Source organism: Burkholderia sp. MSHR3999, from assembly GCF_000833595.1.
Lineage (GTDB): Bacteria > Pseudomonadota > Gammaproteobacteria > Burkholderiales > Burkholderiaceae > Burkholderia > Burkholderia ubonensis.
Genome location: NZ_JRFO01000007.1, coordinates 2,338,752 through 2,392,920 on the forward strand (window position 1 = coordinate 2,338,752; position 54,169 = coordinate 2,392,920).

Sequence of the window (54,169 nt, forward strand, 5' to 3'; positions counted from 1 at the left end):
CCCCCGCCCGGCGGCAAGCGGCAGCGCGAGCGCCGCGCATTCCCCTGCCGCGAGCGTCACGCCGGACACGGTTTCGCGCGACGGCGACGCGCCGTCCGCCCAGCGCTCGACGATCCGCATGTCGAGCGCGTAGCGGCCCGCCTGCGCGGTCTCGCGCGGCGTGACCCGCATCGCGAAGCCGTTGCGCTGCGCGTCGAGCGCGCGCGCATCGCCGTCGCCCGACGCGACGAACACCTGCCGCAGGCGGCCGAAATCCGCGCTGCCGTCGGGGAGCGTCAGCGTCGAACCGTCGGCGTCGATCGACGCGTCGCCATGCGCGGCGAGTTCGGCGACACGCGCGCGCGTTGCCGCGCAGCCGTCCGGCGCGGGTGCGACCGCGATGCGCGGGGCGGTTGCGCCTGTGGGTTCGGACGATCCGGACGCCTGCGCGCCGTCGCGCCACCGCAGCCCCAGCGCGTCGAGCCGCGCGGGTGCGAGCGTCACGCCGAACGCATCGATCCGTATCGACGCCGGCAGCGTATCGAGCTGCGCGACGAGCCGCGCGTCGCGCGCCAGCCGCGCGGGCACGTCGCGGATCAGCACGGTGTTCGAGCGCGCGTCCGCGTCGACGATCGGCAGCGACGCGGTGAATTCGCGCACGCCCGGCACCGCGCGCGGCGCGACGCCGTCTTGTTCGAGCCGGCGGCGCAGCCGCGTCGCCAGCCCCGGCACGATCGTATCGCCCGCGTCACCGCGCGCCGCGTGGTCAGCCGATGCGCGCATGCGCAGCCGGAACGCGCGCGTCTCGGTCCGCACCCGCGCCTGCGCGGCCTCGTCGAGCGCGCGCGCGGCGGCGAGCACGAGCGCGACGTAGCGCGGCGGGCCGGCAACCCGCACGATGCGCGCCGCGTCGTCGTAGCCGGGCCGCCAGCGCGCATCGACGATCCGCTGCCGCGCGAGCGTCGCGCGCAGCTCGGCAGGCGTCGCGTAATTGAGCCGCACCGCCGCGCGCTCGAACGCATCGGGCGCGACGAGCTGCAGCACCGCGCCGTCGTAGTACGACGCGAGCCCGCAGGTGCGCGCGACCCAGTCGACGAAGCGCTGCGGCGGCAGTGCGTCGCGCACGTCGAGCCGGCACGGCGCGTGCGGGTCGACGTCGATGGCGACGCCCGAGCGGCGGCTCAGTTCGCTCAATGCGCCAGCGGCACTCACCGGCCCGACCCGATAGTCGAAGCGCGCGAGCGGCCACGCGAGCGGCACCGCGTGCAGCGCCGGCGCATGGTTCGCGAGCGCGAGCGCCGCGACCGCAGCCGACGCGGCCGCGCGCGGCGTCACGATGCGCCGTCCGCCGGTTCCGCGTCCGCGCCCAGGTTCAGGCGATAGCCGGTCGCGTAGGCCGCGTGCACGGTCCAGCCGATGCCCGCCGCCTTCAGCCGGCTGCGCAGCCGGCTCACGTACATGTCGACCGTGCGGGTCTGCGCGGACGCATCCGCGCCCCACACGAGCCGCAGCAGGTCCTGCCGCTGCACGACGGTGCCGGGATGCTCGGCCAGGTGCCAGAGGATGTCGAATTCCTTCGCGCTGAACGCGTGCGACGCGCGGTCGTCGGACACGGTCAGCGTCGCGCGCGCCAGCACGTAGCCGCCGAGCTGCATGCGCCCGCTGTCGACCGACAGCGCCGCGAAGCGGCGCAGCAGCGCGCGCACGCGCGCGAGCAGCGTCTGCTTTTCGAGCGGCTTGACGAGGAAATCGTCCGCGCCGGCGTCGAGGATCTTCACGATGTCCTCTTCGTCCGAATGCACGGTCTGGAAGATCACCGGGACGATCGAGCGCGCACGGCCGCGGACCCACGCAAGCAGCCGCTCGCCGGTCATCCCGGGCAGGTCCCAGTCGAGCAGCAGCAGGTCGGCCCAGCTGTCGCCGAGGAAGCGGCGCGCGTCGAGCCCGTCGTCGAACGCCTCGACGCGGTAGCCCTCGGCCTTGAGCCAGGTGACGAGCAGCGTGCGCTGCACCGGATCGTCCTCGACGACGACGATCTGCTTGGGCTGCTGCACGGTGCGCTGCATGTTCGGTTCGGACATCGTGAAATCAGGGGTCGTCAAGCAAATTGAAGGAGAACGCGCGCGCTCAGCCGTCCGGCGCGACGCTCGCGCGCCAGCGCGCGATGCCTTCGGGCACGGCCGGCGGCGCCGCGCCGGCCACCGGCGCGAGCATCGGCAGACGCATCACGAATGTCGTGCCGACGCCGCGATTCGATTCGGCGTACAGCGCGCCCGCATGCGCGGCCACCACCTGCGCGGCGAGCTGCAGCCCGAGGCCGAAGCCCATCGAGCCGCGCCTGGCGAGCGGCGCGAAATCCGTCATCCGGGCGTCCGTCGCGAGGCCGGGCAGGCCGCCCGCCCAGTCGCGGATCGTCAGTTCCGCGTGCGCGTCGCGCACGTGCAGCCGGATCTCGACGCGCGCGCCCTGCCGCGACGCCTGCACCGCGTTGTCGATCAGGTTCTGCAGCGCGCGGGCGACGAACACGCGCGCGCCGCGCAACCACAGCGGCGCGGCGTCGTCGAGCCAGAGCTGCAGGGAGACGCCGCGATAGACGGCGCCCACTTCGAGCTTCGGCACGAGCTCGCGCAGCATCTTGCGCAGGTCGAAGCGCACGAAATGGCGCTGCCGGAGATCGTCCGCCGCCGACGCGACGAGGTAGTCCTGGCCGAGCAGCAGCGCGTGCCGCGCGAGCTGCGCGACCCGTTCGAGGCCGCCGCAGGCGGCGAACGCGTCGGGATCGGCGTCGTGCAGCTGGGTCAGCGCGAGAATCGAATTCTGCGGCGAACGCAGGTCGTGCGCAAGAAAGCGCAGCGACGCGACGCGCTCGTCGAGCGCGCGGCGCAGCGGCGTGACGTCGGCGACCGTGACCGTCGCCGCGAGCACCGGATCGTCCTCGACCGGCTGCAGCGTGAGCCACAGGATCGCATCGTCGGTTTCGAATTCGAATCCTTGTTCGAGCGTGTCGAACAGCGCGGCGGGGTCCGCGAGCGCCGCGTGCGCCGCATCGCCGAGCACGGCGGCGAGCGGCAGCCCGGCCGGCAGCGTGCGGCCGAACAGCGCGTGCGCGCGCTCGGTGGCCGCGACGATCGCGCCGTCGCGGTCGAGCGCGAGCGTGCCCCACGCCTGTCGGGCCTGCATCACCTCGAAGATCCGGGCATCGGCCCGTTGCGGCACGCTCAAGTTCTGCTCCGGCGGACGTCGCGGTCCGCGAATGATTGGACGGGCCGCGACGCGGCGGCGCGAGCGCGCAGTGTGACCCGATTCGAAAGCGCTTGTCCAGTGCCGCCGCGCCGCGTCGCCCGCACGGTCAGAAGTCGGCCTTCTGATTGAGGTCGCCCGCGCTCACCGTCACTTCGTCCGACGTGAACTCCATGTTGCCGCCCGCGCCTTGCTTGCCGACGTGCGCGTTCATGAGCGGATTGCCGCCCGTCTCGAGGCGCTCCAGCTCCTTCGTCGCGCCGGAGTTCAGCTTCACGTTGCCGTCCTTGTCGACGGTGCCGACCGAATTGCCGCTGCCGTTGTACAGGTTGCCCTGCGAGTCCATCTTCAGGTGCAGCGCCTCGCCGCCCGCCTTCGTGTTCAGCTTCACGTCGCGCATGTCCTCGCCGGGCTTGCCGCCGGTCGGCGTCGACACATGGTTGGTCGGGCCGTTCTTGCCGGCCGGCGTGTTGTTGCCCGGCTGCGTGTTGCCGGACGAATCGTCGCCGACGTTCGTGTCGTCGCCGCTGCCCGAATCGTCCTGCATCAGCAGCTCCTCGATTTCGTGGAGCAGCTCCTCGATCTTCTGATCGCGGCTGCCCGACGTCGACGACGAGTGGAACTGCGTCGGATTGAGAGTCGTGTTCGAAATGCCGTTTACGCTCATGACCGTCTCGCTATGAATGTGAATCGATTGAGGAAAAAGGAAAGGAACGCGCGCGGCCTTCGTGTGCCCGCGGTTCGACGACAAGCTTAGGGAGCGTGTTCGCACGTGCGGCGAAGCGCGCGAAGCGACGTCGCGGCGGCCGAAACGATCGCACGCGGCGCGCGCCCGGCCGCCACGCGCGACGCGCCCCCTTCGCCCCCCTTCGCCGCGCATGACGCCGCTTCGCACGCGCCGCCCGCTCGCGCGCGCGTGACGGCGATCATCGTCGACGGATCATTTCTACTCGACGCATCGCACCGACATGGCGATCAAACCGTGCAACAAGGCCGCCTTGCGCGCGCTGCTCTCGGCCTTCTCGGCCGGGCTGCGCGCGAGCGCGCACGCGGACCTCGACGAACTGCTGCTCGCGCTGCGCGTCCTGCAGCCGCGCAACGCCGCGGTCGACCTGTGCGACGTGCGGCTGCGGATCAGCCGGCGCGACTGGATCGGCGCGCTGCACATCCTGCGCACGCTCGAAGACCAGCAGCGCGGCACGCCGCTGTGCGCGGCGCTGCAAAGCTGGTGCCTGTATGCGCTGCAGGACGACGACTGGCGGCGTTACGCGCAGACCGTGGTGCTGTCGGGGGATCGGGCGTCGACGGTGCTCGTCGGCCGGTTCCTGAAGGTGGACGAGCTCGCGGACGCCGTCGGCATGCACGACGACGACGTCGCCGCGCGCATCTCGCAACTGCTGCGGCTCGACCGGTATCAGTGGGCGCGGCATGTGCATGCGAGCGGGATGGGGTGAAACGGATGCGTCGAAACGGGCAGGAACGCTCGGGATCGGCGGCGCGCGGATGCTCCTGGTCACGCCCCGTTCAAGCGTGCCCGTTCAAACCATCCGCTCGATCACGCCGCCTGCTTCTCCGACGCCTGCACGTCATCCGCCGCGACGACCTCACCCAGCGGCTGCGGCGCCTTCGTGATCGCGAACAGGTAGCTGTCGCCCGCGCTCATCCCGCGATTCGGCCGCGCCTCGTAGTTGCGCACGACGCCCTCGCGAACGAAGCCGAGCTTCGGCATGAACGGCGCGGCGCGGCCCGTCACCGAGCAGAACGCCTCGATCCGGTACACGCCCGGCTGCGCGATCAGCCAGTCGAGGAACCTGCGCAGCATCTCCGACCACGCACGCGTGCGCACGCGCCCCGGCGCGAAGCTCGTCACGAGCCCGATCTCCATGCGCGGCAAACGGCCGTGAAGTTCGAGCGTGCCGATCAAGCGGCCGTCGCGCTTTTCGAATAGCCCCCAGCTAAAGAACGCGCCGCTGCGCCAGCCGTCGGCGAGGCGGCCGATGCACGCACGGGTTTCGTCGACGCTGCGATGCGTCGGCCACGGCAGGTCGAGCGTCGTCGCCGGATCGCCGAACAGCGCGTCGAAGGCTTCGGGAGCGTCGCCGGCGGCGAGCGGGCGCAGGTGGAGGCGGTCGGTTTCGATCCGCTCGGGCGGACGGATGGCGTTCATCGGTGGCTCCGGTTCGGGGATGGGATGCGCCGATTGTCGGGCGCCGCCGCGCGAGCGCGCCGCACGCGCGCGAAGACGCGGCGGCGTGCGCGAATGGCGATCGTGCGGCGATCGTGCGCGCCGCAGCGCCGCGACGACGTTCGCGCGCGGGTGCATCGCTTCGCGCGGCGGCCGGCCGCGGCGCACCGGCCCGCGTACAGTGCCGCCGTGGGCCGCCCCGGCCCGTCGCTCGACGGGACACGCCGGCACACGCATTTCTTCAGGAGCCGTATCGTGACTCGAATCGACGCTCGGTCCGCACCGACCACCACGAACGCGGGGCAAGCCGACCGCGCCGGCCTGGCGGGCGGCGCGAACACCACGGTCACGCTCAAGCGGCGCAACGCTATCCGCGCCAAGCCGCCGGGGCTGACGTCTTCGGGTAATCCGCTGCAACGGGCGCGCTTGTCGAACAGGCACGGCGTCGCATCGTCCGGCCAGCCGTCTCTGCTCGAAGCGACGCCTGCCGAATTGCAGGCAGTCGCGCATCTCCCGGTTCTGCAGCCGACCGTGCTTCATTCGGCGCCTTCGCACGAAGGCCATCTCATCGACCTGAGCGATCCGCCGCCGACGACCAGGCCGGCCGGTACGCCACCGTCGCTGCTCGAAGCAACGCCCGACGAATTGCAGGCGGTCGCGCATCATCCGGTTCTGCAACCGACCGTACCGCATTCCGCGCACGCGCAGGAAGGCCATCTCATCGACCTGAGCGACGCGCCGCCGGCAACGCCATCCGCCCATGTGCAAGCTGCGCCGCTCGGCGCCGCGCACGCGCCGCACGGAACCCATGGCGCGCAGCATGGCTCGCAGGCGTTCGCAGCGGCCGGCATGCCGGGCATCCAGCAGATCGAGCACGAAACGAGGCAGATGATCGAGATGCAGCGCGCCATCGGTTTCCAGAACCAGTTGCTCGCGGTGGCCGAGATGCTCAACAGCTTCAGGATGAAGCTGCTCGACATGATCAAGAAGGCGGTGTCGTCGTAGCCATCGAAGCGATGCGGCGACGCATGATGCGTCGCCGCCCGCACCCTCAACGCTCGAACGTCTGCGAAGGCGCTTCGTCGAACATCCGCCGATAGCTGTTGACGAGCGTCGATCGATGCTGGATTCCCCAGCGGCTCGCGATTTCGAGCACGCTCGCCGCGCGCGGCGCGTCGGACAGCAGCTCGCCGCGAATCCGCTCCATCCGTTGCCGCCGGATCAGCTCGCTCGGCGACAGCCCGAGATAGGTCTTGAACGCCGCCTGCAATGCGCGCTCGGTCACGTCGATGTGCGCGGCGATCTCGCGCACCGACAGGTCGCGCTGGTCGAGCCGCTCCATCAGGTAGCGATACGCGCGCCGGTACTTGCCGGGCAGCCGCGCGCTGACGTCGTCGCTCGGCGCGGCCGCGTGCGTGCCGCAGCGCGCGATCGCGAGCGCGGGCGCGAGCGCCGCGCCGTCCGAGCGCACGTGCCGCACCGACGCGAGCGCATAGCGCGCATACAGCGACGACGATTCGCGAATCCGCCCCTGCTGCTCGCGCACCTTCGCCGCGCAATACAGATAGTCGAGCGTCCAGCGCACGTGCGAGCCGCAACGCCCGGCCGCGTCGCGATACGGTGCGATCATCGTGTCGGCGACGTTCGGCGCCTGACCGGCCAGCGCCGCGAGCGCGACTTCGAGGCGCACGCTGCGCTGGTAGTCGGCGAGGCCCGCCTTCGCGCACCAGCTCACGTGCGCATCGATCCGCGCGAGCGCCGCGTGGTCGCCGGACGCGAGCGCATGCACCTGCCGCATGTAGTCGACGCGCATCCGCAGCAGCGGCAGCGCGTCGGCGCCGGCCGCGGGCGTGGCCGAGGCCGCTTCCGCGAACGCGGACAACGGCAGGTCGGCCAGCGTGGAGCGCCAGTAGACGTGGTCGCCGAGCGCGTCGGCGCGGCCGACTCCGTATTGCAGCAGCAAGTCCGCACGCAGCGCGCCCGTGAGCTGCAGCCAGCGCGGATCGGCGTCGCGGGCGGCCGCGTCGAGCATGTCGAGCGCGGTCATCGCGTCTTCGGCGCGGCCCAGATGATGCATGACCACGCATTCGCCGACGAGGCTCTCGAGCTTCTGCGCGGCGCTCGCCGCGCGGTCGTCGGCAATCCGCCGGAAGCCGGCCTGCGCGACGCCGAAACGGTTCTGGAAGAACGCCTGCCAGCTTGCGTTGCGGCAGGTCATCACGCGCGTCTGGTCGCGCGATTCGCGCAGCAGCTTCTGCGCGCGGCGGAACGTCTCCTCGGCTTCCTCGAAGCGGCCGAGCACGAGCTGAATGTCGGCGTACGCGTGGACGTCGCGCACGTCGGCGGCCGGGTCGCCCGGCTCGGCGTCGCAGCGCGCGGCGACGCACGCGGCCGCTTCGGCGAAGCGGCCGTCGAGCACGCGCGCGGCGTAGGCGCCGGTCGACGACGGGTTGGCGAGCGTGGCGGCGGCGGCAAAATAGAGTGTCGAAAACATCGCGGATCCTCTCGGCAAGCGGGTTCGAATACGAAGGGTTCGGGCTCGATCCGCGCGCCGCGCCGCCGCTCGTCGCGGGGCGCAGCGCGTGGATGCGTGCCGCTATCGTCTCGTTCGCGCCGGATCCGCGCAGCAGTTTGTGACGTTCCGTTACGATTGGCTCGCCCGTCAGGGTCTCACGCCGGGCTCGCCCGTTGCGCGCCGCTACACCCTCAGCCAGAAATATTCGCCGGACGCGATCCCGCTGAACATCTCGTCGCCCGATTCGATGATGTTCTGCCGCCAGTAGCGGCCGTGCTCCGCGTAGTGCGCGAACAGGTCGGCGAGCGTCTCGCCCGTCACGTCCGGCGTGAGCGGCAGCCGCATCAGCAGCACGATGCTGCCCGTGTCCGCGTCGATCCCGAGCTGCGCCTGGTCCTGCGCGTAGATCAGCAGGTTCGCCTCCAGCAGCAGCCGGTACACCGCGAGCGTGCGGCCCGCGCTGACGATCCCGTAATGGAAGTTCACGTACATCGACTCCGGATCCTCGTCGAAGTACTCGATGCGCACGTCGAAGCCCTCGACGTCGATCGTGCGCGTCTCGAGCACGTAGTCGACGTCCGGCAGATCGACGATCGCGCACACCTCCGCGATGACCTGTTCATAACGTTCCCAACTCATGACCGTTCCACCCCGGTATCCGGCGTCCCCAAAACATACAGCCGGCGCTCGCGCGCCGGCCGCCCAACTCGATGCCGAACGGCTGCCGGATTACTGCGCCGGCTTCGACGCGTCGGCGACCATCTTCGTGGCCTGCTTCTTCACGTCGTTCTCCGCCTTCGTCATTTCCTGCATCTGCTGCAGCTTCGTTGCCGCCTTCGAAAACGCGATGCCTTCCATCGTGTCCTTGGTCATTTCGCCCAGCGCACCGCCTACCAATGCCGACATGATTACTCTCCAGAAAGTGCGTGATTCGTTCACGCGTTGACAAAGATCCGGCCCGCCGCCCGACAGGGCGACTCGCCGCTTTTTTGCCGCGCAGCGTGCGGCCTCGTCGGGCACGGCTCGCGCCGCCCCGCCCGCCGCCGCACGCTGCGCGGCGAAACCGTGGCCGCTATGCGGCCGTGAGGTTCGCGTCGTGCAGCGTCGCGACGATCCGCTGCGCCGCGAGCAGCCCGCGATAGATCTTCTGCATCGCATCGCGATCGAAGTCGCTCGCCGCCTGCGCGGTGGCCGCGCTCACCCGCTCGGCCGTGTCGCCGAGCGCCTGGCGCAGCGCGCCGATCCGCATCGCCGCGTCGGGCGCGCCAAGCGCCTGCTCGAGCGGCCCGCATGCATCTGCTGCCTGTTCCAATGCTTCGTACATGCTGCTTCTCCTGTCAGTTGAGGTCCGGCGCGCCGTCGGCCGGCGCGCCCGCAAACACGTGCTTCACGCCGTCCGGCGTCTCGATGTAGCGCACGTCGCCGATCTCGAGCATCCCCGAGTACGCGACGGGCACCGGCGCGTCGCCGGACTGGCGCGCATCGACTTCGATCGCGCGCACGTTCGGCCCGACGTCCGCGCGCACGCGCTCGACCGCCTTGCGCAGCCGCGCGAGGTCCGGCACCACGCCCGACACCCGAAAGCGCCCCTGCCCCGCATACGCGACCGTCGCGCCCGATGTGCCCGATGCGCCGAGCGATTCGCCGATGCTCTGCGCGTCGTCCTGCGCGACGTCGTACTGCCGCTCGACGCGGTGCGCGGCGAGCCGGTCGAGCAGCTTGCGCGCGGCGAGGTCGTCGGCGGGCGTCGCCACCATGCCGGTGACGGCAACCATCGCGCCGCGCGGCGCCGCATGCAGCTCCGCGTAGCCCGCGCGCATCAGCTCCGCGCCGATGCGCGTCGCGAGCGCGTCGGCGTGCTCGACCGGGGGCGGCGCATTCGGATGCGCGCTCGCGAGCATCGCGCCCATCGCGAGCAGGCCGGCGACCAGCGCGCCGCCCGCCGCCGCGCACGCGGCGAGCTTGCGCTGCGCGCCGCGCCGCGCCGCATCGGCGCCGGGCGGCGGCGCCCACAACGTCGCGAGCAGTTCGAGATCGCTCGGCCATGCGCCGTGAGCGGGCCCGACGCACAACGCGGTCTCGCCGAACGGCACCGGCACGAAGTCCTGCATCAGCAGCGGCGAGCCGTCCGCGTCGAACGGGTCGGCGGCCGTCTCGGGCGGCACCGGCGCCGCGCGCTGCGCGCGCGTCGCGCCCTGTGCGTCGATCGACAGCAGCAGGTCGCCGTCGCGCCAGTCGGTGATGCGAATCGCCGCATCGTCGCCCGCGCCGATCCGGTGCTCGCCGGCGCCGAGCGCGATTTCCGCGCCGGCGTGCAGGCCGGTCAGGATTCGCAGCAGCTTCATCGGTTGCTCCCTATCGTTGTGTCACGGGTTTCATCGGCATCGATCGAATCGATCGCGATCGGCTGGCCGCTTCGTTCTTCCATGCAGCCAGAATAGTGCGTCGCGGCTTCGCGGTTGGTTCGTCATGCGAATTCATCGCCGTGTTTGCGAAGCACCGCGACGCTCACGATCGCGGCCGCGATGCGGCCGACACGCCGCCGCGCAGCGTCCCGACGCTTGCGATCGCGCGTGCGAGCTGCGCGTTCGTCGACGGACGTTCCGCGTTGAACACGAGGAGCGGCAGCAGCAGATAGTGCGTGCTGGCGCGCTCGCTGCGCGCAGCCGACGCGTCTCGCGGCGCGGCGCCCGCGCTTTGCATCGCGTCGAGCAGCACCTGCTTCACGCCGCTCCAGCCGATCGGCGTCCACGGGCCGGAGCGCAAACGCGCGGCGAGCAGGTCCGCGTTGTGATTCAGCAGCGCGGGCGTGATGCGCGCGGCGGGCTCCGCGTCGATGCGCCGGCCGAGCTGGAGCAGCGTGTCGGCCCACAGGTGGCGCAGCGCCTGCTCGCGCTGCGCCGCGTCCGCGAGGGTCTGCGCGATGTCGCGCAGCGCGCGCTGCGCGGGCTCGGGGGCGTTCGCCGGCCGCGCGCGCGACGCGCGCACGCGCGGCAGCGCGGATACGCCGGTAGCTTCGTCGTCGCGTTCGTCCTGGTCGCGCTGCTGCCTGCCGCCGCCCTGCCCGCCCGAATGCCGGCCGTGCTCGTCGTGCGGCGCGACGTGCGCGTGCGACACCGCCGCGTCATCTCCACCGTCGAACGATTCCTCCTGGCTCTCGGCGCGCCGCCGCCGGCGCGAGCCCGCCGCGGCCGTCTTCGGGCGCGGCTTCAGCTTCGCGAGCATCTGGTTGCGCGCGGCGGCCGCGTTCGCCTGAAAGCCGTTCGAATACGTGAAGCGCGTGCCGTACTTGCCGTAGGTCGTCGCGGTGCGCGCGCGCAGCGGCCGGCGCCGCCGCGGATCGGGCTTCGCCGCGTGGACGGTCTGCGCGATCGCGCGCGTGATGCGGCTCATGACGGCACCGCCGCGGACAGCAGCTGCTGCGCGAAATGCAGGATCTCGGCGGCGGCCCACGGCCCGGCGATCGCGACGGTCACCGTCACCGCGACGAGCTTCACGCCGTACGAGATGCTCTGCTCCTGCAGCGACGTGATCGCCTGCAGGAACGAGATCGCGAGCCCGGACGCGGCCGCGACGAGCACGACGGGCAGCGAAATGTAGAGACACAGCATCATGCCTTGCGACGTGAGCCGGATCAGGTCGTCGGTTTCCATCGGGCGAGCCTCCTCGAAACGGGAAATCGGGAATCAGGAATAGGTCAGCACGAGCCCGTGCACGAGCGTCGACCAGCCGTCCATCACGACGAACAGCATCAGCTTGAACGGGATCGCGACGTTGGTCGGCTGCACCTGGTTCATCCCCATCGACATCAGCACGTTCGCGATCACGAGATCGACGATGATGAACGCGATGTAGAGGATGAAGCCGATGCGGAACGCGTCGGTCATCTGCGCGAGCGTGAACGCGGGCGCGAGCACGATCAGGTCGTCGTCGCGCAGCTGCGCGGCCGCGGCCTTCGGCCAGACCACCGACGCCGAGCGCAGGAAGAAGCGCTTCTCGCGCTCGCGCGAGTGCGCGGCGAGGAACTGGCGGAACGGCTCCTTCGCCGCGCCGAACGCCTGCAGCATCGCCTGCGTCGGCTGCGGCGACAGCGCCTGCCCCTGCAGCTGCTGCTGCGCGGCGAAGCCGATCGGCGCCATGATGTACAGCGACACGAGGATCGCGATGCCGTTCAGCACCATGTTCGGCGGCACCTGCTGCACGCCGAGCGCGTTGCGCAGCAGGCCGAGCACGACGACGATCTTCGCGTACGACGTGACCACCATCGCGATGAACGGCACCATGCTCATCACGAGCACGGCGATCAGCAGGCCGGTGATGTCGTTAAACTGAACCATCGTCGCCCGCCATCCGGTCGATCCGCACGCCGAGATGCGCGCCCACCGCGACCAGCCGGCCGCCGCCGATCGCCTGGCCGTACGCGACGAGCCGCACCGGCACGTCGCGCGCGGCGAGCGGCAGCTCGAGCACGTAGCCCGGCCGCAGCGCGGCCAGCTCGGCGATCGACAGCGACAGCGTGTCGATCTCGACGTGCACGGGCAGGTCGACGTCGCCGAGGTCGGCCGGCTCGGGCGCAGCGCCCGGCGCGTCGTCGTCCGGCGCATCGGCGGGTGAATCGGCCGGTGAGCCGGCCGGCAGGTCGCCCGCGACGATCGGCTCGTCGAGATCGTCGGCGGTGTCGGGTGCTTCGATCATCGTCATCGTGGTTCCCTCGATCAGAACGGTTGCATGCCATTGCGTCGCGCGACGCGCGCCCCACCACGCGTGCAGCGGCCCCGCCCGCGCGGCGCCGAGCGCGGCCGGCGCCAGGTCCAGCAGCACGTCGCCCGGCCGCAGGCTGCGCAGCACCGCGAGCGGCAGCCTGCGCGAGCCGAGCCGCACGCGGCCGGGCAGGCGCACGCGCGCGAGCTGCCCTGCCGCGTCGGGCAGCCGCTCGCCGCGCAATCGCGCCGCGAGCGCGTCGAGCCACGGCATCGACGCGTCGAGCAGCGCGCAGCGCAGCGGCGCGCCGTCGAGCGCGAACGACAGCACGCAGCGCGTCGCGTCGAGCGCCGCAGGAGGCGCGGCGCGCAGCCCGCCGATCGTCACGCCGTCGAGCCCCGCCGCCGCGAACGCGGCGACGAGCGGCGCGAGCAGCGCCGACGCGAGCGCCGTGCGCAGCGACACGCTGGCGTCGCCCCGCGCGTCGAGCGCGGGCGCTGCGACGACGTCGAGCGCCGGAAACGCCGCGAGGTCGATCGCGATGCGCGCGGTCGCGCCGTTCCATCGCAGGTCGAGCACGCCGGGGCGCTCGAAGCGCGGCCGCTCGTCCGTCGCCGCGCGCCAGCCGGACAGCGCCGGGAAGCGCGCGAGCCACGCGGCGAGCCGCGCGTCGGCGACGATGCGCGCAAGCGCCGCGTCGAACGCGCTGCACGCGGGCAGCGGCAGTGCGGCATCGATGCCGCGCGGCGCGGCGGTGTCGGGTTCCAGTTCGATCGGCTCGGTATCCATCGTCGCGGCTGGTCGGGATCGGTTGCGGGTTCGATTGCGCGCGCGCTCAGTCGACGTCGATCTCGATCGTGCGCGGCGCGCCGTGATGCGCGAGCAGCGTGTCGAGTCGCGCGTGCAGCGTCGCGCCATGGGTGCAGAGTAAGTGCCGCGTCGCCGCGTCCGGCGTTTCGAACCGAAGCCGCAAGTCGAAACGCGAAAGAACGAGGTGCAGCACCGTGTCCGGCAGCAGCGCGGCGTCGAGCGGCAGGCGGATCTCCCACTGGCCTGCGGCGTCGCCGCCGCACAGCGCGGCGATCTCGGTCGCGAGCGCCTCGGCGACGCGCACCATTCGCTCGCGCTGCGCGAACACCTGGTTGACGAACGCATCGGAGCCCGCGCACGCGCGCGCCATCGCCTCGCGCCCGACCGCGTCCGGCAGTGCGGCCGAATCGCGCTCGAACGACGGCAGCGCGCCGTCGCGCCACGGCAGCGACGCGTCGCGCCGCCGCTCGTCGTCCGCCGATGCACGCTCGCCGGCGGGCGCGACGCGCGAGCGCCGCATCAATTGCGCGTAGTCGAAGCCGCGCCGGGCCGCGCGCGCCGCCGACGCGCCGCCCGTTTCGGCCACCGGCTCGCCCGCGATGATCCGCACGGGCCTCAGGTCGGCGGCGCTCATGCGTGGGCCGCCGTCGGCATCGTCACGCGGCCGATCGGCTGCAATTCGACCTGGTCGCCGAGCTCCTGGTACGAATAGACGGGCAGCCAGCCGAGCCGCGCCTCGATCATCCGCCGCGTGTAGCGGCGCACGTCCATCGACGTGACGAGCACGACGCCGTCGCGCGGCGTCTCGCCGACGAACGACGCGACGCTGTCGACCAGATAGCGGACCTGCTCGGGCGGCAGCGCGAGGAAGTTGCCGGCGGGCGTCTGCTTGATCGACTGCCGGATGTGCTGCTCCACGGGCAGGTCGAGCAGCACGGCCGGCAGCTGCCGTGCGCCGCGCGACGCGCGATACGCGAGATAGCGCGACAGGTCGCCGCGCACGTATTCGGCGAGCATCAGCATGTCCTTCTCCTTCGGCCCCCACGCGACGAGGCTCTCCATGATGTCGCGCGCATTGCGGATCGGGATGTGCTCCTCGAGCAGGCGGCGCAGCACGTCGGCGATGCGCTGCGTCGGCAGCGCCTTCTGCACCTCGGCGACGAGCCCCGGATAGTCGAGGCCGAGCTGGTCGAGAATCCACTGCGTCTCCTGGATGCCGAGGAACAGGTGCGCGTTGCGCCTGAGCAGCGCGATCGTCTCGTGCGCGATCACCTGCCCGGCCTGCCATGCGCGCGCGCCGGCAGGCACCGCCTTGTCGTCGATCCAGTAGCTCTCGGCGAGGCCGCCCGCGGGCCCGCGCTTCGTGCAGCGGCCGGCGAGCGCCGGGTCCGACGCCGCGTCGGGCAGCATCGTCTGGCCGGCGGGCAATTCGAGCCGCGCCTGCGGCACGTCGCGCATCAGGATCTCGCACGTCGCTTCGGGCAGCGCGTCGCTCGTCCACAGCGTGATGCCGGGAAACGGCAGCCCCTGCTCCTCCTGCAGCTTCGCGCGCTCCTCGTCGAACGCGCGATCGAGCGCGGCGGGCGCGAGCCGCGCGACGAGATCCGGCGACACCCGCACGCCGATCGCGCACGTGAACAGCGGCGCGCGCGGCAGGATCGACGGCGTGCTGCTCTTCGCGCCGGCGCGTTGCAGCGCGATCACCGGCTCGCCGCGCGCGGCCGTGCGGCGCGCGCCCTTCTGCAGCCGGTAGCCGGCGAACGCGAGCGTCGCCGACAGCAGCACGAACAGCGCCGCCGGAAAGCCCGGCACCGCGGCGAAGCCGACCAGCAGCACCGCCGCGAAATACAGCGCGCGATGGCTGCCGCCCAGCTGCTTCGCGATCTCGGCGCCGAGCGACGTGCCTTCGCCTTCGTCGTGATCGTCGGCGACGCGCGTGATCATCACGCCCGCAGCGACCGAGATCAGCAGCGACGGAATCTGCGACACCATCGCGTCGCCGACCGACAGGATCGAGAAGCGGTTCGCGGCTTCCCCCGCCGTCATCCCGTGGTACATCACGCCAATCGCGATGCCCGCGACGATGTTGACGAGCGTGATGATGAGCCCCGCGATCGCGTCGCCCTTCACGAACTTCATCGCGCCGTCCATCCCGCCGTGCAGCTGGCTCTCCTTCGCGAGCGTCGCGCGCTTGCGGCGCGCCTCGTCGGGCGTCAGGATGTTCGCGCGCAGGTCCGCGTCGATGCTCATCTGCTTGCCGGGCATCGCGTCGAGCGTGAAGCGCGCGCCGACTTCGGCGACGCGCTCCGAGCCCTTCGCGATCACGATGAACTGCACGATCGTGATGATCAGGAACACGACGAGGCCGACGACGAGATTGCCGCCGACGACCAGCTCGCCGAAGCTCTCGATGATGTCGCCCGCGTTCGCGTGCAGCAGGATCGACTTCGTCGACGCGATGTTCAGCGACAGCCGGTACAGCGTCGTGAACAGCAGGATCGACGGAAACACCGACAGCGACACGATGCTGCCGACGTACATCGTCACCATCAGCAGCGTGACGCTGATCGCGATGTTGAAGCCGAGCAGCACGTCGATCACTTCGGGCGGCAGCGGCAGGATCATCAGCGACACGATCGCGACGACCAGCACCGTGATGCCGACCTCGCCGCCGGCGGGTAACTTGAGGGTTTTCAGCGTCATGACGACCTCGCGGAGGGAACGGCGGCGGCATCGGCGCGGGCGCCCGCGACCGATTCGACCCAGCGCAGGATCGCGGCCACCGTTTCGAACAGTTCTTCGGGAATCGCCGCGTCGCGCTCGACGCGGTACAGCGCCCGCGCGACGGGCGGGTTGCCGACGATCGGCACGCCGAGCGCGTGCGCGTGGCGGCGCAGCGCGAGCGCGCCGTCGTCGACGGCCTTCTCGATCACCCGCGGCAGCGGATGCTCGTCGGGCGCGTAGCGGATCGCGACCGCGTAGTGCGTCGGGTTGACGACGAGCACGTTCGCCTGCCCGACCTTCTGGCGCGGCGGCGCGCTCGTCGCGATCTCGCGCGCGAGCCGGCGGCGCTCGCCCTTCGTGTGCGGATCGCCTTCGCTCTCCTTGTGCTCGCGCTTCGTCTCTTCCTTCGTCATCCGGTTGTCGCGGATGAACATCACGCGCGCGAGCTTGTAGTCGGCCGCCGCGAACACCACCACGACCAGCACGACGACGCCGAGCAGCTTCATCAGCACGGTCCACAGCACGCGCGACAGCTGCGGCGTCGGCTCGTACACGCTCGCGACGACGAGCGGGAACAGCGACGTCATCATCTTCCAGATCACGCATGCGAGCACGACCGCCTTGACGATCATCTTCACGAGCTCGAGCAGCGACTTCAGCGAGAAGATCCGCTTGATGCCGTTCATCGGATTGAGTGCGTCGAACTTCGGCATCACGGGCTCGAGCGTGATCATGAAGCCCGCCTGCGGCGCCTGCGACACGATGCCCGCGACGATCGCGGCGACGACGAACGGCAGCATCGTCAGCGCGGCGCTCGCGGCGAGGTCGTGCAGCGCGGCGAGCGTCGCCTGCGGCGTGCGCTCGCCCTGCGCGAAGTCGAGCGCGGTGCGGATCGAGCGCGTCAGCCCGCCCGTCAGCATCGATTCGCCGGCCGTCATCACGCCGATCACGGCCGCCAGCGTCACCGCGTCCGCGACGTCCTTGCTCTTTGCGACCTGCCCCTTCTCGCGCACCTTCTTCAGCTTTTTCTCGGTGGGCTCTTCGGTTTTCTCTTCGGCCATCGCCGCCGTTCCTGTCGAGAGTAGGAGATGGCGCGTACGTTAGCGGCGCGCGGCGCCTCAGGCGTGCGCCGACCCGAAGCCGCGCCGTCGGGCGCGAAGCGCGCAGGACGCTTCGCATCGCACGCGCGCGCTTCGCATCGATGGCCGGGCGGGCGCGGCGCGCTGCTACCTTGCGCTCCATACGCCTTTCCCTCAACGACATGCGCCGCTCGCGCGGCGACACGGAGCGCACACCATGGACGAATCCCGGCCGACCTATCTGCGATGCAGCCAAGCGGCGCTGAACGAACTGATCGACGCGGCGAGCCTCGCGCTCGGCGGCGCGCTCGACGGCCCGGCCGCCGATCCCTACGACATCGGCCTGCTGATCGACGCGCTGCGCGTGCTCGCGCCACAACTGCCCGCCGCCGACATGTTCGACGGCATGCTGCACGTCGCGCTCGGCAACTTCGACGACGCGGTGCGCGTGTTCGCGGAGATCGCGAACGGCAGGACGAACGCGATCTACGGCAAGGCGCTGCTCGCGTTCGCGCTGCAGCTCAAGCGCGATCCGGAATGGCGGATCGCCGCCGACGAGGTGCTCGCGGCCGGCAGCCCGGCGCAGGCGGTCGCACTGGTGCGCGCGCTCGAGCGGCAGCACGACGTGCTGCTCGCGAAGGAGCACGCGGATCGCACGGGCGTGTGGGAACTGCCCGAATCGGCCGCGGCGGCGAACGGCGATGCGACCGACGGGGCCGAGGGAGCGAACGCAGCGCCCGCGAACCCGGCGGGCGGCTTCGATGCGCAGGCCGCGTTCGCGCATCAGCAGTATCTGCGTCTTTGACGAGGAGGCGCGCATGAATGCCCCGCTTTCCCCGATCGACCTGACCCGCGCGCTCGACGTCGCGTTCTCCGACGCGGCGGCGGCGCCCGCCGGCGCCACGAGCCATGTCCCGCCCGACGTTTCGCCCGACGTCGCCGGCCGTTTCCAGGCGCTGATGGCTAACGCGACACCGACGCCGCCCGTCTCGCACGCGCAGGAAGGCAGCGCGATCTCGAAGCTCGTCGAGACGTCGGACGCCGCGATCAGGCAAACGCTCGACAACGCTGCGTACCTGAGCCAGCACGCGGACGACCTGTCGATGAACGAAATGTTCGCGGCGTCGATCCAGGCGTCGGCCGAGGCGACCGCGATGCAGATCGACCTGCAGGCGAAGATGGGCGTCGTCACGTCGACGAAGGACGCGATCGGCTCGCTGATGAAGAACCAGTAGCCATGGAACGACTCCATCTTCCTCACTTCCTCCGTGGCGGCCGCCGCACGGCCCGGCTCGCCGCGCTACTCGCGAGCGCCGTGCTCGTCGCCGGCTGCCAGCAGGAGCTGTACGGCGGCCTCGCCGAGCGCGACTGCAACGAGATGATGGCCGCGCTGCTGCAGAACGGCGTCGACGCGCAAAAGAAGACGCCCGACGGCGGCAAGACGTGGACGCTCGCCGTCGACGACAAGCAGATCGTCAAGGCGATGGAAGTGCTGCGCGCGCGCGGGCTGCCCGCGACCCGCTACGACGATCTCGGCGCGCTGTTCAAGAAGGACGGCCTCGTGTCGACGCCGACCGAGGAGCGCGTGCGGTTCATCTACGGCGTGTCGCAGGAGCTGTCGGACACGCTGTCGAAGATCGACGGCGTCGTCGTCGCGCGCGTGCACATCGTGCTGCCGAACAACGATCCGCTCGCGCAGGTCGCGAAGCCGTCGTCGGCGTCGGTGTTCATCAAGTACCGGCCGAACGCGAACCTCGCGACGCTCACGCCGCAGATCAAGAACCTCGTCGTCCACAGCGTCGAAGGGCTGACCTACGACGAAGTGAGCGTCACGTCGGTCGCCGCCGATCCGGTCGATCTCGTGTCGGCCGCGCAGCCCCCCGCGCAGAAGTCCGGCGGCGCGACGCTCGTCGGCGTGCTGGTCGCGCTCTTCGCGTGCGTCGCGCTCGCGGCGGCGGGCGGCGCGCTGTGGTGGCGCGCGCGCAAGCACGGCGGCGCGGGCGGCCTCGCCGCGCGGCTGCGCGGCGGCGTTGGCGGCGGCAGCGCGAACGCCGCGGCCGCGCCTCAGCAGGCTGGCGCGCGATGAGCGGCGGCGCGCCGGCCGCGAGCGTCGCCAGCGTCGCGAGCGTCTCGGCGCGGGCCGCATGGCTCGCCGGCTACGACGCGAACGCGCGACGCGCGGCCGACTGGGTTCACGCGAGCTGGCACGGCGCGCTCGCGCCGCTCGTCGCGACGATGCAGGACCATGCGCCCGCGCTGCGCGCCGCATGCTCGCTGCTGCTGTTGCGCACGCTCGGAGCGCCGTCGCCGTCGCTCGACGGCTTCGATGCGCCCGCGGACCGACTCGCCGCGCTGCCCGTCGCCGACACGCTGCGGCTGTTGCGCGTGCGGGCGCTGCTGTTCCGGCGCACCGAGCTGCGCCACTGGATCGACCGCGCGAGCCGGATGCGGCTCGCCGGCTGGGTCGGCGCCGACGGCTGCCGCGCGCTCGCCGCACTCTCGGCGCTGCCCGACGCGCCGCGCGCGCGCGACCTCGAGCACCGCGAGCCGCCCGTGCCGCTCGCGCAACGCTGCGGCGACGACCTCGCATGGGAAGGCTGGCGCCTGTTCGAGCGCGAGCGGGCCTGGTCGCCGGCGGGGCCGATGCGCATCGTGCGCCTCGCGCTGCCGCGCGACGCCGCGCGCGCGCCGTGGATCGAACGCGCGGCGGCGGACGCGGACGGCGCGACGCTGCTCGCGCGCCTGCCGTCGCTGTTTCCGGAGTGGTCATGGCTTTTTGGCTGAAGAACCGGCGGATTCCGCTCGCCGACGATCTCTGCATCGACGCGCCGCACGGCGTGCTGCGCCGCGACGCGTTCGAGACGGTCGAAGCGCTCGACGCCGCGCTCGACGCGCTCGCGGCGGAACGCGACGCCGTGCTGCGCGCGGCCCGCGACGACGCCGAACGGATCGCCGCCGACGCGCGCACGCGGGCCGGCGCGCTCGTCGCGGCCGCGCAGCGCGAGCACGACAGCGCGTACGCGCGCGGCTACGACGCCGGCCGCGCGCAGGCGATCGCCGACTGGCACGCGCAGGCTGCCGATTCGTTCGAGCAGGAGCGGCGCGTGCGCGACCGGATGCGCGAGCGGCTCGCGGAGCTCGTCGCCGCGGCCGTCCAGCAGATGGTGCGCGCGGAGGACGCGCGCGGGCTGTTCGCGCGCGCGGCGGAAACGGTCGAGCGCGTCGTCGCCGGTGCGAGCTATCTGACGGTGCGCGTGTGCGACGCCGATTACGACGCCGCGCGCGAGCAGTTCGGGCTGCTCGCCGACGCATGGCGCCGGCAGGGACGCAATGTGCCCGTCGACGTCGTGGTCGAGCCGCGCGTCGCGCGCGGCACCTGCGTGTGCGAATCCGATTTCGGCACCGTCGACGCGAGCCTCGACACGCAACTGAACGCGATCCGCGCGGCGCTCGCCCGCGCGCTCGACGACGCGAGCCGCCCATGAACGCGCTGACCGACCTGTCCCGCGTCGCCGACGCGATGGCCGCGCGGCTCGCGATCGAGCCCGCCGTCGGCATGACCGGCAAGGTGCTCGAGGTGATCGGCACGCTCGTGCGCGTCGTCGGCCTCGAAGCGACGCTCGGCGAGCTGTGCGAGCTGCGCAGCGCGTCGGGCGCGCTGCTCCAGCATGCGGAAGTGGTCGGCTTCACGCGCAACGTCGCGCTGCTGTCGCCGTTCGGCACGCTCGGCGAGATCAATCGCGGCACGCGCGTGATCGGCTTGCGGCGACCGCTGTCGGTGAAGGTCGGCAACGGCATCCTCGGGCGCGTGATCGACAGCTTCGGCGAGCCGATCGACGGGCGCGGCCCGCTCGACTACGACGCGCTGCGCCCCGTGCTCGCGCCGCCGCCGAACCCGATGTCGCGGCGGATGGTCGACGCGCCGCTCGCGACCGGCGTGCGGATCGTCGACGGCCTGATCACGCTCGGCGAAGGCCAGCGGATGGGGATCTTCGCGCCCGCCGGCGTCGGCAAGAGCACGCTGCTCGGCATGTTCGCGCGCGGCGCGTCGTGCGACGTCAACGTGATCGCGCTGATCGGCGAGCGCGGCCGCGAAGTGCGCGAGTTCGTCGAGCTGATCATGGGCGAGGACGGCATGGCGCGCTCGGTCGTCGTGTGCGCGACCTCCGACCGCTCGTCGATCGAGCGCGCGAAGGCCGCGTACGCCGCCACCGCGATCGCCGAGTATTTCCGCGACCAGGGCAAGTGCGTGCTGCTGATGATGGATTCGCTGACGCGCTTCGCGCGCGCCGGCCGCGAGATCGGCCTCGCGGCCGGCGAGCCGCCCGCGCGGCGCGGCTTCCCGCCTTCCGTGTTCGCCGAGCTGCCGCGCCTGCTCGAGCGCACCGGGATGGGCGAGCAGGGTTCGATCACCGCGCTCTACACGGTGCTCGCCGAGGACGACTCCGGCAGCGACCCGATCGCCGAGGAAGTGCGCGGCATTCTCGACGGCCACATCATCCTGTCGCGCGAGATCGCCGCGCGCAACCAGTATCCGGCGATCGACGTGCTCGGCAGCCTGTCGCGGATCATGCCGCAGGTCGCGACGCGCGAGCACGTCGGCGCGGCCGGCCGGCTGCGCCAGCTGCTCGCGAAGCATCGCGAGATCGAGACGCTGCTGCAGCTCGGCGAATACCAGGCGGGCAGCGACCCGGCGGCCGACGAGGCGGTCGCGAAGATCGACCGGATTCGCGCGTTCCTCAACCAGCGCACCGACGAGTACTCGCCGCCCGACGCGACGCTCGCCGCGCTGCACGCGCTCGTCCAGTGAAGAGCCGCAAACAGCGCGCCTTCGAGACGCTGCTCGCGCGGCGCGAGCAGCGCGGCGCGAAGCTGCGCGCGGAGCAGGGTGTGCTGCGCGCCGAACGCGACGCGGCGGCGGCCGAGCTCGCGCAGGGCGAAGCGCATGCGCACGCGAAGCTCGATGCGGCGAATCGCTATGCGGCGCGCGTCGACGCGATGGCGGCGGGCCAGGCGCCGTTCCTGATCGGCGACTACACGGCGTGCCGCCGCTATCGCGACGCGCTGCTCGACGAGCACGCGCTCGCGAGCGCGCAATGCGCGCGGCTGCGCGCGGCGCTGCAGGCGAAGCTCGACCAGCTCGCGGCGAGCGCGCGCCGGATCGCGCGCAACGACGCGCAGATCGACGTCGTGCGCGAGCGGATCGGCCGGCTCGCGCGCGCGGCCGAGGCGGCCGCCGAAGACGCGCAGGACGAGGAAATCGAGGAAGGCGTGCTCGCACGCCGGCTCGCGGCCGGGCGGGCATCCAACGAGACGGACGCATGAGCACCTACGACATCTTTCCACTGCAGCACCTGGGCGACGAATTCATCAGCTTCATCGTGCTGCTCGCGCTGTCGAGCGAGCGGCTGCTCGTGATCATGACAATCCTGCCCGCGACCGCCGACAACGTGATGAAAGGCCCGATGCGCAGCGGCGCGGCCGCGGTGTGGTGCCTGTTCGTCGCGGGCGGGCAACAGGCGCTGATGCCGCAGCTTCACGGCGCGTTTCTCATGATCACGTGCGCGAAGGAGGCCGTGATCGGGCTCGTGCTCGGCATCGCGGCGTCGACCGTGTTCTGGGCCGCCGAGGCGATCGGCACCTACGTCGACGACCTCGCCGGCTTCAACAACGTGCAGATGCAGAACCCGAGTTCGGGCACGCAGACGTCGCTGATGGCGACACTGTTCGGGCAACTGACGATCGCGTCGTTCTGGATGCTCGGCGGCATGACGTTCCTGCTCGGCGCGCTGTACGAATCGTATGCGTGGTGGCCGCTCGGATCGTTCGACCCGGTTCCCGCGCCGCTGCTCGAGCTGTTCGCGCAAGCGCGGATCGACATGCTGATGAACATGGTCGCGCGGATCGCGACGCCGATGATGGCGATGCTGCTGCTCGTCGACCTGGGCCTCGCGTTCGTCTCGCGATCGGCGCAGAAGCTCGACCTGATGTCGGTCAGCCAGCCGCTCAAGGGCGCGATCGCGGTGCTGATCGTCGCGGTGCTGGCGGGGAGTTTCGTCAGCGAGATGCGCGGGCAGATTTCGCTGGCGGGACTCGCGCAGCAGGTTAAACAGCTTGCCGGTCATTAGCGGGCATCGCGCGCGGCGTCGCTGATGTCGTTTTGCCTGCACCGGTCCACTCAGGAGGCACGTCGTCATGTTGAAATCGATTCGGCAGTCAACGCAGTCGTCCACCGTCGCCGATCCGGATCGGAGCGCGTCGGCCCCGTCGTCCAACCGGCCGGATCGGCAGCCAAGGCGCTCGCTCGGCGCGTTCTCGCACGGCCAGTTGCGCAGCGCGCGCGAAACGGTCGATCGGATCCGAAACGACGGACCGCCCCGATTGCCGCCCCGATTGCCGCCGCTATCGCTCGGCGAGCCGCTGTCGCTCGGCAGTCTCGGCGGCGAGCCTCCCTCTCCCCCGCCGCCGCCGACGCCGCCGGCCGCGCTCCCGCAGACCGAACCGCCGCCCCCGCCGGCCACGGACGAATTCCGCGCGCCGCACCCCGAGCGCCAGCCCGGCCAGGCCTACGACCGCAGCAAGCCGGGCTTCACGCTCGCCGAGACGAACGGCATCCGCCCGCTCGCGTCGCTGTTCAACGCCGCCGCTGCCGGTCGGCACGGCGACGTCGCCACCGGCCTCGCGATCGGCGGGCTCGCGTCGGGCCTCGCGCACGAGACGGCCGGCGCCGGCATGAACGGCCATGCGCTGTTCGCGTCGTGGCGCAAGCGCCGGCGCTACGACCGGCAGTTGTCGGCGATGCGCGACCGCGACGTCGCGGCGTTCCGCGCGGCGGCCATCGACAGCAATGTGCGCCGGCTCGACCGGCTGATCCTCGCGCGCGATCGCAACGGCAAGCTCGACTACCACCTCGACAAGGTGATGAAGCTCGCGGCGAGCGACGATCCGCAGCTCGCGGCGGAAAGCGCGCACGCGAAGGACGTGCTGCTGACGATATATATCCGCCACGAAGTCGCCGGCAAGCGGATGAACCGGGCCGCCTGCGAGCTCGTGCGCAACGCGCTCGGCATCGCGTCGGGCGCGGCGCTGATCGCCGGCACGCACGGGCTCGCGGCCGCGCCGGCGAGCGCGGCCGCCGTCGGGGCGAAACAGGCGGGCTTCGCGCTCGCGCTGCTGAACGCGCTCGACATCGCCAAGGGCGTGCGCGGCCTGAAGCAGCGGATGCGCGACGACAAGGCGCGCGAGATCGACCGCAATGCACTGCGCAACCGCATGACGTTCGATGCGCGTGCCATCAGCGACGCGACGCCCGACGAAGCGATCGAGGGCATTCATGCGGTGCTGAAGGACAACGGCCGGATCGAGGCCAATCGCCAGCGCTTCGGCAAGGTTTTTCCGGGACGCTGGGTCAACGAGAAGAAATCGACGGCGAACAAGAACGACATGGCCGAACTGACGGCCAAACACGCGTTGACGATCATCGACCGCAGCATCGATCGCTTCGCCGGCGACGGCCCTGCGAAGCTGCATGCGTTTTATGCGGGCATTCATGTGAAGAACGCGTCGACGTCGCAGAAGAAGCGCGCGCTGCGCGGCGCGATCGGCAACGATGCCGACCTCGTCGACGCATACAACCTGCTGTGCGATCTCGGCATGCGCGACGGCGAGGCGCGCGTCGCGATCGAAAGCCTGATCGTGCGGCGCATCGAGATCGGCCTCGCGAACGATGCGGCGACGTCGCGCGCCCGTGCGACGGACGCGGGCCGGAAGTATGCGGAGCAGGCAGCGTCGGGCGAGCGTGCGCCCGACGACGTGGCGGCGATGCGCACGGTGCTGCAGCGGCGGTGAGCGAACGATGTGCGGCCGGACGTTTCGCGTTCGCGCCGCTCGCTTCGCGCCCCCGGCCATCACGCCCTGCCGCGGCGCGCATCATCCCCGTGTCGAGCGCCACCGTGCCCGACGCCCTTTACTCCTCTTGATCGAAGGTACCGACCATGCCTCCCAAAATCACCGGCAGCAGCACCGCTCCACTGAACACCTCGTCCACGCCTTCCTCGTCGAGCGACGAGTCGCGGTCGACCCCGCAGTCGAATACCCGAGCGCCGGTCGGCGGGCCGCTGGGCGCGCTGCAGAGTCGCGGCGGTCAGTCGACGCCGCTTGGCCGCCGCGAGAACGTGACGACCGAAGCAGGAAAATATGCGGAGCAATCGAACGCGACGTACTATTCGGCGGCCGTGCAAGCGGTCAGCACCGTGCTGGGGAACAACGGGCTCGGCATCACGGAGCAGTCGCAGGCCAGCGTGCTGGACAATCTCGAAGGCATCTCCAAGGGCAAGCAGACGCACACCAGCGCCCATATGGCCGAAAGCCTGTCGTTCGGCAAGGACGCGCTCGAACACGCCCGGCGCGGCGAACTCCGTGACGGCGCGGTCACTGCGTTCGGCTCGGCGCTCAACGCCGCGGCTTCGATGACCGTCGGGCCCGCGCGCGATCTCCAGACGGCCCTGGACAATCCGGACCCGCAGGTCCGCACGCGCGCGATGGCGAGCCTGCATTCGGACTTCGAAACGCTGCCGTCTCCGCAGCACTCTCCGAAGCACGACTGACGCATTCGATGCGTCGCGTAGCGAGCCGGCCGCTTCCGCTCACGCGGAAGCGCTCGCAGCGCCGGTCGCGACGGTGATCGGCAGGCACCCCTTCTGGAATTCCACCCTTGAAAATCCTCAGGCAATTGCCGTCATCGCGAGCAAGCGGCGCTCGACCGGAGGGCATCGTGGAATTCGGTACCGAATCGCCACGCTCGATCTTGAAGTTTTCGATCAGGGAAACTAAATTACATCCTGCTCAGGCAGTACGCCTTCCGTTGAGGGTCGCATAGTTCGTGTTTCGATTTGTTTGCTCGCGGCATGGCAAGCGAACTGGAGCGCGCAAGCCCATTTCCTTCCTTGCTGCGTCGGAGGAAAGATGATGGGCAACTTCCATTTGCGTTCGAACCTGTCCGCCCTGTTCGAGCGTTTCCAAAGCAAGACAACCCAGGTCGCCCACGAGGTCTGGCCGCCGATGGCGCGCGCCTGCCACACGCTCTCCGAGCGCGCTGCCGGCGCCTGGTCGACGGTTCGGCGCGAAACGGCGCGGATGCGCCGACATTGATCGGACGGATTGGCCGCATCGAAGCACAAGATCGTCGGACCGGTGGTGGCCCGAAGCGATGGTAGCCGGCGCGGCAGACCGTCCCGATTGACCGAGGCAGGATCGGTGGTGTGCAGTTTTCAAGGAGGTCGCCATGGAACTTCACATGCATTCGCATCATTTCGCGCGACGCATGCCGGACTGGCGCGCAGCCGTCATCGGCGGGTGCGTGGCAGGCGTGGTTTTTCTCGCGATTGAAATGCTTGCCATGCAAGTGGCGGGACGAAGCCTGTGGGACGCGCCAAGAATGATCGCGGCAATCGTCACCGGGCGGAATACGCTAGCGCATCCCGCCATGTTCGAACCGGACGTGATGCTAGTGGCGCTGGTGGTTGATTTCGCGCTGTCCATCCTCTTCGCCGTGATCCTCGCGGCGATCATCGCACCGTTCAGCCTGGATTCCAGCGTCGGGATGGCTTCGCTGGTGGGAGCCGTCTTTGGCGCCGCGCTGTACGTGATCAACTTCTACGGGATGACGCGGTGGTTCCCCTGGTTTGCCGACGTCCGAAACTGGGCAAGTCTCTTCAGTCATGTCGTGTTCGGGCTGGTTGCGTCCGACACCTACCTGCGGCTGGAAGGAAAGAAGACGGGCACGGACGCAACGGATCGCGCGGCGTGAGGTGAAAGCAGTCGATAACCCATCAAGGAGGCCGGACTTCTCGCAGGATGCGCATCGGCCCACTGCGGCAGCATGCTGCGGTGGCAGTTTCCCCGATCGGAGACCGGCCTCTCGTTGAGCCGCCCGGGAACGGCGCGCAGGCTTGCGGCAATTCAGGGCGGCGCTTGCCGGGCACGCAGAAGCGGAGCGCGAAAGGTCGGCACGGTGCGCTCTCTGCGGAAATTTCCCCTGCATGCGTCGCTCACCGCGCCCCGCGATGCTCCCACGTCCCTTCGACATCGATCACCGTGCGCACCGAGTTCGCGAGAAAGCACGCTTCGTGCGCGGCGTGATGCAGCGCCTTCACCTCGTCGTCCGTCGGCGCGCGCTCGCCGCCGAACGTCACGGCTGGCTTCAGCACGACGCGCGTCACCACCTCCTTGCCCGCGTCGTTCTTCGCCATCGTGCCCTCCGCCGCGTCGCGATAGCGCAGGACGACGAAGCGCCGCTGCGCGGCGATCGACAGAAACCACAGCATGTGGCAGCTCGACAGCGCCGCGACGTACGCCTCCTCGGGATCGACCGCGGCGGGGTCCGAGAACGGCGTCCGCACCACATGCGGCGAGCTCGACGCGGGCACCGTCACGCCGCCGTCGAAACGCCATTCGTGCCGGCGGCTGTAGCGGTTGTCGGTGAACTTCTCGTCCGGTCCCGCCTGCCATTCGACTTCTGCGAAATACGTGGACATCGTGGTTCCTTCGTTGACGGAAAAAGCGTGGCCCGTTCAGATCAGAGCGGCGTCAGCACGGGCTCGCCGGCGAAATGCCGCGCCGCGTTGTCCAGAAACTGCCGCACCGAGCGATCGAGCGCTTCGGGTGACCAGCCGCCCAGGTGCGGCGTCAGCACGACGTTGTCGAGCCCGACCAGCGCGCGCGGCGGATCGGGCTCGCCTTCGTACACGTCGAGCCCCGCGCCCGCGAGCCGGCCTTCGCGCAGCGCCTCTGCCAGAGCAGCGGTATCGACGACGCTGCCGCGCGACACGTTGACGAGAAAGCCGTCCGGGCCGAGCGCGTCGAGCACGTCGCGGCCGATCAGGTGCCGGGTGAGCGCGCCGCCCGGCGTCGCGACGACCAGGAAGTCCGCCCAGCGCGCCAGCGCGTCGAGCCGGTCGAAATAGCGATACGGCGCGCCATCCTTCGGCGCGCGGTTGTGATAGCCGATCTCGAGATCGAAGCCGGCCGCGCGGCGTGCGATCTTCTCGCCGATCCTGCCGAGCCCGACGATGCCGAGCTTCCTGCCGGACACGTTCGGCGGCATCGGCAACGCGTCGCGCCAGACGCCCGCACGGGTCGCGCCGTCGAGCCGCACGATCCTGCGCACGGCCGCCAGCAGCAGCGCGAACGCGTGATCGGCGACGCAGTCGTCGTTGGTGCCCGCGCCGGTCACGACCACCACGCCGCGCGCCTTCGCATGCGCGACGTCGATGTGCTCGTAGCCCGCGCCGAGCGAGCCGACCAGGGTCAATGCGGGCATCCGGTCGATCTCGGCGGCGGTGAGGCCCGTGCTGCCGTTGGTCAGCACCGCGCGGATCGCGCCGCCGTGTTCCGCGATCGCGCGTTCGCGCGCGTCGCGGCTCGGCGCATCGTGCACGTCGAACGACGCGGCAATCTCGCGATGCGCGTCGTCGCGCAACGGGATCAGGACCAGCAGCTCGGGCTTCATGATGGAATTCCGCATCGGCAGGGATGCGTGGCAGTGTATAGCAAGACGTCGGGCCACGCGCGGGATAACCCGCACGCGCAACGGGTCGGGCGGTTTGCCAAAGCAGGCCCGGTCAAGTAAGTTTCGGCGTACGTCCCTTTCTCGTCATTCGCAGGAGGTTGGCCCCGATGAAGCATGCCCTGCCCGCCCGGATACTGGGCCTCGCCGTCGCCGCCGCCCTTGCGGCGCCCGCGGCGCACGCCGCCGACGCCGTCGTGGTGTCGTCGAAGATCGATACCGAAGGCAACCTGCTCGGCAACCTGATCGTCCAGGTGCTGAAGGCGCACGGCATTCCCGTCACCGAAAAGATCGCGCTCGGCGCGACGCCGATCGTGCGCAAGGCGCTCGTCAGCGGCGAGATCGACATCTATCCCGAGTACACCGGCAACGCCGCGTTCTTCTTCAACAAGGCCGACGACCCGGTGTGGAAGAACGCGAGCCAGGGCTACGACGCCGCGAAGAAGCTCGACTACGCGGCCAACCACCTCGTCTGGCTGACGCCGTCGCCCGCCAACAATACGTGGGGCGTCGCGGTGCTCGCACCGCTTGCGCAGGCGCAGCGCCTGAAAACGTTCTCCGATTTCGGCAAGTGGGTGGCCGGCGGCGGCAAGGTGAAGCTCGCGGCGTCGGCCGAATTCGTCAACAGCGCGTCCGCGCTGCCGTCGTTCGAGAAGGCGTACGGCTTCAAGCTGAAGCCGGACCAGCTCGTCGTGCTGTCCGGCGGCGACACGGCGGCCACCATCAAGGCCGCCGCGAACCAGACCGACGGCGTGAACGCGGCGATGGTCTACGGCACCGACGGCGGGATCGCGGCGAGCGGCCTCGCGGTGCTCGACGACGACAAGCACGTGCAGCCCGTCTACGCGCCGGCGCCGGTGATTCGCGAAACGGTGCTGAAGGCGCATCCGCAGATCGCCGACTACCTGAAGCCGGTGTTCGCGAGCCTCGATCTGAAGACGCTGCAAACGCTCAACAGCCGCATCCAGATCAACGGCGAGCCGGCCGCGGGCGTCGCCGCGCAATACCTGAAAGCGAAGGGCTTCGTCAAATGACGGCGCGCGCGGCGGCCCGCGCGCGACGCATCGCGATCGACAAGGTCGGCGTCCTCACCGGCGCGCTGACGATCGGCGCGGTGCTGTTCGCGCCGTTCGTCGTGCTGCGGCCGAACCGGATCGCGGCGGGCGCCGGCTTGCCGGTGTTCGGCGCGCTGCCGGCCGCGCAGGCCGCCGCGCTCGCCGCGCTGTGGATCGCGGCCGCGCTGTGGACGATGACGACGAGCCGGCCCGCATCGCGCCTCGCCGCGGGCTGCGGCCTGCTCGCGACGCTCGGCTACGCGGCCGGCGCGGCCGCGGCGCATCTGGTCGCGCCGGAAGACGCGCTCGCGCGCGTGTCGCCGGCCGCCGGCATCTGGCTGCTGCTGTTCGCGTGGGCCGTGCTGGTCGCCGACGCGCTCGCGCGGCTCGCGTTCGGGCCGTGGCGGCGGCTCGCCGCGCTGGCCGTCGCCGCCGCGGCGCTCGCGCTGCCGCTGTCGACCGGCTGGTGGGACGGCCTGTCCGTGATGCGCGAATACGCGGTGCGCGGCGACGATTTCTGGCGCGAGGCCGTGCGGCACGTCGCGCTGGCCGGCGGCTCGGTCGCGGCCGCCTTCGTCGCGGGGCTGCCGCTCGGCATCGCGTGCGCGCGCGTCGCGGCCGTGCGCGCGGCGCTGCTGCCGGTCCTCAACGTCGTGCAGACGGTGCCGAGCATCGCGATGTACGGGCTGATGATGGCGCCGCTCGGCATGCTCGCCGCGCACGTGCCGCTCGCGGCCGCGCTCGGCGTGCGCGGGATCGGCGTCGCGCCGGCCGTGCTCGCGCTGTTCCTGTATTCGCTGCTGCCGATCGCGTCGAGCGTCGCGGTCGGGCTCGCGCAGGTGCCGGCGCAGGTGACGGAAGCGGCGCGCGCGATGGGCATGACGGCCGCGCAGCGCCTGCTGCAGGTCGACCTCGTGCTCGCGCTGCCGGTGATCCTGAGCGGCGTGCGCATCGTGCTCGTGCAGAACATCGGCCTGACCGCGGTCGCCGCGCTGATCGGCGGCGGCGGCTTCGGCACCTTCATCTTCCAGGGCATCGGGCAGTCGGCCGCCGATCTCGTGCTGCTCGGCGCGATCCCGACGATCGCGCTCGCGCTGGTCGCCGCCGTCGTGTTCGAAGCCGCGACCGCGCTCGCGGGGGGACGCACCGGATGATCGAGATCGAACGCCTCGGCAAGCGCTTCGGCGATGTCGTCGCCGTCGACGACGTGTCGCTGACGATGCAGCGCGGCACGATCACCGCGCTCGTCGGCGCATCGGGCAGCGGCAAGTCGACGCTGCTGCGGATGATCAACCGGCTGATCGCGCCGGGCACGGGCACGGTTCGCATCGACGGCGTCGATACGGCGAGCGTGCCGCCCGAGCAGCTGCGGCGGCGCATCGGCTACGTGATCCAGGGCCACGGGCTGTTTCCGCACTGGAGCGTCGCGCGCAACATCGCGACCGTGCCGCGCCTGCTCGGCTGGGACGCCGCGCGCATCGACGCGCGCGTGCGCGAACTGCTCGCGCTCTTCAATCTCGCGCCCGACGAATTCGCGGGCAAGCTGCCGCACGAGCTGTCGGGCGGCCAGCAGCAGCGCGTCGGCGTCGCGCGCGCGCTCGCGGCCGAACCGGCGATGCTGCTGATGGACGAGCCGTTCGGCGCGCTCGATCCGATCATCCGCGGCAAGGCGCAGGACGACCTGCTCGCGCTGCAGCGGCGGCTCGGCATCACGGTCGTGCTCGTCACGCACGACATCGAGGAAGCGCTGAAGCTCGGCGACACGATCGCGGTGATGGACGGCGGCCGCCTGCTGCAGGTCGCGCCGCCCGCCGAGATCCTCGGCCGGCCGGCGGCGGGCGTCGTCGAGCAGCTCGTCGCGGGCGTCGACCGGCCGCTGCGCCTGCTCGCGCTGACGCCGGTCGGCGACGTGGCCGAGCCCGGCGTCGCAAACGGTCCGCCGATCGCCGCGACCCGCACGCTGCGCGACGCGATCTCGGAGCTGCTGTGGCGCGGCGTCGACGCGCTGCCGGTCGCAGACGACGACGGGAACCCGTCCCCGCACGCGGCCGGTGCCGGCCTCGGCGCGCGCCGCATCACGCTCGACGCGATCCGCGCGCACGCGAGGCGGCCCGGATGACGATGCGGCCCGCGGCAATCGCTCCGCGCCAACTCGCGCCCGCCGCCGCACGCGCGGCCGCGCTCGCGCTGCTGCTCGTGCTGCTGTTCCGGCCGGCCTGGCTGCACGCGCTGTTCGCGCCGTTCGCGGACAACGGCGCGCCCGTCATCTACGATCGCGCGAGCCTGCTCGACCTCACGCTCGCGCATCTCGGCACGGTCGCCGCATCGAGCCTGATCGGCACGCTGCTCGCGATCGCCGCGGGCATCGCGGTGACGCGGCCGTGGGGCGCGGATTTCCTGCCGGTCGCGCGCAGCGTCGTCAACATCGGCCAGACGTTCCCGCCGGTGGCCGTGCTCGCGCTCGCGGTGCCCGCGGTCGGCTTCGGCCTGAAGCCGGTGCTGATCGCGCTCGTGCTGTACGGGCTCCTGCCGATTTTCGAGAGCACGATCGCGGGCATCGAGGACGTGCCGCGCGACGTCGTCGACGCCGCGCGCGGGATGGGCATGAGCGGCTGGCAGCAGTTGAAGTCCGTGGAGCTGCCGCTCGCATTTCCGGTGATCGTCAACGGCATCCGCCTCGCGGTCGTCATCAACCTCGGCACCGCGACGATCGGCTCGACGGTCGCCGCGCGCGGGCTCGGCGACGTGATCATCGCCGGCCTGCAGACCGCGAACACCGCGTTCGTGCTGCAGGGCGGGATGATCGTCGGGCTGCTCGCGGTGCTGGTCAGCGACGCGATCGGCGCGATCGCGGCAATGATGGGCCAGCGCGCGTAGTCGCGGCGCGCCGTGAAGCACGCGCTTCATGCGGACTCCGATACGTGTCCGGGCAACAACCTACATCCGGCTTTCATCGAGGCGCGGTTTGCGGACAATCGCGACAATTGGCCGATATACTGTGCGCCTCCCGTTTCCACCACCCTGACCATGCGACGGTTTTCCTGGCTGATCGTGTTCTTGCTCGGCAGTGCGCAATACGTGTCGGCGCAGCAGATGCCTGCGCAACCGTTGCCTGTGCAACCTGCGTCCGCGCCTGCCGCCGCCGCGTCCGACGCGTCCGCGCCGCTCGCCGCCAACCAGCCCAACGAGGAAAACCGCCGCATCACCTCCTACCTGATGAAGAAGTTCGGCGTCGCCAGGGAAAAGGCCACGAAGCTCGCCGACATCGTGAACGCCACCGCGACGAAATACGCGCTGCCGCCGGCGCTCGTCTACGCGATCATCTCGATCGAATCGCGCTTCCAGGAAAAGGCGCGCGGCGCGGGCGGCGCGACCGGGCTGATGCAGGTGGTGCCCAGCGCGCACCGCGGGCTGCTGCGCAACGTGAAGGACCTGACCGAGCCGAACGCGAACGTCAACGCGGGCTCGGCGATCCTGTCCGGCTACGTGAAGGCCGCCGGCGGCGACATCGGCGCCGCGCTGAAAAGCTACGGCGGCTCGCACGCGTATGCGTCGAAGGTGCTGCAACGCGTCGAGTCGTTCCGCTTCGTGCTCGAGCCGCGCGACGATGCGAACGCGGGCATGATGCCGGTGAGCGCGCCGGCGTCGGACGTTCGGGCGGTGTCGGTGCGGGATTCCCGTTGACGCAGCTCCGCCGCGGCCACGCACTCAGCTCCCCGAGCCGCCCACCGTCCGGATGCTGTGCCACTGCCCCTGCTCGACGCGGAACAGCGTATAAGGCGGCTTGATCAGGTCGCCGCGCTCGTCGAACGAGATCTTCCCCGTCACGCCCGTGACCGCCACGCTCGGCATGCTCTGCACGATCTTGCCGCGATCGAGCGAATCGGCCTTGCGGATCGCCGCGATCATCGCCAGCGCCGCGTCGTACGCGAACGGCGCATACAGCTCGACGTCCTGGTTGAAGCGCGCCTTGTAGCGCTGCGCGAACGCCTGCGCCGACGGCAGCTTGTCGAGCGCGGGCCCCGGCTCGAGATCCTGCGTGCCTTCGCCCGAGCTGCCGGCAATCTTCAGGAATGCGTTGCTTTTCAGCGCGCCCGCGCCGAACAGCTGCGCGCGAATGCCGAGCGAGCGCATCTGCTTGACGAGCATCGCGCCCTGCTCGTCGAGCCCGCCGAAGAACAGCAGGTCGATGTTGTCGCTCTTCAGCGTCGTCAGGATGCCGCGGAAATCGACCGCCTTGTCGTTCGTGTATTCGCGGCTGACGACGGTGCCGTGCGCCTCCTTCACGCCTTTCTCGAACGCATCGGCGAGCCCCTGGCCGAACGCGGTGCGGTCGTCGATGATGCCGATCCGCTTCGCCTTCAATTGCTCGACCGCGAAGCGGCCCGCGACCACGCCGCCGATCCCGTCGTGCCCCATCGTGCGGAACACGTTCTTGAAGCCCTGCATCGTCAGTTGCGGGTTGGTCGAGCCGGGCGTGATCATCACGACGTTCGCCTGCCGATACACGGCCGACGCCGGAATGCTGCAGCCCGAGTTGTAATGCCCGATCACGCCGACCACGCCGTCGTCGACGAGCTTCTGCCCGACCTGGATCGCGACGCGCGGATCGGCCTGGTCGTCCTGAACGTCGAGCACGTACTGCACCGGCTTGCCGCCGATCGTCGGGTGCTTCGCGTTTTCCTCGTCGAGCGCGAGCTGCGCGCCGTATTGCAGATCCTTGCCGACGCGTGCGACCGGGCCCGTCAGCGGCCCGGCGAAGCCGATCTTGACGGCCTGCGCGTCCGCACCCTGCGCGGACGTGACGGCCGTGCCGATCGAGCAGACCGCCAGCCCTATCAGCCAGTTACGACGATTCATGATGCCTCCTTGCGGTGATTGAAGTCGCGGGTTGCCGTCCTTGCGATCAGCCGCTTCGATCGCGACGCCTCGAAGCTGTATAGGGGACCGGGGGGCCGGCCATCCGGGGGCCGCGTCAGAAGCGCGCGGCCCGGTAAGGCATCAGGTCGAGCGGCGGCGCGCGCTGCGCGACCAGGTCCGCGACGATCCGTCCGCTGATGCCGGCCAGCGTCACGCCGAGGTGCTGATGGCCGAATGCGTATATCACGCGCTCGCAGCCCCCCGCCCGGCCCAGCACCGGCACGCCGTCCGGCAGCGTCGGACGAAAACCGAGCCAGCTGCGCGTCGGCGTGCCGAGCGTCGGCAGCGCCTCGCGCGCGGAACGCGCGAGCAGGTCGACGAGCGCCGGGTTCTTGTCGGCGCGAAACCCGCCCAGCTCGACCGTGCCGGCCGCGCGCAGCCCCTCGTCGAGCGGCGTCATGTAGAAGCCGCGCTCGGCCCAGCCGACCGGCCGCGACACGACCTGCTCGCGCTCCGCGAACTGCACGTGATAGCCGCGCTCGGTATCGAGCGGCACGCGGTCGCCGCACGACGCCGCGAACGGCGCGGAACGCGCGCCCGCCGCGATCACGACATGGTCGAACGTCCGCGTCGCGCCGCCGGCCAGCAGCCGCACGCCGTCGCCCGCCGGCGCGACGTGCTCGACGTTCGTGCGCTCCAGCGTCACGCCGCCCGCCGCCAGATGCGCGAACAGCGCGCCAAGAAAGCCGTGCGGATCCGAGAAATGCCAGCTTCCGCCGAACAGCACGCCGCGCGCGAAGATCGGCGCGAGCGCCGGCTCCAGCCGGCGAATCCCGGCCGCATCGAGCGTCTCGAACGCGACGCCGAAGCGGCGCCGCAATTCGAGCGCCGGCTGCGCCGCGTCGAACGACGCCTGCCGCGCATACAGGTACAGGCATTCGCGCGGCCGCACGAATGCGGCAAGCCTTGGCGCGTCGAGCAGCGGCGCATAGCCGTCGCGGGCGAGCGCGAGCAGCGCGGCCAGTGCGCCCGCGCTGCGCAGGTGGCGCGCCGGCAGCGACGCGATCAGGAAGCGGACCAGCCACGGCGCGCCGCGCAGCAGGTACGGCCAGCGAATCCGCAGCGGGCTGTCGCGCCCGCACAGGTAGTGCGGGATCGCGCCGAACACCGACGGATTGTTCACCGGCACGCATGCATAGGGCGCAAAGGTCGCCGCATTGCCGAACGACGCGCCCTCGCCGACGCCGGCCGCGTCGAACAGCGTCACGCGATGCCCGTCGCGCTGCAGCCAGGCCGCGGCACCGAGGCCGATGAAGCCCGCTCCGACGATGGCGACGTTCGCCATGACCGCCCTCCTTCAGGACCCAAAAAGCATACAAAGATGGAATCTAGAATCACACATTGCATTTTTGTGTGCAATCAAAATTGCATTGTGTGGGGCCGGTGTTTACCCGATCGTGTTCGCGCGTAAATATCTGATTTTTATGATGGTGTTTGACGTCCCGGAGGTGTCGGATACAATCGCTGCAGGCAAACGCATCAGACAAACGCTTTTTGTGTGGCACAAGGCGACCGATGGCATCAGACAAACATTCCGACACGCGCGGCAACGGTACGTCGGTGAAGCGCCCGACCTACGTCGAGGTGTCGAGCTCGATCGAGGAAGAGATCCGCAACGGCACGTATCCGCCCGGTAGCCGTCTCCCGCCGCAGCGCCAGCTCGCGACAGAGCTGGGCATCAACGTGTCGACCGTGTCCCGTGCGTACAAGGAACTGCAGTTGCGCGGCCTCGTGATCGGCAGCAAGCGCCGCGGGTCGCTCGTCACGGGCGGCGCGATGCCGAGCATCGAGCCTGCGCGCACGGCGCTCGCCGCCGGCAGCGGCCCGCTCGACCTGACCGTGAACCGGCCGGCCACCGGCGAATTCCTGGCGAGTCTCGCGCAAACCCTCGGCACGCTGCCGGGCGACCCGCGCTTCGCGTCGCTGCAGGAGTACCAGCCGCCGCAAGGCCCCGACTGGGCGCGCGCGGCCGGTGCGCAATGGCTCGCCGCGCCGGGCTTTGCGCCGTCGCGCGACCGGATCGTCGTGACGAGCGGCGCGCAGCATGGCCTCTATGCGGTGTTGAACAGCCTGATCGGCACCGACGGCGTGATCGTCGCCGACCGGCTCACGTATTACGGGCTCAAGGCGCTCGCGCCGGTGTTCCAGTTCGAGATCGTCAGCGCGCCGGCCGACGACGACGGCCTGCTTCCCGACGAGATCGAGCGGATCTGCCAGCGCGTGCCGGTGAAGGCGATCTTCGTCGTGCCGAACCTGCAGAATCCCACCGTCACGACGATGAGTCTCGAGCGACGCATGGCGCTCGTCGACGTCGCGCGGCGCCATCGGGTCACGATCATCGAGGACGACGTGTACGGCCCGCTCGTGCGCGACCGGCTGCCGACGATCGCGGGGCTTTGTCCGGAGCTGACGTTCCATATCGGCGCGACGTCGAAGATTCTCGCGCCCGGCCTGCGGCTCGGCTATCTGTGCTGCCCGCAGGACAGCGTCGCGCTGTGCGCGGAGGCGGTGCGCACGACCGCGTGGATGCCCGCGCCGATGTCGATGCTGATCGCGACCGCGTGGATCGAGAACGGCACCGCCGAGCGGATCATGAATGCGCAGTTGGCGGAGATCCGCGCGCGCGTGGACCTCGCGCGGGAGCTGTTGCCGGCCGGGCACCTGAAATCCGATCCCGCCTGCATGTTCGTGTGGCTGCGGCTGCCGCCGCCGTGGCGCGCGGACGACTTCGCCGCGAACGCGAAGGCGCGCGGCGTGGTGGTGATGCCGTCGTCGGCGTTCGCGGTGGATCGGGCCGAGATCGAGCATGGGGTGCGCATCAACCTCGCCTGTGCGGCGACGCGCGATCAGCTCGTCAACGGGCTGCGGATTCTGGCGGGGACGTTGAAGGATCGGCCGCGGGCGTTGTTCGGGTCGATTTGAGGGGGCAGCTCAAATGGATGCGGCGAACCTGCCGCCGCCGTCACAATAATCAACAACCAACGGAGAGCACATGCTCAAACGCGCGATCTTTTCGCTCCTGCTGCTGACGATCTGCGTGATCGGACGCCAAGCGGCTGCCCAGTCCACGCTCGAGCTCACTACGGACGGCAAGACCCGCACGTTCACCTCGCAGGCGTTGCTGGCGCGCCCGGATGCGGCGGAGATCCATGTCCCACACGATGTCGCATACGGCAGGCCGATGACCTTCCGCGCGGTGCCGCTCGCCAGCCTGCTCGACGGCGCGGCCCTGCCTGCGGACAGCGTGCTCGAAACGCGCGCGGCCGACGGCTTCGCCGCGCAACTGCCGATGGACCTCGCGCGCAATCGCGACGCCGCGCGCGCCGTTGCATGGCTCGCGGTGGAGGACCCCGCGCACCCGTGGCCGAAGCTGCCGCGCAAGCCGGTCAGCGCCGGGCCGTTCTACCTGATCTGGGTCGGCAAGGAGGCGTCGTCCGTCCGCAACGAGCAGTGGCCTTTCCAGATCGTGCGTCTCGCGATGCAACAGTCGCCCGTCGCGCGCTGGCCGGCCCTCGCCGTCGATCCGGCGCTGCCGGCAACCGATCCGGCCCGCGCGGGCCAAAGCCTGTTCATCACGCAATGTTTCGCGTGCCATCGACTCGACGGCGCGGGCAGCGCTGACACCGGCCCCGACCTCAACGCGCCGATGAATCCGGTCGATTATTTCCAGCCCGCAGCCCTGCATCGCTACATTCGCAATCCGGCATCGGTTCGGAACTGGCCCGGGCGGGCCATGCCGCCATTCTCGCCGGATCAGCTGAGCGATCAGGAGATCGATCGGATCATTGCGTATCTCGGGTATATGGCACGACGCAAGGCGGGAAGGTAGGACGCACGGGCACCATTCGCCTACGCAAGTCGAATGGCCGCTTGTCGGATAGAAATGGCATCTACCCGGCCAAGCCTATCCGGCCGAGCCGACCCGCCCCACCTCCCCCGTCCACCGCAGGTAATCCCCCCGCGTCCAGTCCAGCGACACCCCGACGCGTTTCGTCCCCGGCCGGATCTTCGGCTTGTGGACGGACAGCGTCAGCGTCTCCAGCGCCGGCCATTCGCGAAACGACAGCACCGCGATCTCGGCGACCAGCGTCTCGAGCAGCCGCGTATGCGGCTTGTGCGCGAGAAACGCCGCCACCCGCGCGCAATACCCGTCGTAATCGATCCACTCCCCGGCCTCGCTCGGCTCGCAGCGATACCCGAGCTGCGCATCGATCACGATCGGCTGCGGCGCGTCATGCTCGTGCGCATGGATGCCGATCCGCGCCGGCACCTTCAGTTCGTCGACGAACACGCTCCAGCCGCGCCCTCGCAGGCGCGGCGCGTCGATCGACACGAACGGTTCGTCGACCGGCTTCATGATGCGAGCGGCGCAGCCGCGTCGAACATGATGCGGACGAAATAGTCGGCGAAGCTGCGGCGCACGACGATCTCGTACGTGTCGTCACCGGTCGGCACCAGCACGATCGACGCCTTGAAGTAATGCGACTGCGCGCACTGCCCCGCCTTGAACTGGCGCGGATGCAGGTCGAGCGGGCAACCGCGCGCCAGCACGTCGCGCACGCGCTCGCCACTGACCTCGACGACCGTATAGCCGCTGCCGACGTCGACCGCCGCCGCATACGAGCCCTGCACGGCCTCGGCAAGCGCCGCCTCGAGCACGCCCGCCTGCACGGGCCCGTTCGAGCGCACGAGCCATTCGTCGGGGCCGAGCCACAGCACGTCGTACTCGGCGCCGCGCGCAACCGTGTTCGGCGCGGCAGGCGGCCGGCAGCCGACCACGCGCTCGAACGCGGCGACGAACGCCGGGTCGCTCAGCTCGCCGCGCACGTTGACGAGGTCGAGGAACGGCCGCTCGCGCAGCGTGAACTTCTTCGATGCGCGCGCCTGCTGCGTCTTCAGCAGGTCGGCCGCGCCGACGAACGGCGATTCGAGCTGCACGCCGCCCGCGCCCGCCACCTGCGTCTGGTTTCTCGTTTCATTCCACATGCTGGCGCACCCCTTCGGTATCGTAGAAAACCGGGCTCGAAATCTTCGCGGTGATGCGCTTGCCGTTGGCCAGCGGAATCACGACGCTCTCGCCCATCTTGTTCAGGCCGCCCTTCACCACCGCAAGCGCGATCGAGCGCTTCAGGATCGGGCTGTAATAGCTCGACGTCACGTGGCCGATCATCGGCGTCGGCTCGGTCGTCGACACCTGCGTGTCCTTCGCGACGATCTGCGCGCCTTCCGGCAGCACGAACTGCTCGTCGTCGGTCAGCAGGCCGACGAACTGCTTGCGGCCTTCCTTCGCGGTATCCGAGCGCGACAGCGAACGCTTGCCGAGGAAGTCCTTCGACTTCGCGACGAGCCCGCCCATCCCGAGGTCGTAAGGCGTGACCGACCCGTCGGTATCCTGGCCGACGATGATGTAGCCCTTCTCCGCGCGCAGCACGTGCATCGTCTCGGTGCCGTACGGCGTGATGTCGAACTCGGCGCCCGCGGCCATCAACGCTTCCCACACCGCGCGGCCCGCGTTCGCCGGCACGTTCACTTCATAGGCCAGCTCGCCCGAGAAGCTGATCCGCATCACGCGCGCCTTCACGCCCGCCACCGTGCCGTTGCGGTAGCTCATGAACGGGAACGCCTCGTTGCCGAAGTCGATGTCCCGGCACACCTTCTGCACGACCTTGCGGCTCTTCGGGCCGACGACCGCGAAGGTCGCCCAATGGTCCGTCACCGACGCGAGGCGCACCTTCATGTCAGGCCATTCCGTCTGCAGCCAGCGTTCGAGCCAAGTGAGCACGCGCGCCGCGCCGCCGGTCGTGGTCGTCATCATGAAGTGCTGGTCGGCGAGGCGCACCGTCACGCCGTCGTCGAACACCATCCCGTTCTCGTCGAGCATCAGCCCGTAGCGGCACTTGCCGACCTCGAGCTTGCCCCACGGGTTCGTGTACATCCAGTTCAGGAGCTTCACCGCGTCCGGGCCCTGGATGTCGATCTTGCCGAGCGTCGATGCGTCGAGGATGCCGACGCTGTTGCGCACCGCGAGGCATTCGCGCTTCACCGCCACGTGCAGGTCCTCGCCGTTCTTCGGGAAGTACCACGGCCGCTTCCAGTTGCCGACGTCCTCGAACATCGCGCCGTGCTCGACGTGCCATTCGTGCACGCAGGTCTTGCGGATCGGGTCGAGGAAATCGCCGGTCTCGCGGCCCGCGAACGTGCCGAACGACACGGGCGTGTAGTTCGGGCGGAACGTCGTCGTGCCCGTCTCCGGAATCGACTTGCCGAGCGCCTGCGCGAGGATCGCCATCCCGTTGATGTTGCCGAGCTTGCCCTGGTCGGTGCCGAAGCCCATCGCCGTGTAGCGCTTCACGTGCTCGACCGACTCGAAGCCTTCGCGCGCGGCGAGCAGGATGTCGGCGGCCGCCACGTCGTTCTGGAAATCGACGAACTGCTTCGGCCCGCGCGCGGCGGCCTCGCGGCTGCCGACGAGCCACAACGGCTGCAGCGCGCCTTCCGCGACTTCGGCGACCTTCGGCGCGGCCGGGCGCTGCGTGGCGGAGAAGCCGGCGGCCTTCGCCGCTTCCGCGCCCGCGTCGAGCGCGAGCCGCAGCGCACGCGCGAGCCCGAATTCGCCCGCCGCCGCGCCGACGCTCGCCTCGGGCTGCACCGCCTTGCCCGGCAGGAAGCAGGCTTTCTCGTCGCTCCAGCACGCCTTGCCGCCCGATTGCGCGAACAGGTGCAGCACCGGGCTGAAGCCGCCCGACATCGCGACGAGGTCGCACGGCAGCGTCTTCAGCTTGCCGCCCGTCTGGCCGTTCATGTAGGACGCGACGTCAACCGACGAGACGCGCCACTTGCCCGCCGCGGCCGTCACGACCGCGCCGCTCATCACCGTCACGCCCTGGCGCTTCGCCGCCGCGGGCAGCGCGCCGTTGCTCGACGCGCGCGCATCGACGACCGTCACCTTCGCGCCGCATGCCTTCAGGTCGAGCGCCGCCTGGTAGCCGCGGTCGTTGTTCGTGAACACGACCGCGTCGCGGCCCGGCAGCACGCCGAAGCGATGGATGTACGCGGACACCGCGCCCGCGAGCATCACGCCCGGCAGGTCGTTGTTGCCGAACACGATCGACCGCTCGTGCGCACCGGTCGCGAGGATCACGCGCTTCGCGCGGATCTTCCACAGCAGCTCGCGGGTGCCCTTGCGCATCGACACCGGCAGGTGATCGGTCAGGCGCTGCGTGACCGTCACGAGGTTGTGGTCCTGGTAGCCGAACGCGGTGCTGCGCGCGAGGATCGTCACGTCGGGCAGCTTGCGCAGCTCGGCTTCGATCTTCTCGACCCACTGCAGCGCGGGCTTGCCGTCGATTTCCGCGCGGCACGACAGCAGGCTGCCGCCGAGCTCGCGCTGGTCGTCGACGAGGATCACGCGCGCGCCGGCCGTCGCCGCCGCATGCGCGGCCGCGAGGCCCGACGGGCCGCCGCCGACGACGAGCACGTCGCAGTGCGCGTAGCACTTGTCGTAGCGATCGGCGTCGAGCACCTCGGGCGCCTTGCCGAGGCCGGCCGCTTCACGGATCTTCTCTTCGTACTTCGGCCACATGTTGCGCGGCCACATGAAGGTCTTGTAGTAGAACCCGGCGGGCATGAAGCGCGACAGCTTCTGGTTGATCGCGTACTTGTCGTGCTCGAGCGACGGTTCCGCGTTCACGCTGGTCGCGACGAGGCCCTGGTACAGCTCGATCTCGGTCGCGCGCGCATTCGGCACGGTGTACGGGCCGGACTCGAGCTGCACGACGGCATTCGGTTCCGCGACGTCCGCCGTCACGATCCCGCGCGGGCGGTGGTACTTGAAGCTGCGCGCGACGAAGTGCACGCCGTTCGCGAGCAGCGCGGACGCGAGCGTGTCGCCCTGGAAGCCCTGATAGGTGCGCCCGTTGAACGTGAAGGTCAGCGGAATCGCGCGATTGATGCGGCCACCGGTGCCGAGACGGTCTTTCTGGCTCATTTGCTGGTGCCCTCTTCGTTGGCGTTGGCGGCGGCTCCGCCGAATTTTTCGTAGCCCTTGATTTCGTAGGTGACGGTATCGCGCTCGACCTTGAACCAGCGGCGGCAGCCTTGCGTATGCAGCCACTGCTCCTTGTGCAGCCCGCGCTTGTTCTCGCGCATGAACACGTATTCGCCCCATTCGCGGTCGGTCATGGTCTCGTTGTTCACCGGGCGCACGATATCGGCTTCACCGCCGCACGTGAACTCGGATTCGGCGCGCGGCCCGCACCACGGACATTCGATCAGCAACATGTTTCCTTCTCCTCGTGTGTCGACCAGAGTTGGCGCTTCGGCGCCTTACTCCGGTCCCATGCACTTCAGTGCGGGTCGTCGATCAGTGCGCGACGGCGGCAGCGCCGTGCTCGTCGATCAGGTGGCCGGTGTAGAAGCGGTCGAGCGCGAACGGCGCGTTCAGCGGGTGCGGTTCGTCGCGCGCGATCGTGTGCGCGAACACCCAGCCCGAGCCGGGCGTCGCCTTGAAGCCGCCCGTGCCCCAGCCGCAGTTGAAATACAGGCCCTTCACGTCGGTCTTGCTGATGATCGGGCACGCGTCCGGCGACACGTCGACGATGCCGCCCCACTGGCGGTTCATCCGCACGCGCGAGAACACCGGGAACATCTCGACGATCGCCTGCAGCGTGCCTTCGATGATGTGGAAGCTGCCGCGCTGGCCGAAGCCCGTGTACTGGTCGATGCCCGCGCCGATCACGAGGTCGCCCTTGTCGGACTGGCTGATGTACGCGTGCACCGCGTTCGACATGATCACCGAGTTGACGACCGGCTTGATCGGCTCGGACACGAGCGCCTGCAGCGGGTGGCTTTCGATCGGCAGGCGGATGCCGGCCATGTCGGCGAGCGTCGTCGTATTGCCGGCCGCGACCACCGCGACCTTCTTCGCCTTGATGAAGCCCTTCACCGTGTCGACGCCGACCACCGCGCCGCCTTCGCGACGGATGCCCGTCACCTGGCAGTTCTGGATGATGTCGACGCCCGCGCGGTCCGCGCCGCGCGCGAAACCCCAGGCCACCGCATCGTGGCGCGCGACGCCCGCGCGCCGCTGGATCGACGCGCCGAGCACCGGGTAGCGGCTGTTCAGGTTGATCGTCGGCTCGATTTCCTTGATCTGCGCGGGCGTCAGGAACTCCGCGTCGACGCCGTTCAGCCGGTTCGCATTGACGCGGCGCTCGGTGTCGCGCACGTCCTGCAGCGTGTGCGCGAGGTTCATCACGCCGCGCTGGCTGAACATCACGTTGTAGTTCAGGTCCTGCGACAGCCCTTCCCACAGCTTCATCGCCTTCTCGTACAGAGCGGCCGACTCGTCCCACAGGTAGTTCGAGCGCACGATCGTCGTGTTGCGCGCGGTGTTGCCGCCGCCGATCCAGCCTTTCTCGAGGATCGCGACGTTGGTGATGCCGTGCTCCTTCGCGAGGTAGTACGCGGTCGCGAGGCCGTGGCCGCCGCCGCCGACGATCACGACGTCGTATTCCTTCTTCGGTTCCGGGCTCTTCCACTGCTTTTCCCAGTTCTCGTGATACGAGAGGCCGTTGCGGAACAGGCTGAATATCGAGTAGCGGCTCATTTTGATGGACCCTTCGTTAGCATTCGATGACGTTCACGGCCAGACCGCCGCGTGACGTTTCCTTGTATTTCGTCTTCATGTCGGCACCCGTCTCGCGCATCGTCTTGATGACCGAGTCGAGCGACACGTAGTGCTGGCCGTTGCCCTTCAGCGCCATGCGCGATGCGTTCAGCGCCTTGATCGCGCCCATCGCGTTGCGCTCGATGCACGGGATCTGCACGAGCCCGCCGACCGGGTCGCAGGTCATCCCGAGGTTGTGCTCCATGCCGATCTCGGCAGCGTTCTCGACCTGGTCCGGCGTGCCGCCCATCACCGCGGCGAGCGCGGCCGCGGCCATCGAGCACGCGACGCCGACCTCGCCCTGGCAGCCGACTTCCGCGCCGGAGATCGACGCGGTTTCCTTGTAGATGATCCCGATCGCGGCAGCCGTCAGCAGGAATTCGACGATGCCGGCCTCGTTCGAGCCGGGCACGAACTTCACGTAGTAGTGCAGCACCGCCGGGATCACGCCGGCCGCGCCGTTGGTCGGCGCGGTGACGACGCGCCCGCCCGCCGCGTTCTCCTCGTTGACGGCCATCGCGTACAGGTTGACCCAGTCGAGCATCGACAGCGGGTCGCGCAGCGACTCCTCCGAACGCGCGCGCAGCCGCCCGTACAGCTCGGCCGCGCGGCGCTTCACGCGCATCGGGCCCGGCAGTTCGCCCTCGACCTTGCAGCCGCGCTCGACGCACGCGGCCATCGTGCGCCAGATCGCGAGCAGGCCCGCGCGCACTTCGTCTTCGGCGCGCAGCGCGCATTCGTTGCGCAGCATCAGCTCGGCGATCGACAGCCCGTGGTCGCGGCACTGGCGCATCAGGTCGTCGCCGGTGCGGAACGGATACGGCACCTCGGCCGCCGCGCGCACGCCGTTCACGCGGTCGCCGTCGCGGTTCACGACGAAGCCGCCGCCGATCGAGTAATACTCTTTCTCGACGAGCAGCTGGCCGTGCTCGTCGAACGCCTGGAAGCGCATCCCGTTCGGATGCACGATGCTCGTGCCGCTCATCAGCTTCCGGTAGAAGCCGATGTGCTCCTTCTCGTCGAAGCGGACCGCCTGCCTGCCGAGCAGCGAAAGGGACTTGCCGGCGCGGATCTCCGCGAGGCGCGGCTCGATCAGGTCCGGGTCGATCGAATCGGGCAGATGGCCTTCGAGGCCGAGCAGCACCGCCTTGTCGGTGCCGTGCCCCTTGCCGGTCGCGCCGAGCGAGCCGTACAGCTCGACCCGCACGCGCCGCACGAAGCCGAGCAGGTTGGCGTCCTCGATATGCGATGCGAAGCGGCAAGCGGCGATCATCGGGCCGACCGTATGCGAGCTGGACGGGCCGATGCCGATCTTGAACAGGTCGAAGACGCTGACGTTCATCTGGCTTCCTCTGGATGGACACACGTGAAGTGACGTTGGACGCCAGTACACCAAAGCGTAAAATCGGCCGATAGAACAAAAACGGCATCGGCGTGGGACGACGCCGCCAAGCGCCGCGCCGCCTGGCCCGAAAGTGCGTTTTGACGATGGTTCCCGACGGAAAAACGCAAGTGCGCGCGCCATCGATCGGCGACGCTGGGGCATCCGCGCCGCCCGTGCCGACCCTGTAGAAAGTGAGACCTGGCCGCCCCGGCGCGCCGTGACGAGATTTGCCGCGATGACACCCGACGTACCTGCTTCCCCCCTCGCCGAACCTGCGCCGAAACGCATCCGCTTCGGCATCGTGCTGCTGCCGAACTTCACGCTGACCGCGTTCTCCGGTTTCGTCGACATGCTGCGGCTGTCCGCCGACGACGGCGACTACAGCAAGCCGGTGCGCTGCGCGTGGAGCGTGATCGGGGAAACCCTCGCGCCGGTGCGCGCGAGCTGCGGGATCCAGGTCACGCCGTGGGAGACCTTCGACGATGCGGAGCCGTTCGACTACGTGGTCGTCGTGGGCGGCCTGCTGCATTCGGGGCCGCAGGCGGGGCCGGAAACGATCGGCTTCATCCACCGCGCGGCCGCCGACGGCGCGACGGTCGTCGGCATCTGCACCGGCGTGTTCACCCTGATGCGCGCGGGCGTGCTCGACGGGCATCGCACCTGCGTGAGCTGGTTCCACTACTGGGATTTCATCGAGCGCTTCCCGGCCGCCGACCCCGACCTGCTGATCGCCGACCGGCTGTTCGTGATCGACCGGCGGCGCATCACCTGCTCGGGCGGGCGCGCGTCGATCGACGTCGCCGCCGCGATCCTGCTGCGCCATTTCGACCATGCGACCGTGCAGAAGGCGCTGCGCATCCTGCTGGTCGGCGAGATGCAGAAAGGCAACGCGCCGCAGCCGCATCCGCCGGGCCTCGAGCCCGCGACGCACCCGAAGGTCAAGCGCGCGATTCTGCTGATGGAACAGCACGTCGGGCGCGCGCTCCCGCTCGAGGAGCTCGCGTGCAAGCTCGACCTGTCGGCGCGCCAGCTCGAACGGCTGTTCAAGGCGGAAACCGGCAAGAGCCCGCAGGCGTTCGCGAAGCAGGTGCGGCTGCGCACGGCCGCGTGGCTGCTGACGAGTTCGGACCGGACGGTCGCCGACATCGCGTCGAGCTGCGGGTTCGCCGACGCGTCGCATCTCGGGCGGGAGTTCCGCAAGCAGTTCGGGGTGCCGCCGGCCGCTTATCGGGAACGCGGCGGGGAGGCGGCGGCCGTGCCTGACGTGGTCGAGGAAGAGGTGGACTGATCGGCGCCGGGCGGTTTGCCGGGCCGTTATTTAAGCCAGCGCTTACCGGGGAAGCCCCGAGTGCCGCACGACGCGCGTCCGCGTTACGCTTGCACGTCGAGGAGACGAACCATGAGAAGAGCTTTGCATATCGCCGTTGTCGCGCTGCTGGCGTATCTCGTTGCCGATCGCGCGTTGCTGCATGCCCGCGGGCTCGACGCCAGCCCGCTTGCGTGCAAGCAGGGCGCGCAGCGGGTGAAGCACGACGCGCTCGGCCAGGGCTTCGACGATGCCGCGGCCAGCAGCCAGGGCGAGGCATTCATGTCGGGCTGCCTGGTGACCGGGAGGGGGAGCCGGGACGTGACGATGTCGAGCAATTGACGCGGAAGCGCATCATCCCGATCACGGCGATACGCAGGTCTCCAGCGCACTACGCTACGCCCCCGATCCCCCCGACGAACCCGGCGAGCGCGATCACGAGCAGCACGCCCGCCGACGATGCGGTGATCCAGCGCTGCTTTCGATGAATCAGCGGGTGGTTGACCGCGGCCATGTAGCCCGTGAGGATCGTGAAATCGACGGCGATCCACAGCGCGGCCAGAATTGCCAGACTCGCGCGCGAATCCGTGGTGATGCCGACGAATTGCGGAAAGAACGCGACAAAAAACAGCAGGTCCTTCGGATTCGCGATGCCGACGAGAAAGCCGCGCACCACGCCCGGCAGTCGCCGCGATGTGGGCGCCGGTTCGGGTTCGCCATCGCTGCCGCCGCGCATGCGGCCGGCGCGCCATTCACCATGCAGCGTGCGGATTGCCAGGACGGCAATGAACACGCAGCCCAGCACATGCAGCCACTTGATCAGGCGCTCGCTGACGAGCACCACGCCGAACACCATCAGCATCGCCAGCACGATCAGGACGAGGCTTGCGGCATTCGCGCCCATCGCGGTCAGGACGCCCTGACGGAAGCCGCGCCGGGCGACCGTGCCGACCACCAGCATGACGACGGGTCCGGGCGTCGCGATGAGCAGCACGATCGCGGCAAGATAGGCCAACAGCAGCGGGTAATGGAGTGCCATGAATAAAAGTTGTTTGATGGTCTGACTCGCCCGCCGCCCGGCGCGACCTCATGCCGGCCCGATGCCCGTGGCTGCGAGATGCGTGTAGTATTGCGCGTCAGGACCGCCGCTGAAAAACGGAAAATCCTGCCTTATCACATGAGTTTTATTCACATTGAACTCCATGAAGGCAAAGCCGCTTCCCCCTGTTTACGCATTGCGCGCGTTCGAGAGTGCGGCGCGCACCGGCTCGTTTACGCTTGCCGCCGAGGAACTGAGCCTCACGCAAAGTGCGGTGAGCAAGCACGTCAGGACGCTCGAGGCGTACTTCGGCCGGAAACTGTTCGTCCGGCGGGGCCCCAAGATGAACGTGACGGCGGAAGGACGCATCTTCGCGACGGGCCTCAAGCGCGGTTTCCGGCAAATCGAGGAAGCGTGCACGCTCTTCCAGACGCAACGCGACGTGCTGCGGCTCAAGGCGCCTTCCACGCTCACCATGCGCTGGCTGCTCGATGCGCTCGCCGCGTTTCGCAAGACTCAACCCGGCTTCGAGGTGCAGATCACGAGCGTGTGGATGGATGTCGATACCGTCGATTTTTTCAGCGAACCCTACGATTGCGCGATCCTGCTCGGCGCCGGCAAGTTCGGCGAAGACACGCACTGCGTGAAGCTGTTCGATGAATGGTTGATCCCGATCTGCTCGCACGCGCTCGCGCCGGCGGCCCGTGCGAATCTTGCCGCGTGCGATCTGATCCATCCGTCGCCCGACCGCCGCGACTGGCGTCGCTGGCTCAACGGAAGCGGACACGCGTTCGATGTGGACATCACGCGCGGCGGACAGGTCTTCGACATGCTCGAACAGGGCATCGCGGCGGCCGTCGCCGGTCACGGGATATCGATCGGCGATCTGGCGCTCTGCGCCGGCGCGATCGATGAGGGGCAGCTCGCGCTGCCGTTCAAGACGGCGGTCAACGCCGGCGACGCGTACTACCTCGTCGCGCCGGAAGACTCCGGCAAGGCGGCGCAGGTTCGCGAGCTTCATGCCTTCCTGGAAAGCCGAATGCCGCGGCTGACCTATCCGGACATTCGCTTCGCGGGTGTGCGCTGAGCTTGCTCAAACTTCGGATGCCTGATCAGGAAGCGATACGACCGATCAACCGGGGTCGCATCCGCATGCCCGAAGCGCGCAAAAAGGTGTGAAGTTTCTCTTCTCGACGTGTTAATTTTGGTGGCCTCTCTCCGTCGTCTCAATGGCGGCATGAACCTTGCCCGGGCATTTGGCCCGCACTGACAGGAGATTTGCCATGACGATTCAGAAGATCACGCCTTTCCTCTGGTATTCCACGGAAGCCGAAGAGGCCGCCGCCTTCTATGCAAGCATCTTTCCGGACTCGCGCGTGAATCGGGTCACGTCGGTGCCGGGCGCCGGTTCCACCAAGGTCGTCGAGTTCGTTCTGTTCGGGCAGCCGTTCATCGCGATGAGCCATGAGCGCACCGAGCCGTTCAACCACGCGATCTCGCTGATGGTCAATTGTCGCGACCAGGCGGAGCTCGACGGCTACTGGAGCGCGCTGCTCGAAGGCGGCACGGCCGACGGCTGCGGCTGGCTGAGGGACCGCTTCGGCGTGTCGTGGCAGATCGTTCCGGACGATCTCATCGCGATGATGGCCGACCCCGACCCGGTCAAGGCCGCGCGCGTGGCCGGCGCGATGATGCAAATGACGAAGTTCGACGTCGCCGCGCTGCAGGCGGCCTATGCGGGAACGAAGGATTGACGAAAGGCCCCGCGCCGCGTGCGCGCCATCGGGCGTCGATCAGGCTACGTCCGCCTACTTCGCCTGCACGTCGGTCACGATGAACTCCTCGGCCGCCTTGCGCTGGATCGCGGCCATCATCGCCAGATCGTGCTTGCTGCCCGGCTCGCTGGAGACGACCCCGGTTGCGTGTTTCGCCTTCGCGCCCGGCGGGTAGAACACGAACGACGCGCCGGCCGGGGCATCCGGCTGCGCGCGCAGGCGCTTGTTGAGGATCTTCAGGTACTTTTTCTTCGACACTTGCTTTGCAGCCATGACACCCTCCTCCATGGTTACGATCAGGGCAGCATACCAGCTTTGATCGCCGTCCCGGCGCGCCCGATCGCGGCTGCGCGCAGCGCATCAGACACGCGCTGCGCTGGTCGCGGTTTCGTCCGGGCTATAGACGCTCAATCCCTCGATCGGGTCCATCGGCGCCTCCCACGGGCGCGCCGCAATCGCGCGCATCGCGGCGTCGTAGCCGGCCCGCCGGCGGGCGGCGATGCCGGCCGGCGTGAAATCGATGTCCTTGAACTGGTTGTCCCCGTCGAGCCGCGGCGCGGCGAGCTTGATCACGCGCATCGTGGTCTGGCATCCCCACGCGGCCAGCGCCCGGACTTCGGGCGTCGCGCGCTCGGCTTCCGGAACGTGCCGGACCAGTTCGCGGATCACGTGGCGCAGGCGGTGGATCTGCTGCTGACGCTTGATCTGGCTGTCGGTGCGGCTCGCGTACTGGATGTCCTTCTGCCGTTCCGATACCTGCCAGATGCTTTCCGGCTCGGGGCCGACCGGGTTCCACATCTGCACCGAGAAGATGATCGAGCTCCGGCGCGGCGCGTCGTCCAGCACCACCTCGACCGGGGTATTGGAATAGACGCCGCCGTCCCAGTACGGCTGGCCGTCGATCCGCACCGCGGGGAACGCCGGCGGCAGCGCGCCCGAGCTCATGATGTGCTCGACTGTCAGCGGGTTGTGGGGGTCGCGCGAGTCGAAATAGCGCATCTCGCCCGTGCACGCGTTCACGGCGCCGACGGTCAGGCGCGGCCGGCCCGCGTTCAGCAGGCCGGGCTCGATCAGCGAGACGAGCGTATCGCGCAGCGGCGCGATCCTGTAATAGGACGCGCGATCGACGCCCAGGCGGGCCATCGGCCCGAGCCACGACGCGGGATTCGGTTCGAAGAACCCCGTGATGCCGCCGCCGATGATCATCATCTCGGCAAACAGCCTGTCCCACCCCGGCAGCGCGCCGGGGCCGGCGAGCTCGGTTCGTTCGGTCACGCGGCGCCAGAACTCCGCGAGGCGCCGATAGCGATGCTCGGGCGGATTCCCGACGATCAGCGCCGCATTGATCGCGCCGATCGAGGTGCCGATGACCCAGTCCGGCTCGATGCCGGATTCGCTCATCGCCTGAAACACGCCGAGCTGGTACGCGCCCAACGCGCCGCCGCCCTGCAGGACGAGCACGACCTGCCCCGGCAATTCCATTCGTTCTGGCTGGCTCACAAACATGGCTTGCCTCGCTGGTGCAGCAATGGCCGGACCCACCCCGGTTGATCCAGTGTAGTAGGCGATCGGCGCCGTGCCGATCGAGGGTTATTCCGGATGCTGCCGCTCGTTGAAATTTGTATGATGACCACATCACCTTATAAACACAGCGCCATGTTCGAGAAAATTCCCGCCCGCGCGATGAGCGACCACGTCGCGCAGCAGCTTCTGAAGCAGATCGAGGCCGGCAGTTTCGCGGCCACCGGCAAGCTGCCGACCGAGGCCGTGCTCGCGCAGGAGTTCGGCGTGAGCCGCACCGTGATCCGCGAGGCGATCTCGCGCCTGAAGAACGAAGGCGTCGTCGAGCCGCGCCAGGGCAGCGGCGTGTACGTGAACCAGCACGGCGCGATCCGGCCGCTGCGCATCGACTACGCGGAAGCGGTCGAGGCGAGTTCGCTGCCGCACCTGCTCGCGGTGCGCCGCGCGATCGAGGCGGAAGTCGCCGCAGAAGCCGCGCTGCATCACACCGCGGACGACATGGCCGACATCGACGACGCGCTGCGCAGGATCGACGACGCGGTGGCCGAAGGCCGCGACGGCGTCGCCGAGGACGTCGCGTTCCACCGCACGATCGCAGCCGTCACCGGCAACCCGTATTTCCTGAAGACGCTGCAGTTCCTGAACCAGTATCTCGAAGCGGGCGTGAAGGTCACGCGCGGCAACGAGGCGACGCGCGAGGATTTCTCGCGGCAGGTTCGCGAAGAACACGCGGCGATCGCCGACGCGATCCGCGCGCGCGACCCGAGCGCGGCGCGCAACGCCGCCCGCACGCACATGTACAACGCCGCCCGCCGCCTCGCGGAAGCCGGCATCTGCTGAACGCGGCGGCGCGCCGCCCTCCTCTCACGAATCGATCAAGGTTGACCATGTCACGAAATGTTGGAGTCATTGGCCTCGGTGCGATGGGTCTGGGCGTCGCCCGCTCGCTGCTGCGCGCCGGGTTTCGCGTGCACGCATGCGACGTGCGCGAGCCGGTGCTGAACGCGTTCGCGGCCGAAGGCGGCATCGCGTGCGCGACGCCCGCCGAGCTTGGCGCGCAGTGCGACGTCGTCGTGACGCTCGTCGTCAATGCAGAGCAGTCCGAAACGGTGCTGTTCGGCGAGCATGGCGCGGTCGCGCGGATGAAGCCGGGCGGCGTCGTGATCGCGAGCGCGACCGTCGCGCCCGAGTTCGCGATCGCGCTCGGCCGGCGCATCGAGGCGGCCGGGCTGCAGATGCTCGACGCGCCGGTGTCCGGCGGCGCCGCGCGCGCGGCGTCCGGCGAGATGACGATGATGACGTCGGGCCCGGCCGCCGCCTACGCCGCGTGCGAGGACGTGCTGGCCGCGATCGCGGGCAAGGTCTATCGCCTCGGCAGCGCGCACGGCGTCGGCTCGAAAGTGAAGATCATCAACCAGCTTCTGGCGGGCGTGCATATCGCCGCAGCGGCCGAAGCGATGGCGCTCGGCCTGCGCGAAGGCGTCGACCCCGACGCGCTGTACGACGTGATCACGCACAGCGCCGGCAACTCGTGGATGTTCGAGAACCGCGTGCCGCACATCCTGAACGGCGACTACACGCCGCTGTCCGCGGTCGACATCTTCGTGAAGGATCTCGGCCTCGTGCTCGACACCGCGCGCCGCAGCAAATTCCCGCTGCCGCTGTCGGCTGCCGCGCACCAGATGTTCATGAGCGCGTCGAGCGCCGGCCACGGCGGCGAGGACGACTCCGCCGTGATCAAGACCTTCCCCGGCATCACGCTGCCGCCGTCCCGTTGATCCGCGCGAGGCCATGACCATGAACGCATCCGCTTCCCGCCCCCTGCTCGGCTGCATCGCCGACGATTTCACCGGCGCGACCGATCTCGCGAACATGCTCGTCAAGAGCGGCATGCGCACCGTGCAGACGATCGGCGTGCCCGCCGGCGATGCGGCGCCCGAAGCAGCGCTCGACGCCGACGCGATCGTCGTCGCGCTGAAGTCGCGCACGATTCCCGCGGCCGACGCCGTCGCGCAATCGCTCGCCGCGCTCGAATGGCTGCGCGCGCAGGGCTGCCGGCAGTTCTTCTTCAAGTACTGCTCGACGTTCGACTCGACCGATGCGGGCAACATCGGCCCGGTCGCCGACGCGCTGCTCGACGCGGCGGGCGGCGGCTTCGCGATCGCGTGCCCGGCGTTCCCGGAGAACGGCCGCACGATCTTCCGTGGTCATTTGTTCGTCGGCGACGTGCTGTTGAACGAGTCGGGCATGGAGAACCATCCGCTCACGCCGATGCGGGACGCGAACCTCGTGCGCGTGCTGCAGCGGCAGACGCCGTCGAAAGTCGGCCTGATCCGCTACGACGCGATCGGCCTCGGCGCCGCCGCCGTGCGCGCGACGATCGCGCAGCTTCGTGCGGAAGGCGCGCGCTTCGCGATCGCCGACGCGCTGTCCGATCGCGACCTGTACGTGCTCGGCGAAGCGTGCGCGGACCTGCCGCTCGTCACCGGCGGCTCGGGCGTCGCGCTCGGCCTGCCGGCCAATTTCCGCACGGCGGGCCTGCTGCCCGAGCGCGACAACGCGGCATCGCTGCCGCGCATCGACGGGTTCTCCGCCGTGCTCGCCGGCAGCGCGTCGAAGGCGACCAACGCGCAGGTCGCCGAATGGCGCGCGCACCGCCCGAGCTTGCGCATCGATCCGCTCGCGGCGGCGCGCGGCGAGCCG

At 70.0% G+C, this 54,169-nt stretch carries 58 protein-coding genes and 1 pseudogene (2 of these 59 only partly in view); 29 read left to right on the forward strand and 30 right to left on the reverse strand.

All coding sequences use genetic code 11. The features are described from left to right. The 4 genes from KY49_RS33625 to KY49_RS33640 all read right to left on the reverse strand — a co-directional run. Nucleotides 1–1,314: the 5' portion of a secretion protein gene (locus KY49_RS33625; RefSeq protein ID WP_042588539.1), read on the reverse strand. Its footprint begins 159 nt before the window's first position; the window shows 1,314 of its 1,473 coding nt (coding positions 1–1,314); it begins with the start codon at nucleotides 1,312–1,314; its stop codon lies beyond the left edge, outside the window. Beyond that, entirely contained in the window at nucleotides 1,311–2,060 is a 750-nt protein-coding gene (locus KY49_RS33630) for a response regulator transcription factor (RefSeq protein ID WP_042588540.1), read from the reverse strand. Before KY49_RS33630 ends, KY49_RS33625 begins: the two co-directional genes overlap by 4 nt. Nucleotides 2,061–2,106: 46 nt before the next feature. Beyond that, the gene (locus KY49_RS33635) at nucleotides 2,107–3,195 is read right to left on the reverse strand and encodes a sensor histidine kinase (RefSeq protein ID WP_042588943.1); all 1,089 of its coding nucleotides are present in this window, start codon (nucleotides 3,193–3,195) and stop codon (nucleotides 2,107–2,109) included. 133 nt (nucleotides 3,196–3,328) lie between these two features. Then, the gene (locus tag KY49_RS33640; RefSeq protein ID WP_042588541.1) at nucleotides 3,329–3,886 is read right to left on the reverse strand and encodes a hypothetical protein; all 558 of its coding nucleotides are present in this window, start codon (nucleotides 3,884–3,886) and stop codon (nucleotides 3,329–3,331) included. 301 nt (nucleotides 3,887–4,187) lie between these two features. On the opposite strand from KY49_RS33640, the gene KY49_RS33645 reads away from it, so the two are divergent. After that, the gene (locus tag KY49_RS33645) at nucleotides 4,188–4,673 is read left to right on the forward strand and encodes an HrpB1 family type III secretion system apparatus protein (RefSeq protein ID WP_042588542.1); all 486 of its coding nucleotides are present in this window, start codon (nucleotides 4,188–4,190) and stop codon (nucleotides 4,671–4,673) included. A gap of 101 nt (nucleotides 4,674–4,774) precedes the next feature. On the opposite strand, the gene KY49_RS33650 is transcribed toward KY49_RS33645, so the two are convergent. Beyond that, a complete protein-coding gene (locus KY49_RS33650) occupies nucleotides 4,775–5,386 on the reverse strand; it encodes a GNAT family N-acetyltransferase (RefSeq protein WP_042588543.1) in 612 nt (203 codons plus the stop codon). A gap of 273 nt (nucleotides 5,387–5,659) precedes the next feature. Between KY49_RS33650 and KY49_RS38365 the strand changes: the two genes are divergently transcribed. Then, the gene (locus tag KY49_RS38365) at nucleotides 5,660–6,409 is read left to right on the forward strand and encodes a hypothetical protein (protein WP_080405691.1); all 750 of its coding nucleotides are present in this window, start codon (nucleotides 5,660–5,662) and stop codon (nucleotides 6,407–6,409) included. Nucleotides 6,410–6,455: 46 nt separating this feature from the next. Here KY49_RS38365 and KY49_RS33660 read toward each other — a convergent pair whose 3' ends face one another. Continuing rightward, the gene (locus KY49_RS33660) at nucleotides 6,456–7,898 is read right to left on the reverse strand and encodes a helix-turn-helix transcriptional regulator (protein ID WP_042588544.1); all 1,443 of its coding nucleotides are present in this window, start codon (nucleotides 7,896–7,898) and stop codon (nucleotides 6,456–6,458) included. Between KY49_RS33660 and KY49_RS38940 the strand changes: the two genes are divergently transcribed. Then, nucleotides 7,886–8,041: a hypothetical protein gene (locus tag KY49_RS38940; RefSeq protein WP_157379938.1), complete on the forward strand. Its 156-nt coding sequence runs from the start codon at nucleotides 7,886–7,888 to the stop codon at nucleotides 8,039–8,041. The genes KY49_RS33660 and KY49_RS38940 overlap by 13 nt on opposite strands. Nucleotides 8,042–8,102: 61 nt before the next feature. Here KY49_RS38940 and KY49_RS33665 read toward each other — a convergent pair whose 3' ends face one another. From KY49_RS33665 to sctU, 11 genes are all read right to left on the reverse strand, one after another. Further along, nucleotides 8,103–8,558 (reverse strand): CesT family type III secretion system chaperone, encoded by a 456-nt coding sequence (locus KY49_RS33665; protein ID WP_042588545.1) that lies wholly within the window; start codon nucleotides 8,556–8,558, stop codon nucleotides 8,103–8,105. Nucleotides 8,559–8,648: 90 nt separating this feature from the next. Further along, a complete protein-coding gene (locus KY49_RS38370) occupies nucleotides 8,649–8,825 on the reverse strand; it encodes a hypothetical protein (protein WP_088500849.1) in 177 nt (58 codons plus the stop codon). 166 nt (nucleotides 8,826–8,991) lie between these two features. Next, entirely contained in the window at nucleotides 8,992–9,243 is a 252-nt protein-coding gene (locus tag KY49_RS33670) for a hypothetical protein (protein WP_042588546.1), read from the reverse strand. Between the two features lie 13 nt (nucleotides 9,244–9,256). After that, nucleotides 9,257–10,264 carry an HrpD5 family protein gene (hrpD5, locus tag KY49_RS33675; RefSeq protein WP_042588547.1) on the reverse strand — a complete coding sequence of 336 codons (1,008 nt, stop codon included), beginning with the start codon at nucleotides 10,262–10,264 and terminating at the stop codon, nucleotides 9,257–9,259. 163 nt (nucleotides 10,265–10,427) lie between these two features. Continuing rightward, nucleotides 10,428–11,312, reverse strand: coding sequence for a hypothetical protein (locus KY49_RS33680; RefSeq protein WP_042588548.1), 885 nt, complete (start codon nucleotides 11,310–11,312; stop codon nucleotides 10,428–10,430). Beyond that, entirely contained in the window at nucleotides 11,309–11,572 is a 264-nt protein-coding gene (gene sctS / locus KY49_RS33685; RefSeq protein WP_010089251.1) for a type III secretion system export apparatus subunit SctS, read from the reverse strand. Before sctS ends, KY49_RS33680 begins: the two co-directional genes overlap by 4 nt. Before the next feature lie 33 nt (nucleotides 11,573–11,605). Continuing rightward, a complete protein-coding gene (gene sctR, locus KY49_RS33690; RefSeq protein WP_042588549.1) occupies nucleotides 11,606–12,256 on the reverse strand; it encodes a type III secretion system export apparatus subunit SctR in 651 nt (216 codons plus the stop codon). Further along, complete coding sequence (gene sctQ / locus KY49_RS33695) at nucleotides 12,243–13,409, reverse strand: type III secretion system cytoplasmic ring protein SctQ (protein WP_042588550.1); 1,167 nt, start codon at nucleotides 13,407–13,409, stop codon at nucleotides 12,243–12,245. Before sctQ ends, sctR begins: the two co-directional genes overlap by 14 nt. Before the next feature lie 46 nt (nucleotides 13,410–13,455). Then, nucleotides 13,456–14,064 (reverse strand): type III secretion system protein SctP, encoded by a 609-nt coding sequence (sctP, locus tag KY49_RS33700; protein WP_042588551.1) that lies wholly within the window; start codon nucleotides 14,062–14,064, stop codon nucleotides 13,456–13,458. Continuing rightward, nucleotides 14,061–16,133 (reverse strand): type III secretion system export apparatus subunit SctV, encoded by a 2,073-nt coding sequence (sctV, locus tag KY49_RS33705; RefSeq protein ID WP_042588552.1) that lies wholly within the window; start codon nucleotides 16,131–16,133, stop codon nucleotides 14,061–14,063. The genes sctP and sctV overlap by 4 nt, the downstream gene beginning before the upstream one ends. Continuing rightward, nucleotides 16,130–17,215: a type III secretion system export apparatus subunit SctU gene (gene sctU / locus KY49_RS33710; protein ID WP_042588553.1), complete on the reverse strand. Its 1,086-nt coding sequence runs from the start codon at nucleotides 17,213–17,215 to the stop codon at nucleotides 16,130–16,132. The genes sctV and sctU overlap by 4 nt, the downstream gene beginning before the upstream one ends. 235 nt (nucleotides 17,216–17,450) lie before the next feature. Between sctU and KY49_RS33715 the strand changes: the two genes are divergently transcribed. From KY49_RS33715 to KY49_RS33770, 12 genes and pseudogenes are all read left to right on the forward strand, one after another. Next, entirely contained in the window at nucleotides 17,451–18,038 is a 588-nt protein-coding gene (locus tag KY49_RS33715) for an HrpB1 family type III secretion system apparatus protein (protein ID WP_042588554.1), read from the forward strand. Between the two features lie 13 nt (nucleotides 18,039–18,051). After that, entirely contained in the window at nucleotides 18,052–18,468 is a 417-nt protein-coding gene (locus tag KY49_RS33720; protein WP_042588555.1) for a type III secretion protein HrpB2, read from the forward strand. A 2-nt stretch (nucleotides 18,469–18,470) separates the two neighbouring features. Further along, nucleotides 18,471–19,319: a type III secretion system inner membrane ring lipoprotein SctJ gene (gene sctJ, locus KY49_RS33725; RefSeq protein WP_042588556.1), complete on the forward strand. Its 849-nt coding sequence runs from the start codon at nucleotides 18,471–18,473 to the stop codon at nucleotides 19,317–19,319. Continuing rightward, on the forward strand, nucleotides 19,316–20,017 hold the full coding sequence (locus KY49_RS33730; RefSeq protein WP_042588557.1) for a type III secretion protein HrpB4: 702 nt from the start codon (nucleotides 19,316–19,318) through the stop codon (nucleotides 20,015–20,017). Before sctJ ends, KY49_RS33730 begins: the two co-directional genes overlap by 4 nt. Next, nucleotides 20,002–20,718: a type III secretion system stator protein SctL gene (gene sctL, locus KY49_RS33735; protein WP_042588558.1), complete on the forward strand. Its 717-nt coding sequence runs from the start codon at nucleotides 20,002–20,004 to the stop codon at nucleotides 20,716–20,718. Before KY49_RS33730 ends, sctL begins: the two co-directional genes overlap by 16 nt. Continuing rightward, a complete protein-coding gene (sctN, locus tag KY49_RS33740) occupies nucleotides 20,715–22,043 on the forward strand; it encodes a type III secretion system ATPase SctN (protein WP_042588559.1) in 1,329 nt (442 codons plus the stop codon). The genes sctL and sctN overlap by 4 nt, the downstream gene beginning before the upstream one ends. Further along, complete coding sequence (locus KY49_RS33745) at nucleotides 22,040–22,558, forward strand: type III secretion protein HrpB7 (RefSeq protein ID WP_042588560.1); 519 nt, start codon at nucleotides 22,040–22,042, stop codon at nucleotides 22,556–22,558. The genes sctN and KY49_RS33745 overlap by 4 nt, the downstream gene beginning before the upstream one ends. Beyond that, nucleotides 22,555–23,352, forward strand: a pseudogene (gene sctT, locus KY49_RS33750) (type III secretion system export apparatus subunit SctT); the annotation flags it as partial. The gene KY49_RS33745 and the pseudogene sctT, both read left to right, overlap by 4 nt. A gap of 76 nt (nucleotides 23,353–23,428) precedes the next feature. Further along, complete coding sequence (locus tag KY49_RS33755; RefSeq protein WP_042588562.1) at nucleotides 23,429–25,081, forward strand: hypothetical protein; 1,653 nt, start codon at nucleotides 23,429–23,431, stop codon at nucleotides 25,079–25,081. Nucleotides 25,082–25,227: 146 nt separating this feature from the next. Then, on the forward strand, nucleotides 25,228–25,839 hold the full coding sequence (locus KY49_RS33760) for a hypothetical protein (RefSeq protein ID WP_231636620.1): 612 nt from the start codon (nucleotides 25,228–25,230) through the stop codon (nucleotides 25,837–25,839). Nucleotides 25,840–26,197: 358 nt separating this feature from the next. Beyond that, complete coding sequence (locus KY49_RS33765) at nucleotides 26,198–26,383, forward strand: hypothetical protein (RefSeq protein WP_045563914.1); 186 nt, start codon at nucleotides 26,198–26,200, stop codon at nucleotides 26,381–26,383. Nucleotides 26,384–26,516: 133 nt separating this feature from the next. Beyond that, nucleotides 26,517–27,041 carry a membrane protein gene (locus KY49_RS33770; protein WP_042588564.1) on the forward strand — a complete coding sequence of 175 codons (525 nt, stop codon included), beginning with the start codon at nucleotides 26,517–26,519 and terminating at the stop codon, nucleotides 27,039–27,041. 241 nt (nucleotides 27,042–27,282) lie between these two features. Here KY49_RS33770 and KY49_RS33775 read toward each other — a convergent pair whose 3' ends face one another. Further along, nucleotides 27,283–27,768 (reverse strand): OsmC family protein, encoded by a 486-nt coding sequence (locus KY49_RS33775; protein WP_042588565.1) that lies wholly within the window; start codon nucleotides 27,766–27,768, stop codon nucleotides 27,283–27,285. 41 nt (nucleotides 27,769–27,809) lie between these two features. Continuing rightward, the gene (locus tag KY49_RS33780) at nucleotides 27,810–28,742 is read right to left on the reverse strand and encodes a 2-hydroxyacid dehydrogenase (RefSeq protein WP_042588566.1); all 933 of its coding nucleotides are present in this window, start codon (nucleotides 28,740–28,742) and stop codon (nucleotides 27,810–27,812) included. Between the two features lie 167 nt (nucleotides 28,743–28,909). Between KY49_RS33780 and osmF the strand changes: the two genes are divergently transcribed. From osmF to KY49_RS33805, 5 genes are all read left to right on the forward strand, one after another. Beyond that, complete coding sequence (gene osmF / locus KY49_RS33785) at nucleotides 28,910–29,833, forward strand: glycine betaine ABC transporter substrate-binding protein OsmF (protein WP_042588567.1); 924 nt, start codon at nucleotides 28,910–28,912, stop codon at nucleotides 29,831–29,833. Continuing rightward, complete coding sequence (locus tag KY49_RS33790) at nucleotides 29,830–31,008, forward strand: ABC transporter permease (RefSeq protein WP_042588568.1); 1,179 nt, start codon at nucleotides 29,830–29,832, stop codon at nucleotides 31,006–31,008. Before osmF ends, KY49_RS33790 begins: the two co-directional genes overlap by 4 nt. Beyond that, nucleotides 31,005–31,973, forward strand: coding sequence for an ABC transporter ATP-binding protein (locus KY49_RS33795; RefSeq protein ID WP_042588569.1), 969 nt, complete (start codon nucleotides 31,005–31,007; stop codon nucleotides 31,971–31,973). Before KY49_RS33790 ends, KY49_RS33795 begins: the two co-directional genes overlap by 4 nt. Further along, nucleotides 31,970–32,731, forward strand: coding sequence for an ABC transporter permease (locus KY49_RS33800; RefSeq protein WP_042588570.1), 762 nt, complete (start codon nucleotides 31,970–31,972; stop codon nucleotides 32,729–32,731). Before KY49_RS33795 ends, KY49_RS33800 begins: the two co-directional genes overlap by 4 nt. Nucleotides 32,732–32,881: 150 nt before the next feature. Next, nucleotides 32,882–33,538 (forward strand): transglycosylase SLT domain-containing protein, encoded by a 657-nt coding sequence (locus KY49_RS33805; protein WP_042588571.1) that lies wholly within the window; start codon nucleotides 32,882–32,884, stop codon nucleotides 33,536–33,538. Nucleotides 33,539–33,562: 24 nt separating this feature from the next. Here KY49_RS33805 and KY49_RS33810 read toward each other — a convergent pair whose 3' ends face one another. Next, nucleotides 33,563–34,714, reverse strand: a complete 1,152-nt coding sequence (locus tag KY49_RS33810) for a branched-chain amino acid ABC transporter substrate-binding protein (RefSeq protein ID WP_042588572.1) — start codon at nucleotides 34,712–34,714, stop codon at nucleotides 33,563–33,565. Nucleotides 34,715–34,829: 115 nt separating this feature from the next. Further along, nucleotides 34,830–36,059, reverse strand: coding sequence for an NAD(P)/FAD-dependent oxidoreductase (locus KY49_RS33815; protein ID WP_042588573.1), 1,230 nt, complete (start codon nucleotides 36,057–36,059; stop codon nucleotides 34,830–34,832). Nucleotides 36,060–36,289: 230 nt separating this feature from the next. On the opposite strand from KY49_RS33815, the gene KY49_RS33820 reads away from it, so the two are divergent. Continuing rightward, nucleotides 36,290–37,696 (forward strand): aminotransferase-like domain-containing protein, encoded by a 1,407-nt coding sequence (locus KY49_RS33820; RefSeq protein WP_042588574.1) that lies wholly within the window; start codon nucleotides 36,290–36,292, stop codon nucleotides 37,694–37,696. Between the two features lie 70 nt (nucleotides 37,697–37,766). Next, complete coding sequence (locus KY49_RS33825) at nucleotides 37,767–38,603, forward strand: c-type cytochrome (RefSeq protein WP_042588575.1); 837 nt, start codon at nucleotides 37,767–37,769, stop codon at nucleotides 38,601–38,603. A 75-nt stretch (nucleotides 38,604–38,678) separates the two neighbouring features. On the opposite strand, the gene KY49_RS33830 is transcribed toward KY49_RS33825, so the two are convergent. The 6 genes from KY49_RS33830 to KY49_RS33855 form a co-directional block, all read right to left on the reverse strand. After that, a complete protein-coding gene (locus tag KY49_RS33830) occupies nucleotides 38,679–39,131 on the reverse strand; it encodes a dihydroneopterin aldolase (protein WP_042588576.1) in 453 nt (150 codons plus the stop codon). Next, entirely contained in the window at nucleotides 39,128–39,760 is a 633-nt protein-coding gene (locus tag KY49_RS33835) for a sarcosine oxidase subunit gamma (protein ID WP_042588577.1), read from the reverse strand. Before KY49_RS33835 ends, KY49_RS33830 begins: the two co-directional genes overlap by 4 nt. Beyond that, nucleotides 39,750–42,761: a sarcosine oxidase subunit alpha family protein gene (locus KY49_RS33840; protein ID WP_042588578.1), complete on the reverse strand. Its 3,012-nt coding sequence runs from the start codon at nucleotides 42,759–42,761 to the stop codon at nucleotides 39,750–39,752. The genes KY49_RS33835 and KY49_RS33840 overlap by 11 nt, the downstream gene beginning before the upstream one ends. After that, a complete protein-coding gene (locus tag KY49_RS33845) occupies nucleotides 42,758–43,054 on the reverse strand; it encodes a sarcosine oxidase subunit delta (RefSeq protein WP_042588579.1) in 297 nt (98 codons plus the stop codon). Before KY49_RS33845 ends, KY49_RS33840 begins: the two co-directional genes overlap by 4 nt. Nucleotides 43,055–43,136: 82 nt before the next feature. Continuing rightward, nucleotides 43,137–44,381: a sarcosine oxidase subunit beta family protein gene (locus KY49_RS33850; protein ID WP_042588580.1), complete on the reverse strand. Its 1,245-nt coding sequence runs from the start codon at nucleotides 44,379–44,381 to the stop codon at nucleotides 43,137–43,139. A gap of 16 nt (nucleotides 44,382–44,397) precedes the next feature. Continuing rightward, nucleotides 44,398–45,783: an L-serine ammonia-lyase gene (locus KY49_RS33855; protein ID WP_042588581.1), complete on the reverse strand. Its 1,386-nt coding sequence runs from the start codon at nucleotides 45,781–45,783 to the stop codon at nucleotides 44,398–44,400. A gap of 277 nt (nucleotides 45,784–46,060) precedes the next feature. Here KY49_RS33855 and KY49_RS33860 point away from each other — a divergent pair, with 277 nt between their 5' ends. Further along, entirely contained in the window at nucleotides 46,061–47,113 is a 1,053-nt protein-coding gene (locus KY49_RS33860) for a GlxA family transcriptional regulator (protein ID WP_042588582.1), read from the forward strand. Nucleotides 47,114–47,224: 111 nt separating this feature from the next. Continuing rightward, complete coding sequence (locus tag KY49_RS33865; protein ID WP_042588583.1) at nucleotides 47,225–47,473, forward strand: hypothetical protein; 249 nt, start codon at nucleotides 47,225–47,227, stop codon at nucleotides 47,471–47,473. Nucleotides 47,474–47,522: 49 nt separating this feature from the next. On the opposite strand, the gene KY49_RS33870 is transcribed toward KY49_RS33865, so the two are convergent. Then, the gene (locus KY49_RS33870) at nucleotides 47,523–48,170 is read right to left on the reverse strand and encodes a LysE family translocator (RefSeq protein ID WP_042588584.1); all 648 of its coding nucleotides are present in this window, start codon (nucleotides 48,168–48,170) and stop codon (nucleotides 47,523–47,525) included. A 163-nt stretch (nucleotides 48,171–48,333) separates the two neighbouring features. On the opposite strand from KY49_RS33870, the gene KY49_RS33875 reads away from it, so the two are divergent. Together KY49_RS33875 and KY49_RS33880 are read left to right on the forward strand one after the other, a co-directional pair. Further along, nucleotides 48,334–49,257, forward strand: coding sequence for a LysR substrate-binding domain-containing protein (locus tag KY49_RS33875; protein WP_042588585.1), 924 nt, complete (start codon nucleotides 48,334–48,336; stop codon nucleotides 49,255–49,257). Nucleotides 49,258–49,453: 196 nt separating this feature from the next. Continuing rightward, nucleotides 49,454–49,924 carry a VOC family protein gene (locus tag KY49_RS33880; RefSeq protein WP_042588586.1) on the forward strand — a complete coding sequence of 157 codons (471 nt, stop codon included), beginning with the start codon at nucleotides 49,454–49,456 and terminating at the stop codon, nucleotides 49,922–49,924. Between the two features lie 54 nt (nucleotides 49,925–49,978). On the opposite strand, the gene KY49_RS33885 is transcribed toward KY49_RS33880, so the two are convergent. Beyond that, the gene (locus KY49_RS33885; RefSeq protein WP_042588587.1) at nucleotides 49,979–50,218 is read right to left on the reverse strand and encodes a hypothetical protein; all 240 of its coding nucleotides are present in this window, start codon (nucleotides 50,216–50,218) and stop codon (nucleotides 49,979–49,981) included. 87 nt (nucleotides 50,219–50,305) lie between these two features. After that, nucleotides 50,306–51,451 carry a patatin-like phospholipase family protein gene (locus KY49_RS33890; protein ID WP_042588588.1) on the reverse strand — a complete coding sequence of 382 codons (1,146 nt, stop codon included), beginning with the start codon at nucleotides 51,449–51,451 and terminating at the stop codon, nucleotides 50,306–50,308. Nucleotides 51,452–51,601: 150 nt separating this feature from the next. Here KY49_RS33890 and KY49_RS33895 point away from each other — a divergent pair, with 150 nt between their 5' ends. The 3 genes in view from KY49_RS33895 to otnK are tightly spaced (at most 47 nt apart) and all read left to right on the forward strand, a layout consistent with a single transcriptional unit that may run on beyond the window. Then, the gene (locus tag KY49_RS33895; RefSeq protein ID WP_042588589.1) at nucleotides 51,602–52,306 is read left to right on the forward strand and encodes a FadR/GntR family transcriptional regulator; all 705 of its coding nucleotides are present in this window, start codon (nucleotides 51,602–51,604) and stop codon (nucleotides 52,304–52,306) included. A 47-nt stretch (nucleotides 52,307–52,353) separates the two neighbouring features. Beyond that, nucleotides 52,354–53,244, forward strand: a complete 891-nt coding sequence (gene ltnD / locus KY49_RS33900) for an L-threonate dehydrogenase (protein ID WP_042588590.1) — start codon at nucleotides 52,354–52,356, stop codon at nucleotides 53,242–53,244. 19 nt (nucleotides 53,245–53,263) lie between these two features. Continuing rightward, on the forward strand, nucleotides 53,264–54,169 hold the 5' portion of the coding sequence (gene otnK, locus KY49_RS33905; RefSeq protein WP_042588946.1) for a 3-oxo-tetronate kinase. The gene runs 396 nt beyond the window's last position; the window shows 906 of its 1,302 coding nt (coding positions 1–906); its start codon is at nucleotides 53,264–53,266; the stop codon falls past the right edge of the window.

Excerpts from the sequence above, each read along its gene's own strand:
- KY49_RS33630 (WP_042588540.1), bottom strand. The coding sequence starts at position 2,060 with ATGTCCGAACCGAACATGCAGCGCACCGTGCAGCAGCCCAAGCAGATC.
- KY49_RS33640 (WP_042588541.1), bottom strand. The coding sequence starts at position 3,886 with ATGAGCGTAAACGGCATTTCGAACACGACTCTCAATCCGACGCAGTTC.
- KY49_RS33645 (WP_042588542.1), top strand. The coding sequence starts at position 4,188 with ATGGCGATCAAACCGTGCAACAAGGCCGCCTTGCGCGCGCTGCTCTCG.
- KY49_RS33650 (WP_042588543.1), bottom strand. The coding sequence starts at position 5,386 with ATGAACGCCATCCGTCCGCCCGAGCGGATCGAAACCGACCGCCTCCAC.
- KY49_RS33660 (WP_042588544.1), bottom strand. The coding sequence starts at position 7,898 with ATGTTTTCGACACTCTATTTTGCCGCCGCCGCCACGCTCGCCAACCCG.
- KY49_RS33665 (WP_042588545.1), bottom strand. The coding sequence starts at position 8,558 with ATGAGTTGGGAACGTTATGAACAGGTCATCGCGGAGGTGTGCGCGATC.
- KY49_RS38370 (WP_088500849.1), bottom strand. The coding sequence starts at position 8,825 with ATGTCGGCATTGGTAGGCGGTGCGCTGGGCGAAATGACCAAGGACACG.
- KY49_RS33670 (WP_042588546.1), bottom strand. The coding sequence starts at position 9,243 with ATGTACGAAGCATTGGAACAGGCAGCAGATGCATGCGGGCCGCTCGAG.
- hrpD5 (WP_042588547.1), bottom strand. The coding sequence starts at position 10,264 with ATGAAGCTGCTGCGAATCCTGACCGGCCTGCACGCCGGCGCGGAAATC.
- KY49_RS33680 (WP_042588548.1), bottom strand. The coding sequence starts at position 11,312 with ATGAGCCGCATCACGCGCGCGATCGCGCAGACCGTCCACGCGGCGAAG.
- sctS (WP_010089251.1), bottom strand. The coding sequence starts at position 11,572 with ATGGAAACCGACGACCTGATCCGGCTCACGTCGCAAGGCATGATGCTG.
- sctR (WP_042588549.1), bottom strand. The coding sequence starts at position 12,256 with ATGGTTCAGTTTAACGACATCACCGGCCTGCTGATCGCCGTGCTCGTG.
- sctQ (WP_042588550.1), bottom strand. The coding sequence starts at position 13,409 with ATGGATACCGAGCCGATCGAACTGGAACCCGACACCGCCGCGCCGCGC.
- sctP (WP_042588551.1), bottom strand. The coding sequence starts at position 14,064 with ATGAGCGCCGCCGACCTGAGGCCCGTGCGGATCATCGCGGGCGAGCCG.
- sctV (WP_042588552.1), bottom strand. The coding sequence starts at position 16,133 with ATGACGCTGAAAACCCTCAAGTTACCCGCCGGCGGCGAGGTCGGCATC.
- sctU (WP_042588553.1), bottom strand. The coding sequence starts at position 17,215 with ATGGCCGAAGAGAAAACCGAAGAGCCCACCGAGAAAAAGCTGAAGAAG.
- KY49_RS33715 (WP_042588554.1), top strand. The coding sequence starts at position 17,451 with ATGGACGAATCCCGGCCGACCTATCTGCGATGCAGCCAAGCGGCGCTG.
- KY49_RS33720 (WP_042588555.1), top strand. The coding sequence starts at position 18,052 with ATGAATGCCCCGCTTTCCCCGATCGACCTGACCCGCGCGCTCGACGTC.
- sctJ (WP_042588556.1), top strand. The coding sequence starts at position 18,471 with ATGGAACGACTCCATCTTCCTCACTTCCTCCGTGGCGGCCGCCGCACG.
- KY49_RS33730 (WP_042588557.1), top strand. The coding sequence starts at position 19,316 with ATGAGCGGCGGCGCGCCGGCCGCGAGCGTCGCCAGCGTCGCGAGCGTC.
- sctL (WP_042588558.1), top strand. The coding sequence starts at position 20,002 with ATGGCTTTTTGGCTGAAGAACCGGCGGATTCCGCTCGCCGACGATCTC.
- sctN (WP_042588559.1), top strand. The coding sequence starts at position 20,715 with ATGAACGCGCTGACCGACCTGTCCCGCGTCGCCGACGCGATGGCCGCG.
- KY49_RS33755 (WP_042588562.1), top strand. The coding sequence starts at position 23,429 with ATGTTGAAATCGATTCGGCAGTCAACGCAGTCGTCCACCGTCGCCGAT.
- KY49_RS33760 (WP_231636620.1), top strand. The coding sequence starts at position 25,228 with ATGCCTCCCAAAATCACCGGCAGCAGCACCGCTCCACTGAACACCTCG.
- KY49_RS33765 (WP_045563914.1), top strand. The coding sequence starts at position 26,198 with ATGATGGGCAACTTCCATTTGCGTTCGAACCTGTCCGCCCTGTTCGAG.
- KY49_RS33770 (WP_042588564.1), top strand. The coding sequence starts at position 26,517 with ATGGAACTTCACATGCATTCGCATCATTTCGCGCGACGCATGCCGGAC.
- KY49_RS33775 (WP_042588565.1), bottom strand. The coding sequence starts at position 27,768 with ATGTCCACGTATTTCGCAGAAGTCGAATGGCAGGCGGGACCGGACGAG.
- KY49_RS33780 (WP_042588566.1), bottom strand. The coding sequence starts at position 28,742 with ATGAAGCCCGAGCTGCTGGTCCTGATCCCGTTGCGCGACGACGCGCAT.
- osmF (WP_042588567.1), top strand. The coding sequence starts at position 28,910 with ATGAAGCATGCCCTGCCCGCCCGGATACTGGGCCTCGCCGTCGCCGCC.
- KY49_RS33790 (WP_042588568.1), top strand. The coding sequence starts at position 29,830 with ATGACGGCGCGCGCGGCGGCCCGCGCGCGACGCATCGCGATCGACAAG.
- KY49_RS33795 (WP_042588569.1), top strand. The coding sequence starts at position 31,005 with ATGATCGAGATCGAACGCCTCGGCAAGCGCTTCGGCGATGTCGTCGCC.
- KY49_RS33800 (WP_042588570.1), top strand. The coding sequence starts at position 31,970 with ATGACGATGCGGCCCGCGGCAATCGCTCCGCGCCAACTCGCGCCCGCC.
- KY49_RS33805 (WP_042588571.1), top strand. The coding sequence starts at position 32,882 with ATGCGACGGTTTTCCTGGCTGATCGTGTTCTTGCTCGGCAGTGCGCAA.
- KY49_RS33810 (WP_042588572.1), bottom strand. The coding sequence starts at position 34,714 with ATGAATCGTCGTAACTGGCTGATAGGGCTGGCGGTCTGCTCGATCGGC.
- KY49_RS33815 (WP_042588573.1), bottom strand. The coding sequence starts at position 36,059 with ATGGCGAACGTCGCCATCGTCGGAGCGGGCTTCATCGGCCTCGGTGCC.
- KY49_RS33820 (WP_042588574.1), top strand. The coding sequence starts at position 36,290 with ATGGCATCAGACAAACATTCCGACACGCGCGGCAACGGTACGTCGGTG.
- KY49_RS33825 (WP_042588575.1), top strand. The coding sequence starts at position 37,767 with ATGCTCAAACGCGCGATCTTTTCGCTCCTGCTGCTGACGATCTGCGTG.
- KY49_RS33830 (WP_042588576.1), bottom strand. The coding sequence starts at position 39,131 with ATGAAGCCGGTCGACGAACCGTTCGTGTCGATCGACGCGCCGCGCCTG.
- KY49_RS33835 (WP_042588577.1), bottom strand. The coding sequence starts at position 39,760 with ATGTGGAATGAAACGAGAAACCAGACGCAGGTGGCGGGCGCGGGCGGC.
- KY49_RS33840 (WP_042588578.1), bottom strand. The coding sequence starts at position 42,761 with ATGAGCCAGAAAGACCGTCTCGGCACCGGTGGCCGCATCAATCGCGCG.
- KY49_RS33845 (WP_042588579.1), bottom strand. The coding sequence starts at position 43,054 with ATGTTGCTGATCGAATGTCCGTGGTGCGGGCCGCGCGCCGAATCCGAG.
- KY49_RS33850 (WP_042588580.1), bottom strand. The coding sequence starts at position 44,381 with ATGAGCCGCTACTCGATATTCAGCCTGTTCCGCAACGGCCTCTCGTAT.
- KY49_RS33855 (WP_042588581.1), bottom strand. The coding sequence starts at position 45,783 with ATGAACGTCAGCGTCTTCGACCTGTTCAAGATCGGCATCGGCCCGTCC.
- KY49_RS33860 (WP_042588582.1), top strand. The coding sequence starts at position 46,061 with ATGACACCCGACGTACCTGCTTCCCCCCTCGCCGAACCTGCGCCGAAA.
- KY49_RS33865 (WP_042588583.1), top strand. The coding sequence starts at position 47,225 with ATGAGAAGAGCTTTGCATATCGCCGTTGTCGCGCTGCTGGCGTATCTC.
- KY49_RS33870 (WP_042588584.1), bottom strand. The coding sequence starts at position 48,170 with ATGGCACTCCATTACCCGCTGCTGTTGGCCTATCTTGCCGCGATCGTG.
- KY49_RS33875 (WP_042588585.1), top strand. The coding sequence starts at position 48,334 with ATGAAGGCAAAGCCGCTTCCCCCTGTTTACGCATTGCGCGCGTTCGAG.
- KY49_RS33880 (WP_042588586.1), top strand. The coding sequence starts at position 49,454 with ATGACGATTCAGAAGATCACGCCTTTCCTCTGGTATTCCACGGAAGCC.
- KY49_RS33885 (WP_042588587.1), bottom strand. The coding sequence starts at position 50,218 with ATGGCTGCAAAGCAAGTGTCGAAGAAAAAGTACCTGAAGATCCTCAAC.
- KY49_RS33890 (WP_042588588.1), bottom strand. The coding sequence starts at position 51,451 with ATGTTTGTGAGCCAGCCAGAACGAATGGAATTGCCGGGGCAGGTCGTG.
- KY49_RS33895 (WP_042588589.1), top strand. The coding sequence starts at position 51,602 with ATGTTCGAGAAAATTCCCGCCCGCGCGATGAGCGACCACGTCGCGCAG.
- ltnD (WP_042588590.1), top strand. The coding sequence starts at position 52,354 with ATGTCACGAAATGTTGGAGTCATTGGCCTCGGTGCGATGGGTCTGGGC.